The organism is Mediterranea sp. ET5 (assembly GCF_023337025.1).
GTDB lineage: Bacteria > Bacteroidota > Bacteroidia > Bacteroidales > Bacteroidaceae > Phocaeicola_A.
Window position 1 is genome coordinate 57,672 of the sequence record NZ_JAMBLN010000008.1, and the last position, 57,671, is coordinate 115,342.

47 protein-coding genes (2 of these 47 cut by a window edge) are annotated in these 57,671 nt (G+C 50.8%); 17 read left to right on the forward strand and 30 right to left on the reverse strand.

The window, feature by feature from the left end; all coding sequences use genetic code 11:
- Positions 1-1,038, reverse strand: partial view of an efflux RND transporter periplasmic adaptor subunit gene (locus tag M3087_RS06530; RefSeq protein ID WP_249094540.1) — the 5' portion only. The gene continues 195 nt to the left of window position 1, outside the view; the window shows 1,038 of its 1,233 coding nt (coding positions 1-1,038); the start codon lies at positions 1,036-1,038; the stop codon falls past the left edge of the window.
- A 22-nt stretch (positions 1,039-1,060) separates the two neighbouring features.
- Positions 1,061-2,410: a TolC family protein gene (locus M3087_RS06535; RefSeq protein ID WP_106484787.1), complete on the reverse strand. Its 1,350-nt coding sequence runs from the start codon at positions 2,408-2,410 to the stop codon at positions 1,061-1,063.
- 214 nt (positions 2,411-2,624) lie between these two features.
- Here M3087_RS06535 and M3087_RS06540 point away from each other — a divergent pair, with 214 nt between their 5' ends.
- Positions 2,625-3,230 carry a riboflavin synthase gene (locus M3087_RS06540; protein WP_249094542.1) on the forward strand — a complete coding sequence of 202 codons (606 nt, stop codon included), beginning with the start codon at positions 2,625-2,627 and terminating at the stop codon, positions 3,228-3,230.
- A gap of 360 nt (positions 3,231-3,590) precedes the next feature.
- Here the strand turns inward: M3087_RS06540 and M3087_RS06545 are convergent, their stop codons facing one another.
- The 3 genes from M3087_RS06545 to M3087_RS06555 form a co-directional block, all read right to left on the reverse strand.
- Positions 3,591-4,139 carry a 30S ribosomal protein S16 gene (locus M3087_RS06545; RefSeq protein WP_022385641.1) on the reverse strand — a complete coding sequence of 183 codons (549 nt, stop codon included), beginning with the start codon at positions 4,137-4,139 and terminating at the stop codon, positions 3,591-3,593.
- 113 nt (positions 4,140-4,252) lie between these two features.
- On the reverse strand, positions 4,253-5,110 hold the full coding sequence (locus M3087_RS06550; protein WP_249094545.1) for an alpha/beta hydrolase: 858 nt from the start codon (positions 5,108-5,110) through the stop codon (positions 4,253-4,255).
- A 91-nt stretch (positions 5,111-5,201) separates the two neighbouring features.
- Entirely contained in the window at positions 5,202-7,193 is a 1,992-nt protein-coding gene (locus M3087_RS06555) for an OPT family oligopeptide transporter (protein ID WP_249094547.1), read from the reverse strand.
- A gap of 414 nt (positions 7,194-7,607) precedes the next feature.
- Between M3087_RS06555 and M3087_RS06560 the strand changes: the two genes are divergently transcribed.
- From M3087_RS06560 to M3087_RS06605, 10 genes are all read left to right on the forward strand, one after another.
- Positions 7,608-8,033, forward strand: a complete 426-nt coding sequence (locus M3087_RS06560) for a SoxR reducing system RseC family protein (protein ID WP_249094549.1) — start codon at positions 7,608-7,610, stop codon at positions 8,031-8,033.
- Between the two features lie 25 nt (positions 8,034-8,058).
- Positions 8,059-8,967: a Fe-S cluster domain-containing protein gene (locus tag M3087_RS06565; protein WP_249094550.1), complete on the forward strand. Its 909-nt coding sequence runs from the start codon at positions 8,059-8,061 to the stop codon at positions 8,965-8,967.
- 21 nt (positions 8,968-8,988) lie between these two features.
- Positions 8,989-10,326: an electron transport complex subunit RsxC gene (gene rsxC / locus M3087_RS06570; protein ID WP_106484790.1), complete on the forward strand. Its 1,338-nt coding sequence runs from the start codon at positions 8,989-8,991 to the stop codon at positions 10,324-10,326.
- A gap of 14 nt (positions 10,327-10,340) precedes the next feature.
- On the forward strand, positions 10,341-11,330 hold the full coding sequence (locus M3087_RS06575) for an RnfABCDGE type electron transport complex subunit D (protein ID WP_249094552.1): 990 nt from the start codon (positions 10,341-10,343) through the stop codon (positions 11,328-11,330).
- A complete protein-coding gene (locus M3087_RS06580) occupies positions 11,327-11,959 on the forward strand; it encodes an RnfABCDGE type electron transport complex subunit G (protein WP_106484792.1) in 633 nt (210 codons plus the stop codon). The genes M3087_RS06575 and M3087_RS06580 overlap by 4 nt, the downstream gene beginning before the upstream one ends.
- Before the next feature lie 13 nt (positions 11,960-11,972).
- Positions 11,973-12,557, forward strand: a complete 585-nt coding sequence (gene rsxE / locus M3087_RS06585; RefSeq protein WP_022385633.1) for an RnfABCDGE type electron transport complex subunit E — start codon at positions 11,973-11,975, stop codon at positions 12,555-12,557.
- 17 nt (positions 12,558-12,574) lie between these two features.
- Positions 12,575-13,177, forward strand: coding sequence for an electron transport complex subunit RsxA (gene rsxA / locus M3087_RS06590; RefSeq protein ID WP_022385632.1), 603 nt, complete (start codon positions 12,575-12,577; stop codon positions 13,175-13,177).
- A 217-nt stretch (positions 13,178-13,394) separates the two neighbouring features.
- Positions 13,395-14,315 carry a sugar phosphate nucleotidyltransferase gene (locus tag M3087_RS06595; RefSeq protein WP_249094554.1) on the forward strand — a complete coding sequence of 307 codons (921 nt, stop codon included), beginning with the start codon at positions 13,395-13,397 and terminating at the stop codon, positions 14,313-14,315.
- A 22-nt stretch (positions 14,316-14,337) separates the two neighbouring features.
- Entirely contained in the window at positions 14,338-15,372 is a 1,035-nt protein-coding gene (galE, locus tag M3087_RS06600) for a UDP-glucose 4-epimerase GalE (protein ID WP_249094555.1), read from the forward strand.
- Between the two features lie 99 nt (positions 15,373-15,471).
- The gene (locus tag M3087_RS06605) at positions 15,472-16,623 is read left to right on the forward strand and encodes an MFS transporter (protein WP_022385629.1); all 1,152 of its coding nucleotides are present in this window, start codon (positions 15,472-15,474) and stop codon (positions 16,621-16,623) included.
- Positions 16,624-16,812: 189 nt separating this feature from the next.
- Here the strand turns inward: M3087_RS06605 and M3087_RS06610 are convergent, their stop codons facing one another.
- Positions 16,813-17,889 (reverse strand): YeiH family protein, encoded by a 1,077-nt coding sequence (locus M3087_RS06610; protein ID WP_022385628.1) that lies wholly within the window; start codon positions 17,887-17,889, stop codon positions 16,813-16,815.
- A 709-nt stretch (positions 17,890-18,598) separates the two neighbouring features.
- Between M3087_RS06610 and M3087_RS06615 the strand changes: the two genes are divergently transcribed.
- Positions 18,599-20,653, forward strand: a complete 2,055-nt coding sequence (locus tag M3087_RS06615) for a protein-disulfide reductase DsbD family protein (protein ID WP_249094557.1) — start codon at positions 18,599-18,601, stop codon at positions 20,651-20,653.
- A 36-nt stretch (positions 20,654-20,689) separates the two neighbouring features.
- Positions 20,690-21,979, forward strand: a complete 1,290-nt coding sequence (locus tag M3087_RS06620; protein WP_249094559.1) for a serine dehydratase subunit alpha family protein — start codon at positions 20,690-20,692, stop codon at positions 21,977-21,979.
- A gap of 92 nt (positions 21,980-22,071) precedes the next feature.
- Here M3087_RS06620 and M3087_RS06625 read toward each other — a convergent pair whose 3' ends face one another.
- The 16 genes from M3087_RS06625 to M3087_RS06700 form a co-directional block, all read right to left on the reverse strand.
- Positions 22,072-23,733, reverse strand: a complete 1,662-nt coding sequence (locus M3087_RS06625; RefSeq protein ID WP_249094562.1) for an AMP-binding protein — start codon at positions 23,731-23,733, stop codon at positions 22,072-22,074.
- A 127-nt stretch (positions 23,734-23,860) separates the two neighbouring features.
- The gene (locus M3087_RS06630; protein ID WP_022385623.1) at positions 23,861-24,535 is read right to left on the reverse strand and encodes a YggS family pyridoxal phosphate-dependent enzyme; all 675 of its coding nucleotides are present in this window, start codon (positions 24,533-24,535) and stop codon (positions 23,861-23,863) included.
- 196 nt (positions 24,536-24,731) lie between these two features.
- Positions 24,732-25,214: a DUF4494 domain-containing protein gene (locus tag M3087_RS06635; protein ID WP_022385622.1), complete on the reverse strand. Its 483-nt coding sequence runs from the start codon at positions 25,212-25,214 to the stop codon at positions 24,732-24,734.
- Positions 25,215-25,291: 77 nt separating this feature from the next.
- Entirely contained in the window at positions 25,292-25,732 is a 441-nt protein-coding gene (gene rpiB / locus M3087_RS06640; protein WP_022385621.1) for a ribose 5-phosphate isomerase B, read from the reverse strand.
- 228 nt (positions 25,733-25,960) lie between these two features.
- A complete protein-coding gene (locus tag M3087_RS06645) occupies positions 25,961-27,970 on the reverse strand; it encodes a transketolase family protein (protein WP_022385620.1) in 2,010 nt (669 codons plus the stop codon).
- A 25-nt stretch (positions 27,971-27,995) separates the two neighbouring features.
- A complete protein-coding gene (locus M3087_RS06650; protein ID WP_249094565.1) occupies positions 27,996-29,594 on the reverse strand; it encodes a xylulokinase in 1,599 nt (532 codons plus the stop codon).
- Positions 29,595-29,728: 134 nt separating this feature from the next.
- Complete coding sequence (gene araA, locus M3087_RS06655) at positions 29,729-31,234, reverse strand: L-arabinose isomerase (protein ID WP_022385618.1); 1,506 nt, start codon at positions 31,232-31,234, stop codon at positions 29,729-29,731.
- 907 nt (positions 31,235-32,141) lie between these two features.
- Positions 32,142-32,834: an L-ribulose-5-phosphate 4-epimerase gene (locus M3087_RS06660; protein ID WP_022383478.1), complete on the reverse strand. Its 693-nt coding sequence runs from the start codon at positions 32,832-32,834 to the stop codon at positions 32,142-32,144.
- Between the two features lie 25 nt (positions 32,835-32,859).
- Complete coding sequence (locus tag M3087_RS06665; protein ID WP_022383479.1) at positions 32,860-33,537, reverse strand: NUDIX hydrolase; 678 nt, start codon at positions 33,535-33,537, stop codon at positions 32,860-32,862.
- 26 nt (positions 33,538-33,563) lie between these two features.
- Positions 33,564-35,519, reverse strand: coding sequence for a sodium:solute symporter family transporter (locus M3087_RS06670; protein ID WP_249094570.1), 1,956 nt, complete (start codon positions 35,517-35,519; stop codon positions 33,564-33,566).
- Positions 35,520-35,571: 52 nt separating this feature from the next.
- Complete coding sequence (locus M3087_RS06675; RefSeq protein WP_249094573.1) at positions 35,572-36,708, reverse strand: aldose epimerase family protein; 1,137 nt, start codon at positions 36,706-36,708, stop codon at positions 35,572-35,574.
- A 121-nt stretch (positions 36,709-36,829) separates the two neighbouring features.
- On the reverse strand, positions 36,830-37,984 hold the full coding sequence (galK, locus tag M3087_RS06680; RefSeq protein ID WP_022383482.1) for a galactokinase: 1,155 nt from the start codon (positions 37,982-37,984) through the stop codon (positions 36,830-36,832).
- 46 nt (positions 37,985-38,030) lie between these two features.
- Positions 38,031-39,113, reverse strand: a complete 1,083-nt coding sequence (locus M3087_RS06685; RefSeq protein WP_022383483.1) for an aldose epimerase family protein — start codon at positions 39,111-39,113, stop codon at positions 38,031-38,033.
- A gap of 68 nt (positions 39,114-39,181) precedes the next feature.
- The gene (locus M3087_RS06690) at positions 39,182-40,489 is read right to left on the reverse strand and encodes a bifunctional folylpolyglutamate synthase/dihydrofolate synthase (RefSeq protein ID WP_249094576.1); all 1,308 of its coding nucleotides are present in this window, start codon (positions 40,487-40,489) and stop codon (positions 39,182-39,184) included.
- Between the two features lie 219 nt (positions 40,490-40,708).
- Positions 40,709-41,875, reverse strand: a complete 1,167-nt coding sequence (gene dnaJ, locus M3087_RS06695; RefSeq protein ID WP_022383485.1) for a molecular chaperone DnaJ — start codon at positions 41,873-41,875, stop codon at positions 40,709-40,711.
- Between the two features lie 31 nt (positions 41,876-41,906).
- On the reverse strand, positions 41,907-42,461 hold the full coding sequence (locus M3087_RS06700) for a nucleotide exchange factor GrpE (RefSeq protein ID WP_249094579.1): 555 nt from the start codon (positions 42,459-42,461) through the stop codon (positions 41,907-41,909).
- A 242-nt stretch (positions 42,462-42,703) separates the two neighbouring features.
- Here M3087_RS06700 and M3087_RS06705 point away from each other — a divergent pair, with 242 nt between their 5' ends.
- The 4 genes from M3087_RS06705 (at position 42,704) to thrC (ending at position 49,765) form a co-directional block, all read left to right on the forward strand.
- Complete coding sequence (locus M3087_RS06705) at positions 42,704-44,320, forward strand: ABC-F family ATP-binding cassette domain-containing protein (protein ID WP_106484807.1); 1,617 nt, start codon at positions 42,704-42,706, stop codon at positions 44,318-44,320.
- A 400-nt stretch (positions 44,321-44,720) separates the two neighbouring features.
- Positions 44,721-47,150, forward strand: coding sequence for a bifunctional aspartate kinase/homoserine dehydrogenase I (gene thrA / locus M3087_RS06710; protein WP_249094582.1), 2,430 nt, complete (start codon positions 44,721-44,723; stop codon positions 47,148-47,150).
- Positions 47,151-47,185: 35 nt separating this feature from the next.
- On the forward strand, positions 47,186-48,397 hold the full coding sequence (locus M3087_RS06715; RefSeq protein WP_249094586.1) for a cofactor-independent phosphoglycerate mutase: 1,212 nt from the start codon (positions 47,186-47,188) through the stop codon (positions 48,395-48,397).
- 60 nt (positions 48,398-48,457) lie between these two features.
- Positions 48,458-49,765 (forward strand): threonine synthase, encoded by a 1,308-nt coding sequence (gene thrC, locus M3087_RS06720; protein ID WP_249094589.1) that lies wholly within the window; start codon positions 48,458-48,460, stop codon positions 49,763-49,765.
- A 633-nt stretch (positions 49,766-50,398) separates the two neighbouring features.
- On the opposite strand, the gene M3087_RS06725 is transcribed toward thrC, so the two are convergent.
- The 8 genes from M3087_RS06725 to M3087_RS06755 all read right to left on the reverse strand — a co-directional run.
- Positions 50,399-50,827, reverse strand: coding sequence for a hypothetical protein (locus M3087_RS06725; RefSeq protein WP_022383491.1), 429 nt, complete (start codon positions 50,825-50,827; stop codon positions 50,399-50,401).
- Between the two features lie 144 nt (positions 50,828-50,971).
- The gene (locus M3087_RS06730; RefSeq protein WP_106484812.1) at positions 50,972-51,745 is read right to left on the reverse strand and encodes a prephenate dehydrogenase/arogenate dehydrogenase family protein; all 774 of its coding nucleotides are present in this window, start codon (positions 51,743-51,745) and stop codon (positions 50,972-50,974) included.
- A complete protein-coding gene (locus M3087_RS14330; protein ID WP_262918907.1) occupies positions 51,742-51,864 on the reverse strand; it encodes a hypothetical protein in 123 nt (40 codons plus the stop codon). The genes M3087_RS06730 and M3087_RS14330 overlap by 4 nt, the downstream gene beginning before the upstream one ends.
- Entirely contained in the window at positions 51,861-52,922 is a 1,062-nt protein-coding gene (locus M3087_RS06735) for a bifunctional 3-deoxy-7-phosphoheptulonate synthase/chorismate mutase type II (RefSeq protein WP_249094591.1), read from the reverse strand. Before M3087_RS06735 ends, M3087_RS14330 begins: the two co-directional genes overlap by 4 nt.
- 49 nt (positions 52,923-52,971) lie before the next feature.
- Positions 52,972-54,156: a pyridoxal phosphate-dependent aminotransferase gene (locus tag M3087_RS06740; protein ID WP_249094592.1), complete on the reverse strand. Its 1,185-nt coding sequence runs from the start codon at positions 54,154-54,156 to the stop codon at positions 52,972-52,974.
- Positions 54,131-54,973, reverse strand: coding sequence for a prephenate dehydratase (locus M3087_RS06745; RefSeq protein ID WP_022383495.1), 843 nt, complete (start codon positions 54,971-54,973; stop codon positions 54,131-54,133). The genes M3087_RS06740 and M3087_RS06745 overlap by 26 nt, the downstream gene beginning before the upstream one ends.
- A 273-nt stretch (positions 54,974-55,246) precedes the next feature.
- Positions 55,247-56,206, reverse strand: coding sequence for a tetratricopeptide repeat protein (locus tag M3087_RS06750; RefSeq protein WP_249094595.1), 960 nt, complete (start codon positions 56,204-56,206; stop codon positions 55,247-55,249).
- Positions 56,207-56,269: 63 nt separating this feature from the next.
- On the reverse strand, positions 56,270-57,671 hold the 3' portion of the coding sequence (locus tag M3087_RS06755) for an ATP-dependent DNA helicase RecQ (protein WP_249094597.1). It continues 527 nt past the right edge of the window; the window shows 1,402 of its 1,929 coding nt (coding positions 528-1,929); its start codon lies off the right edge, out of view; it ends in the stop codon at positions 56,270-56,272.

Consider the following 57,671-nt stretch of genomic DNA (forward strand, 5'->3'; position numbering starts at 1 on the left):
ATGTGCCTGGAAGACATGGTTCTCGTAGGTCCATACCTTATGTTCTCCTTCGCAGTCGTTCACAACATCTTCTTCTCCCAGCATCGGTGGTTCAGGGGTGAAGCGCAAGGCCTTGCTCGGCACGCAGAGAACCCCTTTTTTGTCGAGTGTATAGATGGTGACATTGGCTGTCAGGCGCGGTTTCAGTTTCAGATCCGGATTGTCGGCGGTGATGACGACTTCATACGTTACCACTGTTTCGCTCGTGCTGGCTGCACTGGAGCTGGAACTGCTTTTACTGCTACCCAAACGGATTTGTGCCACTCGTCCTTCAAACGTGTCTTCGGGATAGGCATCCACCGTGAAGCTTACGCGTTGACCATTCTGCACTCCGCCTATGTCAGCTTCGTCGACATCAGCGACGACCTGCATCTTGGTCAAGTCGGCAGCAATGGTAAAGAGGGTAGGAGTTTCGAAGCCGGATGCCACAGTCTGACCTTCTTCTACGTCACGGCTGGTCACTACGCCATTGATGGGTGAAGTAATGATGGCATACGACAAGTTACGTTGTGCTTTATTGTAGGCAGCACGGCTACTCTCATAGCTGCTTTTGGCACGTTGGTAGTTGTAGAGGTTCTCTTCGTACTCTTTGTCGCTGATAAGGCCTTTTTCATGGAGTTGCAGGTTGCGTTTATAGTTACGTTCCTGGTATTCGAATTCAGCTTTGGCTCCGTCGTAAGAACCTTTGGCGGACTCCAGTTCGTTTTGCAAGGTGACTTTATCCATTTCGGCAATGACTTGCCCTTCCTTTACTACAGAGTTGTAGTCTACATAGATTTTGTCGATGATTCCTGATACTTGCGTACCTACTTCCACTTCAGTTACAGGTTCAATGTTTCCCGTAGCGGTGATGGAACTGCTGATGTCGCCTTTTTTCACCTGGGTGGTGGCGAACGTAACCATGGTTTTCTTTTTGGATCCTCCAAAGAGCCAGTATCCGCCTCCGGCAACGACTGCCACGGCAATGATTCCGGCAATGAGCTTTTGTTTGTTGTTCATATCGCTTGTGAGGTTGTTTTGTTTAGATTTCAATTTGGTTGCCTGCATAGAACTCCAGCAATACACGGTTCAGGATAGCCATATACTTAGCCTGTACACGTTCTTGTTGGGCGCTCATCAGGTTGTTCTTCTCGGTGAGTAGTTCTACCGTGTTCTTCATGCCGAGCTTGAATTGTTCGTTCACCAGTTCATAGCTGCTTTGGCTACTCTTCAGCTTTGCATCAGCTGCTACAAACTGTTGTTGGGCACTTGAGGCATCGAGCCACATGGTCTCGATGGTGCGGTAGAGTTCCTTTTGTGCATTGGTCAGGTCGAGTTGCCGGCTTTCGCGTTGTATCTTGGCTTTCTCCACAGCACTTTTTGTTTCCCGGTTGCTGAAGATGGGTAAGCTGACGGACAGTCCAATGGAGTTGTTCCATCCGCGTTTCACCTGTTCGGAGAAGGTAAAGTCGCTTCCTGTGGTGTGATTGGTGCCGATACCGGCTGTCAGGCTGACGTTGGGCAGGTATCCTGCTTTCGCCATGCTGATGCTCAAATCTGCCGACTGGATGTTGAGACGGCTGCTTTGTATTTCCGGACGGAGCGCCAAGGCGGTGTTGTAGATGTCAGCCTTGGCAGGAAGCGGGGAGAGCACGTTTGTTTCGTCCAGTTCCGGGATGGCAAGTGTAAAATCCCTGTCACCGTCCAGCTCCAGTAATTGTTTCAGCTGAAGTTTGTAGTTCTCCAGCGAAGTCTGTGCGGTTACAAGTTGGTAGTTGTCATTGCTTACTTGGGATTCCAGTTGGGCGAGTTCACTCTTGGAGATATCGCCGGCAGCCAGCAATTCCTTGCCACGCTCGTATTGTGCCTTGCTCAGCTCCAGTGTCCCTTCATTGATGCGAACAGATTCGTCTGCATAGAGTATTTGCACATAGAGCTTGGTGATTTCTTCCTGCAAGGTGTTCTCTTGTTCGTTAACGGTCAGCTCGGCGGTCTCTTTATTCAGCTTCTGTTGCTTGATGGTGTTCAGACGCTGTCCACCATTCCATACGGTCCATTGGGCATTGAGACCATAGCTGCCGGTGTAGGAAGTCTTGTTGGAACTGCTGATAATTTCAGTTCCGCTGACCATGCTGCTGGTCTCCTGATAAGGACGGTTCGTCATGTTGTGTCCGGTGCTGAACGATAAGCTGGGGAAGAGTGCTGCCTTGGCAGTCTTTACATCCACTTTGCTTTCTTCCAGTGAGAGCCTGTTCTGTTGCAGTTGGATGTTCTGTTCCAAAGCATAGCGGATGCAGTCGTTCAATGTCCATGTCTTTACCTCTTGGGCAAAGACGCCCCATGGTGAAGTGATGGCAAAGGCGGCGATTGCATATACGATTCCTTGTTTCATTCTGTTTGTCTTTTAAGATTTTCTCTATACAAAGGTAGTAGGGAATATGATGCGATGCAATTAAAATAGATTTATCCTTCATTTTTGTCGTTTAATCGTTGCATTTTCTCGATAAAATTGTCGCATAGTCTCTTTCAGTGTTTCTTTGCGTCAGGAACATTACGTACCTTTGTCTCCGGATTTGAATATTAACCTTAATAAGAAAGGAATAATTATGTTCTCAGGAATTGTAGAAGAATATGCAGAAGTGGTTCGCATCGAGAAAGACCAGGAAAACCTGCATCTCACCCTCCGTTGTTCGTTTGTGGATGAACTGAAGATTGACCAAAGCATCTCCCATAATGGAGTATGTCTGACAGTTGTGAAGATTCAAGACGGGACTTATACTGTGACAGCCATGCGTGAGACCATTGAACGTTCAAATATAGGTATGCTGAAAGTTGGCGATAAAGTAAATGTGGAGCGTAGTATGTTGATGAACGGCCGTCTTGACGGGCATATTGTCCAGGGACATGTTGACATGACTGCCGCATGTGTGGATGTGCAGGATGCTGATGGCAGTTGGTATTATACGTTTAAATATGCGTTTGACCGTGAGATGGCAAAGCGGGGATACCTGACGGTAGATAAAGGTTCAGTGACTGTTAATGGAGTCAGTCTGACTGTGTGCAATCCTACTGAGGATACATTTCAGGTTGCTATCATTCCCTATACCTATGAGCATACGAACTTCCACACCATTCATGTGGGTAGTGTTGTGAATATCGAATTTGATATTTTGGGAAAATACATCAGCCGTATCATGCAACTGTCCAAATAGGTCAGATTGTCCAACGGATGGAACATAAGTATTTGATTTGCCAAACACATTGGTTTGACTCATCAAACACAAGAGTTTGACTTGATAAACATAGTAGTTTGACAGACCTAAGTATTATACTTTGGCAGGCTAAGTATAATACTTAGGTGGTCTAAGTATAATACTTAGCCCTATCAAACTAATTGGTTTGACAGGTCAAACTCTTGTGTTGGGCAAGTCGAAGACTTGTGTTTGTCCAGTCAAACGCAAATACCTGAAGGGGCGTTAAAAGCATACCTTCCTTCTTATATACAAAGAGGGTGCGTCGCTCGTTGCGACACACCCTCTTGTTGATTTAATACCATTTGTTGAAGAAGAGAATTATGCCTCTGCGGGAGCCTCTTCTGCGGCAGGAGCCTCAGCAGCTTCTGCATTTGCAGCAGCCTCGGCTTCAGCCTTAGCAGCAGCTTCAGCAGCCTTCTTCTCAGCTACTTTCTTGGCAATTTCTTCATTAACCTTCTTCTCAGCATCCAGACGGGCCTTGGCAGCAGCCTTCTTTTCTTCTTCTTGTTTAGCCTTGAAAGCAGCCAGACCATTTTGTTTGTCAGCTTTCCAAGCTTCAAATTTAGCTTGAGCCTGAGCCTCGTCAAATGCGCCCTTCTTCACACCACCTTGCAAGTGTTTCATCAAATAAACACCTTCTCTGGACAAGATGTTGCGTACGGTGTCTGTGGGTTGTGCACCACAGTTCACCCAATACAAAGCGCGCTCGAAATTCAAATCTACTGTGGCAGGATTGGTGTTCGGATTGTAAGTACCAATTTTTTCAGTAAATCTACCATCACGTGGTGCTCTTACGTCTGCAATAACAATTGAGTAGAACGCATAGCCTTTGCGTCCTCTTCTTTGCAATCTGATTTTAGTTGCCATTCTTACTAACTGTTTTTTTGTTTAATAATTGATTTGAATGATGCTAATAACCCGTATTAGCGGCTGCAAAGATAGTGCTTTTATTCTAATTATCAACTACAGACGGTTTGTTTTTATTGATTTATCTCCCGAAGCCATTTTTCCAACTCACCTGTCCATTGACGTTTGTAGGGAAAGCTGTCACGGAAGCCCCATCCATGTCCTCCAATGGGATAAACGTGAAGGCTGTATGGAATACCCGCTTTACCTAAAGATGTCGCATAATTGAGGCTGTTGCCGGGAGGTACGGCGCGGTCGTCGCTGGACAATGCGATAAACGCTTTCGGAGTTTGTTCGTTCACTCGTAATTCCATGGAGAAGTCATGAACATCGGTTTCTGCAGCCTGTTTGCCCAGCAGGTTCTCTCGTGAACCTTGATGTGTTCCTTCGCCCATGGTGATGACGGGGTAGAGGAGAATCTGGAAAGCCGGGCGAACATCTGCCGGAGCCAGATTGGCAACGGTCGCTGCCAGGTGACCTCCGGCTGAAGCACCCATGATGCCTATTTTGTTTGAGTCGATATGCCACTCCTCTGCATGCTGTTTCAGGAGGCGAATGGCCTGGTAGGCATCGGAGGAAGGTACATTCTTGTGTCCGTTAGGCATGCGGTACTGTAATACGGCCAGCGTGATGCCTTGACTATTCATCCAGGCTGCCATGTCGGTACCTTCATGCTGCATGGCCAAATGAGCATAGCCTCCGCCCGGACAGCATACAATGGTCATACCGTTCGGGTGGGCTGCCGGATAGACATATAGCTGTGCTTCGTTTGTATGTTGGGTGCGTCCGGCATCCTTCTCGTTACTGTTTGTTGTCAACCCGTTCGATTCGGGGGCGCCTTGTTCCCATACAGGGAGGATGATGGGCTTTTGTGCCTGTAGTCCGGTGAGGAAAGACAGAAGCAGTCCCATCAGGAAAATTCTTTTTTTCATAACGGTAGGTTTTAGTTTAAAAGGAATGCAGACTGATGCTTCTGTTCACCGGAAGCATCAGTCTGCGTTGGTTGGTTAATAAGGCAATCGTTTATTTTTGTAATTTCATGCTGGCCTTTACCAGGAATATAATAAGGATCGCGTACATTATAATAGATACGACCTCGCTCATCGGGTTAGCGAGCCATTCTGCGTGTACAAGGTTGATTCCTCCAAAGCGCATGGCGGCACTGACTACACCCATCAATGCACCACCGGCAATGAATCCTGATGCCAACAGAGTGCCTTTCTCTCCTCGTGCGGCATTGACTGCTGCATCCTTGCTTCGAGTCGTAACGTACCAGTTGATGGCGCCACCGACAACAAGAGGAATATTCAGTTCCAAAGGAATAAACATACCCAGGGCAAAGGCCAAAGCCGGTACTTTGAAGTAAGTGAGCACCAAGGCAATGATTGCGCCAATGGCATAGAGTAGCCACGGAGCACCGACACCACTCATCAACGGTTCAATGACGGCAGCCATCGCATTGGCTTGCGGGGCAGCCAGTTGTCCGCTGGTAAACCCGTAGGTCTGGTTCAGAATCATGATGACGCCGCCTACTGTGGCTGCTGAGACCAATGTTCCGAGGAACTTCCAACTTTCCTGCTTCTTCGGAGTGGTACCTAGCCAATAGCCAATCTTCAGGTCGGTGATGAAGCCGCCGGCCATGGACAAAGCCGTACATACCACACCACCCATCACCAGGGCTGCTACCATGCCTCCTGTGCCTTTCAGTCCGACAGCTACCATGATGACAGAAGCAAGAATCAATGTCATCAGTGTCATTCCTGATACAGGATTGGTGCCGACAATGGCAATGGCGTTGGCTGCTACAGTTGTGAAAAGGAAGGCAATGACTGCCACCACAAGAATACCTACAATCGTGTGGAGGAGGTTACCTTGCATGACATCAAAGTAGAAGAACAGGGTTACCAGAATCAGTGTCAGAATGGAACCTATGGCGATGATTTTCATGGACAAATCTTTCTGAGTACGTTCTACCTCTACGTTCGCAGTACCTTTGCCTTTCATCTCCTTAGCGGCAAGTCCGACGGCACCTTTGATCAGTCCCCATGATTTCACAATACCGATAATACCCGCCATGGCAATACCGCCGATACCGATGCTTTTGCCATAAGATGTGAATATCTGCTCTGGACTCATCTGGCTTACTGTCAAGGTGATGTTAGGGTCCCACATGTTCAGCACCTGATCGCCCCAGATAAGTGCAATGCCCGGGATGATAATCAGCCATACGCTGAGTGAGCCGAAACAGATGATGGCTGCATATTTCAGTCCAACGATATATCCCAGGCCCAGTACGGCTGCACCGGTGTTGACCTTGAACACAAGTTTGGCCTTTTCTGCCAGCATCTCACCCCAACCGCACACACGGGTCGTGAAGTTCTCGTTCCACCATCCGAATGTGGCTACAATGAAATCATAAAGACCGCCAATGAGTCCGGCAAGCAGCAATGGCTTTGCCTGACTGCCTCCTTTTTCTCCGGAAACCAGCACTTGTGTGGTTGCTGTCGCTTCCGGGAAAGGATATTCACCGTGCATGTCTTTTACAAAATATTTACGGAAAGGAATCAAGAACAGAATACCCAGTACGCCACCAAGTAAGGAACTGATGAATACTTGCAGGAAGTTGACGGTCATTTCAGGGTACTTGGCTTGCAGAATATACAAGGCTGGAAGAGTGAAGATAGCTCCTGCTACAATGACACCCGAGCAAGCACCGATAGACTGTATGATGACATTTTCTCCCAGTGCATTCTTGCGTTTGGCTGCTCCGGAGATACCGACAGCGAGGATAGCAATCGGAATGGCAGCTTCAAATACCTGTCCGACTTTCAGACCGAGGTAGGCTGCTGCGGCGGAAAATAGAATTGCCATGCCAATACCCCATAAAACGGACCATAGGTTTACTTCCGGATAGTTCTTTTTCGGTGACATCACCGGTTCGTAGGTCTCTCCTTTCTTTAGCGGCCTGAACGCGTTCTCAGGCAAGCCTGTTTTCTTCTCTTCGTCTTGTTTCATTTCTGTAAATCTATTAGTAGTACGTTTGTTAATGATTAAGCGCATTCATGGAAGACAAAATTATCGAAATTTACGGTTTATCCCTATCTTTTGCTATTATTTTTTACATGAGAATCTGATTTTGACGTTTCCTGCGGACGTTTTGATAGTTTGTGAATCGCATTGTTTTCAGGCAACGAGGGGTGCTGCGGTTGCAACCAGAGAGGAATCATGGTGGTCCAAGGCATGTTTCCCAACTTTGACAAGCCGGCAGGGCAGTTTGACATACATGTCTCTGAAGTTCGGGCTTGTATTGCCATGAGATGAAGACGTGAAAGAAACTCAACGGATACGATAAAAAATGTAGGCTTATCAGATGACTCCTAAAATATTTCTATTATTTTTGCAGTCAAATTGTAAAGTGGATTTTACAAAATGACCGACTTAATCAAACATCAAGGTACTGTGGAAAACATTGTGGGCACTCATGTAAAGGTACGGATAGTACAGACTTCGGCGTGCTCATCGTGTTCTGCCAAGTCCTTTTGCTCATCGTCAGAGAGCAAGGAAAAACTCATTGATATATATGATGCTGATACCTCTTCGCTGCATTTGGGCCAGGAGGTAGTGGTCTATGGTACGACTTCCATGGGAATGCGTGCTGTAGGGCTGGCTTTTGGTGTACCTTTTTTGGTGATGGTTGCGGCTTTGTTTGTTCTCTATCGGTTGACTGGAGGCGACGAAGCCGTTTCTGCGTTGGGAGCTTTGCTGACCTTATTGCCTTATTACGCCGTGCTTTATGTATTGCGTGGACGTATCAAACGACGTTTCTCTTTCCAAATAGAAACAACAGATAAATGATTAATTATAAATTAACTAACTTATTATGGATTTAATTCTGGTTGCTGTGATTTCGTTGGGAGCCATCGGTCTGATTTCAGCTATCGTACTGTTTGTTGCTTCCAAGAAATTCGCAGTGTATGAAGATCCCCGGATTGGTGAGGTTGCAGAAGTGTTGCCTCAGGCCAATTGTGGAGGGTGCGGTTACCCCGGATGTGCCGGCTTTGCAGAGGCTTGTGTGAAAGCCGGCTCTTTGGAAGGTAAGTTGTGCCCGGTGGGAGGTCAGCCGGTGATGGCACGAGTTGCTGCCATCCTGGGGCTGGAAGCTGCATCGGCAGAGCTCAAAGTGGCAGTTGTCCGTTGTAATGGTAGTTGTGAACATCGTCCGCGTACGACACGGTATGACGGTGTGTCTTCTTGTGCTGTGGCAAATGCTACTTATGGGGGTGAGACCGATTGTACATTCGGATGTCTGGGCTGTGGCGATTGTGTAGATGCGTGTCAGTTTGATGCCATCCACATGAACCCGGAGACCGGGTTGCCGGAGGTGGATGAGAATGCTTGCACGGCTTGTGGAGCTTGTGTGAAGGCATGTCCTCGTCGCATCATCGAACTGCGTCCTAAGGGTAAGAACAATCGCCGTGTTTATGTTTCGTGTGTCAACAAGGACAAGGGGGCACAGACCCGTAAGGCTTGTTCCGTCGGTTGTATCGGTTGTGGAAAATGTGTGAAGGTCTGTCCGTTTGAAGCAATCACCCTGGAGAACAACCTGGCTTATATTGACCCGGCCAAATGTAAACTGTGCCGCAAGTGTGAGGCTGAATGTCCGCAGGGAGCGATTCTGGCTGTGAATTTTCCTCCCCGTAAGCCAAAGGTAGAAACTTCAGTTGAGGAGAAACCGGCTCAGACGGTGCAACCGGCAAAGGCTGAAGCCAAAGAGAACGTGAATGAATAATGGATTTTAAAAGATACGAACGTGAAGACATTTAGAATTGGTGGAGTTCATCCAGCAGAAAATAAATTGTCCGCCGGCAAAGCCATTCAAGCACTTGCACTGCCCAAACAGGCCGTGTTCCCTTTGTCGCAACACATCGGTGCCCCGGCGGTTCCCGTTGTCAAGCGAGGTGACTTGGTGAAAGTCGGTACAAAAATAGCTGAAGCAGGAGGCTTCGTGTCTGCTCCTGTCTTCTCTTCCGTGTCAGGCAAAGTGAGCAAGATTGATACGGTAGTGGATGCCAGTGGTTATCGTAAGCCGGCTATTTATATAGATGTGGAAGGAGATGAATGGGAGGAAAGCATCGATCGGAGTGCCGAACTGGTGCGTGAATGCTCATTGTCTCCCGAGGAAATTGTTGCAAAAATCAAGGAGGCCGGTGTCGTTGGTATGGGAGGTGCCTGCTTCCCTACCCATGTGAAGCTTTGTCCTCCTCCGGGAGCGAAAGCTGAATGCGTCATCATCAACGGAGTGGAATGTGAGCCTTATCTCACGGCAGACCATCGTCTGATGCTGGAAAAGACGGACGAAGTGTTGGTTGGAGTCTCCTTGCTGATGAAGGCAGCGAAAGTGGACCAGGCATATATTGGTATAGAAAACAATAAGCCGGATGCGATCCGTGTCATGACAGAAAAGGCTGAAGGCTATCCGGGCATTGAAATCGTTCCCCTGCAAGTGAAGTATCCGCAGGGTGGAGAGAAACAGCTGATTGATGCCATTATCAATCGCCAGGTGCCTGCACCGCCTGCAATTCCTATCAGCGTGGGAGCTGTCGTTCAGAATGTCGGAACGGCTTATGCCGTGTATGAAGCCGTGATGAAGAACAAACCTTTGTTTGAACGCGTCGTGACGGTGACTGGCAAGTCATTGAAGAACCCGTCGAACTTCCTGACCCGTATGGGAACGCCGATGAGTCAGCTGATTGAAGCTGCCGGCGGCATGCCTGAAGATACGGGCAAAGTGATTGGCGGCGGTCCGATGATGGGCAAGGCATTGGTCAATACGGAAGTCCCCATCTGCAAGGGTAGCTCAGGTGTCCTGTTGATGAACGGGAAAGAGGCATCCCGCGGCGAAGCTCAACCTTGTATCCGTTGTGCGAAATGTGTGAGTGCCTGCCCGATGGGACTTGAACCGTTCCTCCTGGCAACATTGTCCATGCACAAGGAGTGGGAACGCGTAGAGAAAGAAGATATCATGTCATGCATCGAATGTGGTTCCTGTCAGTTCACTTGTCCCTCGCATCGCCCCATGTTGGATTATATCCGTCTGGGTAAGGGAACGGTCGGTGGAATCATTCGTGCACGTAACGCTAAAAAGTAAAGGAGATAACACGTATGGCAAATAAATTGATAGTGTCTTTATCCCCGCACGTTCATAGCGGCGACAGTGTTCAGAAGAATATGTATGGCGTGCTTATCGCCCTTATTCCGGCATTGCTGGTCTCGCTGATTTATTTCGGTGTGGGGGCAGCTGTGGTCACATTGACTTCGGTTGTGTCTTGTTTGTTCTTTGAATGGGCCATTACCAAGTTCATTCTCAAGCGGGAGAAAACGACGATTCTGGATGGTTCGGCAATCATAACGGGCGTGCTGCTGGCATTCAATGTCCCGTCCAATCTTCCAGTTTGGATTATTGTCATTGGCGCTCTGGTTGCTATTGGAATTGGTAAGATGACATTTGGCGGTTTGGGATGTAACCCGTTCAATCCGGCTTTGGTGGGGCGTGTGTTCCTGCTCATCTCATTCCCGGTTCAGATGACCAGCTGGCCTAAGATCGGTCAGGTCACTTCTTATTTGGATGCTGAGACCGGAGCGACTCCGCTTGTGCTGATGAAGATGGCTGTTCATGGGGATGCTTCGGCATTGGAGCAGCTTCCGTCCTTTTTTGACTTGTTTATCGGAGCTACCGGAGGTTCGTTGGGTGAGGTCAGTGCGTTGGCGCTGCTCATCGGTTTGCTTTATATGCTTTGGAAGAAGATTATCACCTGGCATATTCCGGTGTCTATTCTGGCGACGGTCTTTGTCTTTTCCGGTTTGATGCATTTGGCTAATCCTACACTCTATGCTTCTCCGGCCGTACATCTGTTTACCGGAGGTCTGATGCTGGGAGCGATTTTCATGGCGACGGATTATGTCACTTCTCCGATGACGCACAAGGGCATGATTATCTACGGCGTGGCTATCGGCTTCTTGACTGTGGTTATCCGCAACTTCGGTGCTTATCCGGAAGGCATGTCTTTTGCCATTCTGATTATGAATGCATTCACTCCGCTGATTAATAACTATTGTAAACCTAAAAGATTCGGGGAGGTCAAGAAGAAATGAAAAAGCTGGAATCTTCATTTAAGAATATGGTCATCGTGTTGACCGTAGTCGCTGTCGTAGCAGGCTTGTTGCTGGGCTATGTGAACAAGCTGACGGCTGAGCCGATTGCACAGGCGAATGCAAAAGCGTTGAGTGACGCCATTGCGTTGGTCGTTCCCGGTTTTGACAATGAGCCGGCAGCAAACCCTGACACTATTGAGGTGGACGGTGTGACCTATAAAATATATAAGGCTACGAAAGGAGACAAGTTCATCGGGGCGGCCGTCGAATCATCGGCAAATGGTTTTGGCGGAGCTTTGACGGTGCTGGTAGGATTTGACGCCGACGGCAAGATTATCGACTATTCCCTGTTGAGTCATGCCGAGACTCCGGGACTGGGTTCCAAGGCTGCCGACTGGTTTAAGAAAGGAGGCAAGGGAGACATTACCGGAAAGAACCCCGGTGATAAACCTCTGACGGTAAGTAAAGACGGTGGAGAGATTGATGCCATTACGGCATCGACCATTACGTCGCGTGCATTCCTGAATGCAGTCAATGCCGCCTATGCCGCTTATGCCAAGCAGAATGGAAATGAGGCGGCCGGTCTGAATGGGACGACAGGCGCCACCTCGCATGTAGAACAAAATTAAGAAAGGAGAGGCTATGAATAATTTTAAAGTATTGATGAACGGTATCGTCAAGGAGAATCCGACGTTCGTCCTGCTGCTGGGAATGTGTCCGACCTTGGGTACGACTTCCTCTGCCATTAACGGAATGGGCATGGGACTGGCTACGGCGTTTGTGCTCATTTGCTCCAATGTGGTGATATCGTTGATAAAGAATCTCATTCCGGATATGGTTCGTATTCCGGCCTTTGTCGTGGTCATCGCTTCGTTTGTGACTTTGCTCCAGATGGTGATGCAGGCATACGTTCCTGCCCTCTATGCAACTTTGGGATTGTTTATCCCTTTGATTGTGGTCAATTGCATCCTGCTGGGACGTGCCGAAGCTTTTGCTGCCAAGAATGGTGCCGTAGCTTCGTTCTTCGACGGCTTGGGCATGGGACTTGGCTTTACAATTGCCCTGACCATCCTGGGTGGAATCCGTGAGTTCCTGGGTACAGGCAAGCTTTTCAATATTACCATAATGCCTGAGGACTATGGGATGCTGGTGTTTGTATTGGCACCGGGAGCTTTCATCGCTCTTGGCTACCTGATTGCCATTGTGAATAGATTAAAGAAGGCATAACCTCTAACTGTTGATTTATGGAATACGTATTGATATTTATTACAGCCATATTTGTGAACAACATTGTTTTGTCACAATTCTTGGGAATTTGTCCCTTCCTCGGGGTGTCAAAGAAGATAGAAACGGCCTGTGGTATGGGAGCTGCCGTAGCATTTGTACTGACAATTGCTACTATTGTGACTTATGTCATCCAGAAGTTTGTACTGGATGCGTTCGGTATAGCCTACTTGCAGACGATAGCCTTCATCCTGGTGATTGCCGCCTTGGTACAGATGGTGGAGATTATTCTGAAAAAGGTTTCTCCGGCTCTCTATCAGGCTTTGGGCGTTTTCCTGCCTTTGATTACGACCAACTGTTGCATTCTGGGTGTTACCATCTTGGTGATTCAAAAGGATTTTGACTTGCTGACGGGAGTTGTTTATGCCTTCTCTACGGCACTTGGCTTTGCCTTGGCTCTTATCGTGTTTGCCGGTATTCGGGAGCAACTGGCCTTGGTCAATATTCCCAAAGGGATGCGGGGCATGTCCATCGCACTGGTGACAGCCGGTCTCCTGGCTATGGCCTTTATGGGATTCTCCGGGGTGGATAAGGGACTTTCGACCTTGTTTGGTTTGGATTGATTGGCAGATACGTTGCATCTGTTCTGTATAAGAAGGGAACGGGTGGACAAGCGGGTGAGGGGACATTCCCTGCATGCTTGTCCACTCGTTCCTTTTCAGTCTGTTCCTCTTGTGATTTTACTTTTGGGGCGGCTGATGTCTTGAAAATATATCCGGATGCACCGTTTTTTGTACAATGATTTTTTTACCTTTGCGAGAGATTAAAATCAGGAAAAGAATGATAGCACCACTTGTGATTTTAGCTGCAACGATGGGAAACCGTTATGGCGGTCTGAAGTACCTTGACGGTATCGGGCCACATGGTGAAACTATCCTTGATTATTCGGTTTATGATGCCATTCAAGCAGGGTTTAAACGCATCATTTTTGTAATAAACCCCTCTTTTGAAAAAGCCTTTAAGGAAACTATTTCTTCCAAATACAAGTCTGTGGTAGATGTTGACTACGTCTACCAGGATGTGACCGATGTCCCGGAGGCCTGGAGGAATCCGAAGCGGACTGCATTGTGGGGCTCTGCACATGCGTTGTTACGCGGACGCAGCCTGCTGGAGGGCGGTCCGTTTGCTGTAATCAATGCGGTGAACTTCTATCAACGGGAGAGCTTCGAACTGCTTTATCATGGTCTGCAGCCGTTGGAAAGTGCCTCCTATGACGCATTCTTTGTCGGTTACAAACTGGCAAATGTCTTGCCGGAATCGGGAGGAGCCAACCGGGGAATCTGTCAGCTCGACGATGACGGATATCTGTTGCATGTGGACGAACTGGCCGGTGTGGAGCGGGTCGGAGGACATCCCATGTACAAGGATGCCGGAAACGTGTGGGTCAATCTGGATGAGCAGGCATGTGTGTCCATGAACATGTGGGGATTTACACCACGTGTCTTTGATGCGTTGGACCGGGGCTTCGACCGGTTTGTCAGGCAGCATGGCACGGACACGAAACAGGCTTACATCTTGCCGGAGTTCGTGAATGAGTGGATTGATGAGGGGGCTCGGGTCCGCCACTTGCCGACTGCCGCACGATGGATGGCGCTGGTCTCACCGGATGATAAGAGCCAGACCTTGTTACGTATGAATGAGATGATTCGTAAAGGGGTATATCCTTTGCGGTTGTTTGCAGAAGAACAGCATGAAATGTGACACAACTAAATATGAAATTAGTATGAAAGGAAAAATTTTGGTGACCGGAGGAACCGGTTATATTGGTTCGCATACGGTCGTAGAGCTTCAAAATAGCGGTTATGAAGTGGTTATTGTGGACAACTTGTCCAACTCGCGTGCCGATGTTGTGGACAATATAGAGCAGATTACCGGTGTTCGACCGGCATTTGAACAGGTGGACTGCCTGGATTATGCTGCACTGGAAGAGGTATTCCGCAAGCATGAAGGCATTTGTGCCATCATTCACTTTGCAGCCAGCAAGGCGGTCGGGGAGTCGGTTCAGAAGCCTTTGTTGTATTACCGGAACAATCTGGTATCGCTCATCAATTTGCTGGAGCTGATGCCCAACTATGCGGTAAAAGGCATTGTCTTCTCTTCTTCGTGCACCGTTTACGGACAGCCGGACGTGTTGCCGGTCACCGAAGATGCTCCTATCAAGAAAGCGGAATCGCCATACGGCAATACCAAGCAAATCAATGAAGAGATTATTCAAGACACGGTGAAGTCCGGTTCTCCGATTCGTGCCATTTTGTTGCGTTACTTCAATCCGATTGGTGCGCATCCCAGCGGACTTATCGGTGAGCTGCCGAACGGGGTGCCCATGAACCTGATTCCTTTCCTGACTCAGACTGCCATCGGAATCCGCGAAAAGCTGAGCGTCTTTGGAGATGATTACCATACTCCGGACGGTTCCTGCATCCGCGATTATATCAATGTGGTTGACCTGGCGAAAGCACACGTCCATGCCATTGCCCGTATGCTGGAAGACAAGCAGGACGAGAAGGTTGAAGTCTTCAATATCGGTACCGGACGCGGATTGTCCGTGCTGGAGTTGATTCATGCTTTCGAGACAGCTACTGGCGTAAAGCTGAACTATCAGATTACAGGACGCCGTGCGGGCGATATCGAGCAGGTTTGGGCAAATCCGGAGAAAGCAAACAAGGTGTTGGGATGGAAAGCTGAAACCAGCATCGAAGATACGCTTCGCTCTGCCTGGAACTGGCAGTTGAAACTGCGTGAAAGAGGTATTCAATAAGAGATATGATTTGAACAGGATATCGGAGAGGTTGCTTGCAAAGGAAGGGCAACCTCTTTTTACTGTCCGTTTGCGAACTACAAACTAAACTATCGGTTTATGAAAAAAGGACTTTACGCGTTGTCCTTCGGGACCTTCGGCTTAGGCATTGCTGAATACATCATGATGAGTATCTTGCCCGATGTGGCAGCAGACTTCGGTGTCTCATTGCCTGAGACCGGGCATCTGATTTCCGCCTATGCGTTAGGAGTCTGTGTCGGAGCACCCTTACTGGTAATTGTAACCCGGAATTGGCCGCTGAAAACCATTCTGTATGCCTTGATGACATTATTCATTGTGGGTAATCTGGTGACCACGCTCTCACCGAATTATTGGTTGACGCTTTGCGCCCGTTTTGTTTCCGGAATGCCTCATGGGGCTTATTTCGGAACCGGCGTTATCATAGCCAATCATCTGGCAGAGAAAGGTAAAAGTACGTCGGCTGTTGCCACCATGGTCATGGGCATGACAGTAGCCAATCTGATGGGAGTGCCCTTGGGCAACCTTCTCGGGCATTATCTGTCGTGGCGAGTCGTGTTTGCTTTTGCCACCGTATGGGGATTGGTCACGGTATGGTTCATCTGTCGGTGGATACCGGTCTTGCCGGCCATGCCGAAGACGAATATGAAAGGTCAGTTCCGCTTTCTGAAAAAGCCGCAACCCTGGCTGCTGGCTGCAGCGACTGTATTGGGAAACGGGGGCATCTTCTGTTGGTATAGTTACATCAATCCCTTGATGACCGATGTGTCGGGGTATCCAGTGGGAGTTATGCCGATTCTGATGTTGTTGGCAGGTGGAAGCATGTGTGTGGGTAATTACCTGGGAGGCGTCCTTTCCGACCGGTTTACTCCGGCACGTGTCTCCATGCTTACTCAGTTGGTTGCCTGCCTGTCATTGCTGTCCATCTTCTTGATGGCTTCGTATGCCTGGTTGTCTTTGCTGTTGATGTGTATTACGACCGGTTGTCTGTTTGCGCTTTCATCTCCTCAGCAACTGTTGCTTTTGCGTCATTCGCCGGGTGGAGAACTGATGGGCGGCGCCATGGTCCAGCTGGCTTTTAACCTGGGCAATGCATTGGGAGCCTTCTTCGGCGGATTACCGATTGATGCCGGATGGGGCGTCCGCTATTCTGCATTGATAGGCTCTTTATTCGCCTTGGTCGGCACTCTGGTGTTTGTCGTCTTTATCCGTCGGTATGAACGGAATGAATAGGCCGGCTTTATTGCGCTGACAGGTGCCGGTTCGTTTGGATACAAGTACGGCTTAGATGGACCTAAGTATAATACTTTGATACCCTAAGTATAATACTTAGGCAGGCTAAGTATTATACTTAGGTCCGTCTGTCCGCCACTTCAGTGAAGCACGAAGGCTACATGTATGAGGTCTGCGTGCTTTACTTGTTTATGCTAAGGCTGGTGCCAGATACTTTGCCATGATGTATCCACCGCCCAACAGCCAGATGTAAATGACGAAAGCCAGGATGAACGGTTTGGCTCCCGCCTGTTTGAACTTGTCGAAGCTTGTTTCGGCACCCAGTGCTGTCATTGCCATGGTGAGCAAGAAGTTGTCCAGTGTCGTAATGGCTTTCAGTCCGCTGTGCAGTGCCTCCGTCGGGATGAAACTGCATGCCTGAAGTAATGAGTTGAGACCGATGACGAGGATAAATCCAAAGGCAAACCAGGGAATGGTGATTTTGCTTTTCCCGTCCTTTGAGACATCCGTATGGCGGTGATGCCGTACCCGGGCGATGATATAACTCATAATGAGCAGCACGGGAGCCAGCATCATCACACGGATCATTTTGGTAATGGTAGCCTGGTCGGCAAGATGGAGTGCACCGGTGGCATCCATGGCATTCCCGGCACCTACGACATGCGCTACTTCGTGCAGGGTCGAACCGGTATAGATGGCCATGCTCTGAGGATCAAGGTCAACGATGCCGGTACGATACATGATAGGGTAGAGGAACATGGAGATGGTGCCGAAGATGACCACCGTGGAGACGGCGATGGCTGTTTTATAAGGCGCACATTTGACTACCGGTTCAGCACCCAGAACTGCTGCTGCGCCACAAATGGCACTACCGGTGGAAGTCATCAGGGCGGTTTTTTCGTCCATCTTCAGGATGCGTCCGACAATCATTCCCAGTGCAAGAGTAATGAAAATGACAATGGCATCGATGACAACTGCGGGCAATCCGATTTCCATGACTTGTTGGAAGGTTAGTCGGAAACCGTAGAGCACGATACCCGTGCGTAGAATCTGTTTGGTACACAGTTTAATACCCGGTACCCAGGTTTCGGGCAGTTGGTTCCGAAGGCTGTTGGCATAAAGCATACCCAGGATGATTCCCACAATGAGTGGACTGAATGACAATTGTTGGACGAAGGGGATTTCGGCGATGTAGAAAGCCGAGCAGGAGAAAAGTACAATCAGCAATACACCGTGCAGGGTGCTGGCTCGTTTTTCTGAAAACATAGTGGTTGTCAGTTTATGAATTAGTATTTTTTTGTTTTACGTCGGCAAAGGTACAGTTTATGCCAAGGCCGTCCAATTGTCTTTTTATTATAGGATATAACTAAATCTTATAAAGCAAGTTCTGAAAGGTTTAATAGCTTCTAGTTAAATAATGTTTAAATGTGAAAGTTGCAGGGGGCAATGCTTGTGCGGATGAGTTTTTCCCCTTACATTTGCAATGTGTTTTTCATAGTATTAGATTTAAGGTTAAGTAAAGGTTGGGTCAAAGCGTTGACCCTTTTTTTATGTCCTTTCGTTTCTGCTGCATAGTCAGTCACCTTTCTCTATTCATTCTGTTTGGCATGTCAGCCTTTAATTTATTGTGCGATGATTTGAAAAGAGTCTTTCAAGGATGCTTTGGCTCAATCTGCCAAAGGCAAATGGCAAGCATTTTGTAGGCATTTAAAGAGACGTTTGCCGGCGGTTTGATGACAGGAAGCAATTTCGGCAATTTTTTTTACAATTGTTAAGAGATAGGATTGGTAAATCGTTTTTAATAAAAGCTTGGCGAAACAGCCCTGTTATTAGAACCGGTTACATCTGTAAACCTATCAAAAAAACATTAAATTTGCCGGTACTCTCCGTAATTTATAGATTTTTTGTATCATTCTTCGTTAAGAATACGTACTTTTGCGACATAAAGTTTTAATCAATTAAATAGATCTACAGGATGAGAAAAACAACTTTTCTGAGCCTATTGCTCTTCTTTGTTTGTGCTGTGACTGCGATGGCACAAATGCAAGATCCGGTTCACTTTAAATCGGAACTTAAACAAATCTCCGGTACGGAGGCTGAGATCGTATTCACGGCAACCATTGATGATGGGTGGCATGTGTACTCTACCGACCTTCCTGATGGAGGTCCGATTTCAGCGACATTTAATGTGGATAAAATTGAAGGAGCGGAATTGGTTGGCAAGTTGACTCCGGTCGGCAAGGAGGAAAACAAGTTTGACCAGATGTTCCAGATGCAGGTTCGTTTCTTCGAGCATAATGCCAAGTTTGTGCAAAAGTTGAAGATTACGGGTGCCACATTCTCCATTGAAGGCTATATGCAATATGGTGCCTGCAACGACCAGAACTGCTTGCCGCCGACGGATGTAAACTTTTCATTCAAAGGCAAAGGGGATGCAAAGGCAGCAGCGGCAACTCCCGCACCATCAAAAAAAGATGAAGCTGTAGCAACGGAAACTTCTGAAGCTCAAGAAGCCGATACACTTGCCGCAGATGCTACAGCTGCCAATGATTCAGTAGCGGCAGGTGCTCATGCAGCAGTATCAGGAGATTCCGACCTGTGGACTCCGGTTATCAAGGAACTGAATGTATTCGATAATCATACCGAGTCTTCAAACAATTCCTGGCTGTATATTTTCTTTGCCGGATTCGTCGGTGGTCTGATTGCCTTGTTTACTCCGTGTGTGTGGCCCATTATCCCGATGACGGTCAGCTTCTTCCTGAAGCGTACCAGTGATAAGAAGAAGGGTATCCGCGATGCATGGACCTATGGCGCATCCATTGTTGTGATCTATGTAGCCTTGGGTTTGGCTATCACGCTGATATTTGGAGCAAGTGCACTGAACTCACTCTCGACAAATGCAATCTTCAACATCTTCTTCTTCCTGATGTTGGTTGTGTTTGCTGCCTCTTTCTTTGGTGCTTTTGAAATCACTTTGCCTTCTTCCTGGAGTACGGCAGTTGACAGTAAGGCCGAAAAGGCCGGTGGCTTGTTGAGCATCTTCCTGATGGCATTCACTCTGTCACTGGTGTCGTTCTCCTGTACAGGTCCTATCATCGGTTTCCTTTTGGTAGAAGTTTCGACGACAGGCAGCATCGTGGCTCCTGCCATTGGAATGTTGGGCTTTGCCATTGCTCTGGCTCTTCCGTTCACCTTGTTTGCCATGTTCCCGTCTTGGCTGAAATCCATGCCTAAGTCAGGTGGATGGATGAATGTCATCAAGGTCGTATTGGGTTTCCTGGAATTGGCTTTTGCCCTGAAGTTCCTTTCTGTTGCCGATATGGCATACGGTTGGCGTTTGCTTGATCGTGAAACCTTCCTGGCTTTGTGGATTGCTATTTTTGGTCTGTTGGGCATTTATCTGTTGGGCGGCATCAAGTTTCCGCATGACGACGATGAACGTAAAGTCAGCGTTCCGCGCTTCTTCTTGGGACTGATTTCGTTGGCCTTCACTATCTATATGGTCCCCGGTCTGTTCGGTGCGCCGTTGAAAGCCATCAGTGCTTTTGCTCCTCCCAGCAGTACACAGGATTTCAATCTTTACAAGGAAGACGAGGTACATGCCAAATTTACCGATTATGATGAAGGTATGGCTTATGCAAAGCAGGTAGGCAAGCCTGTCATGGTGGATTTCACCGGATGGGGATGCGTCAACTGCCGCGAGATGGAATCCAAAGTTTGGATTGACCCGAAGGTTCGTGAACTTCTGACTGAAGATTATGTGCTGATTTCTCTCTATGTCGACGAAAAGGAAAAGTTGCCTGAAAGAATCACGGTAGAAGAAAATGGTCAGACACGTATTCTGCGTACGGTAGGTGACAAGTGGAGCTACTTGCAACGTGTGAAGTTTGGTGCGAATGCACAGCCTTTCTATGTGCTGTTGGACAATGAAGGGAAGCCGTTGAACGGTTCTTACTCTCACGATGAGGATGTTGACAAGTATGTGAAGTTCTTGCAGACTGGTTTGGAAAACTACAAGAAAAACAAATGATCTGAATAAGTTTCTTTACCTTACTTAAATACTACCATGTTAGATTCAACAGAAAGAAAACAGATTATAGCTCTGATGCAGCGCGAGGTGGTTCCCGCTATCGGCTGCACGGAGCCTGTAGCAGTAGCCTTGTGTGTTGCTAAGGCTACTGAGACGCTGGGCTGTTTGCCGGAACATATTACTTTATATTTAAGTGCCAATATTCTGAAGAATGCGATGGGGGTAGGCATCCCCGGTACCGGAATGATTGGTCTGCCTATTGCAACAGCCTTGGGTGCATTGGTTGGTAAGTCGGATTACCAGCTTGAGGTGTTGAAGGACTCCAACCCAGGTGTCGTTGAAAAAGGAAAGCAATACATTGCAGAGAAACGCATCACCATCCTGTTGAAGGAGAATATCACAGAGAAGCTTTATATTGAGGCAATTTGTGAAGCTGCCGGTCATACGGCAAAAGCTATCATTGCCGGTGGCCACACGAATTTCGTCTATGTGGCGAAGGATGATACGGTCTTGCTGGATAAGCAGTCTGCAACTCAGACGGAAGGTGAGGCGAAGGATGTGCAGCTCTCTTTCAAAAAGGTCTACGAGTTTGCGACGACGACTCCGTTGGAAGAACTGGAGTTTATTCTGGAGGCAAAACGCTTGAACATGGCAGCTGCGGAATTCTCTTTGAAAGGTGATTACGGTCATGGCATTGGACGTATGATGTGTAGCAAGCAAGAGAATGAGATTATGGGCGACAGCGTTTATTCCCGCATTTTGTCCTATACTTCGGCTGCTTGTGATGCTCGTATGGGAGGTGCCATGATTCCGGTGATGAGCAACTCCGGTAGTGGCAATCAGGGAATTACTGCAACATTGCCGGTTGTGGTATTTGCTCAGGAGAACCATAAAAGCCATGAGGAGCTTGTACGTGCTTTGGCACTCAGTCACTTGACTGTTATTTATATCAAGCAAAGCCTGGGTCGTTTGTCTGCTTTGTGTGGCTGTGTAGTCGCAGCGACAGGGTCTGCTTGTGGTATTACCTATCTGATGGGAGGTACTTACCAACAAGCCGTTTATGCGGTGAAGAACATGGTGGCCAACCTGACCGGTATGTTGTGCGATGGAGCCAAGCCCAGTTGTGCCATGAAGCTGTCAACGGGAGTTTCTACGGCAGTCTTGTCAGCCATGATGGCGATGCAACAGCGTTATGTGACATCTGTGGAAGGTATCATTGATGACGATGTGGACAAATGCATTCGCAACATGACACGCATTGGTTCAGTTGGCATGAATGAGACTGATCGTGTCGTACTGGACATCATGACGCACAAAGGTTGTTGATGGACCATTACCTGCATAATAACGATAAAAGGGGATACATCGCCGAATGTATCCCCTTTTATCGTTATGCAGATCAAACTAGTTCAGATGCCTTAGTCTGCGGCATTCTGATAGAGGAAGCGTTTGATACTCCGTTTAGGAGTCTTTTCAAATTCTTCATGGAATATTTTGATGCGTGATACCTGGCAGTAACCCGGGATTAGCGTGTTGAGTGTGGTACGATTTTCTTCCATTACCCGGGCGATATCTTCTTCACTGACGATACCTTGTGCAGCTGCTTCTTCAAAATCCGGATAAATCAGTGCGACCAGTTTGTCATCCTTTTGTATGACAATGGATTCGGTAACATAAGGCAGGTTGTTCAGTTTCTCTTCTATTTCTTCAGGATAGATGTTTTGTCCGGAAGGTCCTAGAAGCATGTTCTTGCTGCGTCCCTTGATGAAGACATTTCCTTCTTCATCAATGATGCCCAGGTCTCCGGTATGCAACCATCCGTCCGGTTCAAGGACTTCGCGTGTAGCCTCTTCGTTCTTATAGTATCCCAGCATGACGTTCATGCCCCGGCAGAGAATTTCTCCTACGACATGATGGGGGTCAGGGCTGTCAATCTTCACTTCCATACGGGGAGCAGCCTTTCCACAGGAGCCTGGCACAAACCGTTTCCAGTCCTCATAGCAGATGATGGGGGCACACTCGGTCATGCCATATCCTACGGTATAGGGGAAATTGATCATCTTCAAGAAATGTTCAACGTCCTGGTTGAATGCTGCTCCACCGATGATGACTTCATAGAACTTACCGCCAAAAGCCTGTATCACCTGCTCACGAACAGTGTTCTTGATTTTATCATTGATGATGGGGACTCTCAGGAGTATCTGCATGGCAGGTGTCTGGAGTCTGGGGAGTACCTTCTTCTTGATAATCTTTTCAATAATGAGGGGAACGGAAATAACAATGCTGGGTTTGATTTCCTCAAAGGCTTCAAAAATGATTTTTGGACTGGGGACCCGGTTGAGGTAGTAAATGTGGCAACCGACGCAGAATTCATAGATAAATTCAAATGCCAACCCATACATGTGGGCCATGGGAAGCATGGAGACTAGCCGGTCATTCCGTTTCAACGTCAGCACTTCATAGGCAAACTGGGTATTGGACCATAAGGCACGATAGGGAATCATGACACCTTTTGAGAGGCTGGTAGTCCCGGAAGTGTAGTTGATCATGGCAAGTTGCTCGGGCTCATCGAGATCATAGTGAACATGTTCAATGCGGAAATTCTTAGGGAACTTCTTGCCGAACATTTCGTTTAAGTGCTCTCGTGCATACGTCAGCTGTTCAGAACGTGAGACAAGCAGAGAATAGTCGTTGAGCATGATGATACCCTCCAGCGATGGCATTTCCTTTTCATCCAGCTCAGGCCAGACCATATCGCCCACCAGGAGCAGACGGGCATCGGAATGATTGACAATATAATGTATGTTTTCTGCTTTGAATTCATGCAGTACGGGCACTGCTACTGCTCCATAGGTCAGGGTCGCGAGAAATGCAGCTCCCCATTGGGCACTGTTGCGTCCGCAAATAGCAATGCGGTCACCCTTTTTCACTCCACTTTCTTCGAAGATGATGTGTAGTTTCTCGATTTTGCGTGCTACATCTTTATATTGCAAGGTGGCACCTTTGTAGTCAGTCAGGGCATCTTGATCCCAATATTCCTTAATAGCACGTTCGATGAGGGCTATAAAACTTTGGTTCATAATTTGCACATTTAATAGTTGTATGTGCAAATGTATAACAATAAACGCGCATTGGCAACAATATTGAGGAAAACTTAATGGCTGACGGGTTGGCGGGCAAACTGGCGTAAACCCGTTTGTTTGTCAATTAAATATACAATCTTTCTCCAAAAATCTTGCTTCCTACGCGTACGAGTGTCGCGCCTTCCTGGATGGCCAGGGGATAGTCGTGACTCATTCCCATGGATAGTTCACGGAAAGTGGACGAATCGCTGAAGAAGTGTTCGCGGGTTTGCAGGAAGTACTCATGCAGCGAATGGAATTCTTGTCTTACTTGCTGCATGTCGTCTGTATTGCTGGCCATCCCCATCAGCCCGCATAGCGAGACATGTGTGAGGCTTTTCCATTCGCCGGATGCCAACATTGCGGTACATTCATCGAAGCTGAATCCAAATTTTGTTTCTTCCTGTGCAATATGCAGTTGCAGAAGGCAAGGAATAGTCCGTCCGCATTTTGCAGCCTGTTTGTTGATTTCAGCAAGCAGTTTGTAGGAGTCTACACCGTGTATCATGGCTACATAGGGAGCCATATACTTGATTTTATTGGTCTGGAGATGTCCGATGAAGTGCCATTCGATATCTTTGGGTAGCGCTGCTTGCTTCTCTGTCATCTCTTGTACCTTGCTTTCACCGAAAATGCGTTGTCCGGCTTCATAAGCCTGCATGATGGCTTCATTGGGATGGAACTTGGAAACAGCAACCAAGCGTACACCGGAAGGCAGGTCATTCAAGACCTCTTTGAGATTTCTCTGAATACTACACATGATGATAAAATTACACAAGTTATAGATGAAAAAGATTGAATCTATCGGGCGTGGAGTTTGCACTTTCCGTCAGTAGGCATTCAACACAGAGACACCAAGGACAGATAAGCTTTCCATTTTGGAATCGGGGTGAAAAGGGTACTCTGTCACTTTGTGTCTCTGCGGTGAATGTATTTGTCAGCATTTCATATGCTGCCTATCGTTTGTCAGCATCGGGGAACTCCGGCTTGACATCGGGTTCGGCTGAATAGGGGTAAACGTCCATAATGGCAGTCTCGGCAATGGAGGCGATGGTATAGTCTGCCATGGTGCCTTTCATGCCTTCGTCGAGCTTCTTGACGGCATCGCGCAAATCGGCTGCTTGTACCAGTATCTGTGTCGCCGTTTTCTTTTCAGCGCCGCTTTTCTCATCCAGTGTGATGAAGTAAAGTTTGCACTTGAACCAGCGGTCGGCAGCCTCTTCATCAGATGGGAATAACTCGCTATAGTTTGCGCGTTTGATATCTGATACTGTAAATTCTCCGCTGATGAAAGGGGTCATTTCCTCTATGATGCGTGCTTCTGCTTCTGTGAAGCTGAGTGCATCCACCAGATAAGGTTCGGTTACTTTTTTGTTCATCCCGTTTTCTAAAGTCTTTTCGTAGCGTATTTTGCATTCAAACCAATTATGCGTTGCCATTATTGTATTGTTTTATGTTATTTAGGTTAGTATATAGTAAGGTATCTATTCAGTCGAGCTGATTGCTTGTGTTCCGATTATTTCACAGGTATCTTGTCGATGCGTTTCTGGTGGCGTCCGCCTTCAAATTCGGTGTGGAAGAATTCTTCCATGATGGCAGCGGCCGTTTGTGTATCAATGAAGCGCCCCGGCATGACCAGTACATTGGCGTTGTTATGCTGGCGGCAGAGATGAGCTATTTCCGGAATCCAGCATAATCCGGCGCGGATGCCTTGATGCTTGTTGAGTGTCATGTTGATGCCTTCACCACTTCCGCAGATGGCTATGCCCGGATAACATTCTCCGGACTCGATGCCCTGTGCCAAGGCGTGTCCGAAGTCGGGATAATCACAACTGTCAGTCGTATAGGTTCCATAATCTTTGTAGGGCATATGGTGTTCGTCCAACCATTGCTTGACGTATTGTTTCAGTTCAAAGCCTGCATGATCGGAGGCTAATCCTATGATTTTTGTATCCATTGTCGTTGTTTGTTTTGAAAATTCACGCAAATTTCGGAATTAATCTTTGTTTGGGCAAATAATGAAATGCAAATGTCGGTATGCATCGTTGTGAAATGAAAGAAGGAGTTCAAATGGGACTGTTGGGTCTCAGTCCGATTCTTACTCCTTCTTTAGTCATGTATTGGAACGATGCTTATTCAAGGACGTCTCCTGTCAGGTATGATAGCGGGGCGCCCTGAATGCATGTCAAAGCATTGCTTTCACTTGGTTGTATACATTTTCGGCAGTGAAGCCTAGTTTCTCGTCAAGAACCTTATACGGGGCGGAGAAACCGAACGACTCCAATCCGAACACTTTACCGTTGGCACCTACCAGACCTTCCAGGTTCACAGGGAGGCCGGCTGTCAGACCGAATATCTTGGCACCCTTCGGCAATACAGCATCCTGATATTCCTTGCTTTGGCTACGGAACAATCCTTCAGACGGAACGGAAACGACACGTACCTTTACACCGTCCTTGCGGAGCAACTCAGTACCTGCAAGAAGAGTGGATACCTCAGAACCGGAAGCAACCAGAATGACATCCGGATTCTCATCCGAACCGGCAACGATATAGGCACCCTTACCAGCCTGGTTGTAGTCATTGCCCTCCGGCAGGTTCTTGATATCCTGACGAGAGAAGATGAGAGCTGTCGGAGTGGACATGTTCTCCATGGCCAGACGCCATGCGACGGTTGTCTCTTCTGCATCTGCGGGGCGGAGTACCAGCATGGAGTTATGACCCTTATGGTTCTTCAGTTTTTCCATCAGACGGATTTGTGCTTCCTGTTCTACAGGTTCATGAGTAGGTCCATCTTCACCTACACGGAAGGCATCGTGGGTCCAGATGAATTTAACCGGAAGCTCCATCAAGGCAGCCATACGTACTGCAGGTTTCATATAGTCGGAGAATACGAAGAAGGTAGCACATGCCGGAATCACACCTCCGTGGAGAGCCATACCGAGGCAGCAGCATGCCATAGTCAGCTCGGATACACCGGCTTGCAGGAATGCTCCGCTGAAATCGCCCTTCGTGAAAGCGTGTGTTTTCTTCAGGAAACCATCCGTCTTGTCTGAGTTGGAGAGGTCAGCAGAAGATACAATCATGTTTTCTACCTGAGTGGCGAGTGCGCCCAATACGGTTGCCGATGCACCACGGGTTGCTGAATTGGGCTTTTGTTGGATTCCTGACCAGTCAACTGCGGGAACAGCGTTGCTGAACCATTTCTCCATTTTGGCAGCCTGTTCCGGATTGGCTTTGGCCCATGCAGCTTTGGCGGCATAGCGTTCAGCAACGATGCCTTTTAACTCTTCAGCACGTTTGGCATAGAGCTCGGCTACTTCCGGGAAGATGTGGAACGGGTCTTCGGGATTTCCACCCAGGTTCTTGATGGTATTGATGTAGGCATCTCCGCCAAGGGGAGCACCGTGGGTCGCGCAGTTTGCTTCGTAGCTGGAGTTGTCAGCCTTACGGGCACCTTTACCCATGATGGTCTTTCCGATGATGATGGTCGGACGTTCCGTCTCTGCCTTTGCCTCACGCAGGGCCTGACGAATCTGTTCTACGTCGTTACCATTGATTTCAATAACCTTCCAGTTCCATGCAGCATACTTTTGAGCCACGTTCTCGCTGGTTACAGAGCTACAGGGAGTCGAAAGCTGGATATCGTTGGAATCATAGAACATGATGAGGTTGTCCAGACCGAGGTGACCGGCAAGACGGCCTGCACCTTGCGAGATTTCCTCTTGTACTCCACCGTCAGAGATATAAGCGTAGATGGTCTGATTCATGACCTCACCAAAGCGAGCTTTCAGGAATTTGGCAGCGATGGCAGCACCTACGGCAAAGGTATGTCCTTGTCCGAGAGGACCAGAGGTATTCTCGATGCCACGCATGACATCCACTTCCGGATGGCCGGGAGTCGGGCTGCCCCATTGACGGAATTGTGCCAACTCGTCCATGGTAAATTTGCCGGTAAGTGAAAGTACGGAATAGAGCATCGGAGACATGTGGCCCGGGTCGAGGAAGAAGCGGTCACGTCCTTCCCAACGGGGATTTTCAGGATCATAGACCAAGAACTCCGAGAACAATACGTTCACGAAGTCGGCACCACCCATGGCACCTCCGGGGTGTCCTGATTTAGCTTTTTCTACCATAGAAGCAGCCAGAATACGGATGTTGTCGGCTGCGCGGTTCATCAATTTTACGTCGTTCATAAGAATAATATTTTGTTTCAATTAGTCATCGTTTGCATTTTGTGGCTGTCTCTTCAATGGGAAGTCCTGCTTTGTAGTTCTCAATGTAAGCATTGAATCCGGCAACATCTTCAGCCGTGGGTGCTATCTCAACACCTGCATTACCGGCAAACACTTTTTCTTCCAGGAAATCAGCCAAGGTCTGTCCGGCTGTATTGTTTACCAGGAATGAGGCGAGCAGAGCGATACCCCATGCACCTCCTTCTCCTGCAGTTTCCATCACGGAGATCGGTGAATCGATGGCTGCTGCCAGCACGCGCTGACCCACGCCTTTGGTCTTGAACAGACCTCCATGTCCCGTGATGCGGTCGACTTTGACTTTCTCTTGTTTGAAGAGGATATCGTTGCCAATCTTCAGCACACCGACTGATGCATAAAGGTGGGCACGCATGAAATTGGCAAGGTTGAACTTATCATTGGCGGAGCGCACAAAGAGGGGACGACCTTCCGCCAGTCCGGTGACGGGTTCACCTGAAATGTAATTATAGGACAAGAGTCCGCCACAATCGGCATCACCTTGGAGGGCATGGTTGTAGAGCTTGCCGAAAATCTCGTTCATGTCTACGGGGATACCCAGTAACTCCTGATACTCTTTGAAGAGATTGACCCATGCATTAAGGTCGGAGGTACAGTTGTTGCAGTGAACCATGGCCACGAGACTGCCGTCAGGAGTGGTTACCATATCAATCATCTCGTAGGGCTTTGACAGGTCTTTCTCCAGGACAATCATGGAGAAGGAGGAAGTTCCGGCAGACACGTTGCCTGTGCGTTGTTTGACTGCATTGGTCGCTACCATGCCTGTGCCGGCATCTCCTTCAGGCGGGCAGACCGGAATGCCTGCTTTCAGATGACCGGAAACATCCAGTCGTCGTGCACCTTCGGCAGTCAGTTTGCCGGCATCTTCGCCCGCCAGTAATACTTTAGGCAGTATGTCCTGCACTTGCCAGCCGAATCCTTTGGGGGCAATAAGTTGATTGAACTTCTCAATCATCGGTACCGAATAGTTCTTTGTCTTCGGGTCGATGGGAAGCATGCCGGAAGCATCACCAATGCCCAATACTTTCTCTCCGGTCAGTTGCCAATGCACATAGCCGGCAAGTGTAGTCAGGAAATGGATGTTACGGACGTGAGGCTCGTTGTTCAGGATTGCCTGATAGAGGTGAGAGATGCTCCAGCGGAGCGGAATATTGTATACGAACAGTTCAGATAAGGCTGCGGCAGCTTCTCCGGTGTTGGTATTTCTCCAGGTGCGGAATTCTGCAAGCAGGTTCCCTTCTTTGTCGAAAGGCATGTAACCGTGCATCATGGCGCTGACGCCTAAGGCAGCCAAAGTCTCTATTTCAATGCCATATTGTTCCTTGACATTTGCGCGGAGGTCGGCATAGCAATCTTGCAGACCGTTCCAGATAGCGTCCAGACTGTAGGTCCACAGACCATCGACGAGTTGGTTTTCCCAACTATGGCTTCCTTGAGCGATAGGTTTGTTGTCTTGGTCAATCAAAACAGCTTTGATACGTGTTGAGCCCAGTTCGATTCCGAGCATGGCTTTTCCTGTTTCGATGGTTGACTTTGCATCTAGTTTCATACGTAAAACCTGTAATTTAAGGTGCTATAATGAATGGATATGGAAAAAGTAGAATTGGTTTGCGAAGGAACCGGTGTCATCGTGTGTTGCAGATGCCTGTTTGTTCCAGCCGCAAACCAATTCATTATCAATTATCAGCAAAGAGCTTTGTTGAGCATGTAGTAGATTTCGTTCATGCGCAACTCTTTCTTGAAGCTGCTGATGGTGGTGTCTTTGTTGATGTGAACCATTTCAATGCCTGCGATTTCTGCATAGTCTTCCCAATATTCGACTGTCAGGTCATAGGAGAAGCAGGAGTGGTGAGTTCCACCGGCGAGAATCCATGCACCTGCGCCAATCTCGAAGTTTGGCATCGGAATCCAAAGGGCGGAAGCCACGGGGAGCTTAGGCAGCGGTTTTGATTTGATGCACTCTACGTCGTTGACGATCATGCGGAAACGGTTGCCGAGATCAACAATGGTAGCCGTTACACCTTGTCCTTGCTTGGAGGTGAATACCAGACGGGCTGTCTGGCTGTCAATGCCGATTGCCAGACGGTGTACTTCCAGCTTGGGACGATGTTCTGCGATGAGCGGGCAAACTTCGAGCATGTGTGCTTGAAGGATGGAGCTGTTTTCGCCGTCGAAGTTGAGGGTATAGTCTTCCAGGAACGAGCAACCCTTCTCCATGCCCTGACTCATGAACCACACGGTGCGGTAGAGAGCGGCAGACTTCCAGTCACCTTCAGCGCCGAAGCCGTAGCCTTCAGCCATCAGTCGTTGAGAAGCGAGGCCGGGGATTTGGTCAAACAGACCGAGGTCGTCAAAGTTGGTTGTGAATCCTTTGGCACCTTTATCTTTCAGGATACCACGCAGGGCGATTTCAGCCTTGGCTGCGTTCCAGATTTTCGTATATGCTTCGCTCTTGGTGTCTTCCAGTGCAGCATCATGTTCGTAGAGTTTGAAGTAGGTGTCTACGAGTGCCTTCACTTCTTCGTCCGTAGCTTTCTTGTAATATTCCATCAAGTCGTTCACCGGACAATAGTCTACGTGGTAACCCAAGCGTTGTTCGGCTTCCACTTTATCGCCGTCGGTTACGGCTACATTGTTCATCTGGTCGCCAAAGCGGAGGATCAGCATATCCTGAGAATCAGCCCATCCGGCGCAGACACGCATCCAGACAGCAATCTTGTGCAGTGTATTCTCATCCTTCCAATAGCCTACAACCACTTTGCGACGGATACGCATACGGGTGCAGATATGCCCGAACTCGCGGTCGCCGTGAGCAGATTGGTTGAGGTTCATGAAATCCATATCCATGGTATCCCAAGGTATTTCCTTGTTGAACTGGGTATGCAGGTGAAGCAGGGGTTTCTTGAATTGTTGCAAGCCATGAATCCACATCTTTGCCGGAGAGAAAGTATGCATCCAAGTGATGACACCGATACATTTGTCATCATTGTTGGCAGCCTTGAATACGGTCTCCACTTCTTTAGAGGAGTTTACTGTGCCTTTATATACAACTTTGACAGGCAATTTCCCGGAATTGTTCAAGCCTGCAACCATTTCATTGGAATGTGCGTCAACAGCAACAACAGCGTCACCTCCATAAAGGAGCTGTGCTCCGGTGACGAACCATACTTCATAATTTTCGAAAGCCATAGTATTGTATTTTATTGGTTATATTGATTGATAATTCTTTGTTTTCAGTGTTTAAAAGTACGTAGTAATATTTAGATTTTCGAAAAAGTGTCGGGATATTTGCTGTTTATTCATAATTTTTAAAGGATAAGAAGTGTAAAAGTGCCCATTATATGTTGTGCGGCATCTTTCAGTGGACGCGAAGGTCCTTACAGGTGTGGTTCCGTCTGCATCGGAGTTCATATTCTTCTTGTATTTTTCAGTGCGAGTCGGTCCCTGTCATTTTATCAAAATGTCAAATGCAGCTTTCCATTCGGCTGTATTTTATTCCTGAAATCAGGGTGTGATTGGAGCAAATCTTTCCAGGTGATGAGCAGCATGCAGATGGATACTCTGTCAGTTGTTTGAGTGCTCTTTTGTGCTTTTCTATCTTTTTGCCAGTAGTCACGGATAGCTTCCTTTTGGAATTTTGGGAAGGAAACTGCAAAAATCAGATTCCCGAACGGCTAAATTCAGACTTCTCCCGTTGTTTTTACAGGTTTCCTGCCGTGAAACTTCGATTTTCCGGCATCGCTTTTGTATTTCGATGCGACGAATTGCATGTTTCCCGGTGGGATTTTCCCTGTTTCCGCGAGGTATAGTGCTAAGTTTTCTGAAATAAACTCCTCCATTCAAGCCGAATGTTAAATCAGATTAGCAGTTGAATACTCCTGATGCTTAAGTACCTTCAAACGTTTGTTTGCGGAAACCTTCCTTTTGTTTGATTTTGTTAGCCGGACCATCGGTATAGGTTTCCTTTTGATGATTGCCTTTTACCCTGAAGTCGACCGATTGGGGTTGAATGTTTTCGCGGACCCTATACAGAAAAACGCCGTGGCAATTTGGGGAAATTACCACGGCGTCAGGTTGTATCATGAACAGTTGGTCGTTATTTTTTCTTTTGTCCGTAGTAGGCATTCGGACCGTGTTTGCGGCTGAAATGCTTTTCTACCAGCAGCTGGTTCATGGTGAGGTTGGGGTTGACACTGTAGGCGATGCTTGCCATCTTGGCCACTTGTTCCATGACGACTGCATTGTGAACGGCTTCGTGAGCATCTTTTCCCCAGGCAAACGGACCGTGGTTCTTCACCAATACGCCCGGTGTGTGTACGGGGTTCATGCCTTCAAAGCGCTTCACGATGACATTGCCTGTTTCCAGCTCATAGTTGCCTTCCACTTCTTCGCGTGTCATGTCAGCCGTGCAGGGGATTGCCTTATAGAAATAGTCTGCATGTGTCGTGCCGATGTTGGGGATGTCTATGCCGGCTTGTGCCCATGCGGTGGCGTAGGTAGAGTGGGTGTGGACCACTCCGCCAATCTCGGGGAAAGCCTTGTAGAGCACCAGGTGGGTGGGAGTATCCGACGACGGATTGAGGTCGCCTTCAACCACCTTGCCGTCCAAGTCTACAACGACCATGTCGCTGGCTTTCATAATGTCATAGCTTACGCCGCTTGGTTTGATGACGACCAGGCCACTTTCACGGTCAATGCCTGAGACGTTGCCCCAAGTGAATATGACCAAGCCATGCTTCACCAAGTCGAGATTTGCTTGGAATACTTTTTCTTTTAATGCTTCTAACATGGTTATATTGCTTTTATAAAGTTTCTTATAATTTGAATTTAAGAGATTTGGAATAGATGTGGTTGTTGAACCTATACAAACGCGCTCCTCTACGAGAGCTTTTTTTATCAATCAGTTCCGTCTGTTCGATGAAATCCATGTCTGCCACTTTCTTGCGGAAGTTCCGTTTGTCGATGGGACAGTCATAAATCGCTTCATAGAGACTTTGCAACTGAGTCAATGTGAAAAGTTCAGGTAATAGATTAAAGCTTATGGGGGCGGACGATGCTTTCCGTCTCATTTGTTCCCGTGCTTTCTCAATCATTTCTTCATGGTCGAACAGCAGGTGAGGGAGTTCATCGATTCTTGCCCAATATCCGTTGTGTTCTTCTACGCATTTCTTATCGTAATCCTGGATGTTGATAAGTGCATAGTAGGCAACGGAGATAACCCGCTCTTCGGGTTCGCGATGCACAGCGCCGAACGTGCCTACCTGTTCCATGTAGACTTCGTTCAGCCCTGTGTATTCGCGTAATACCCGTTTTGCGGCATTGTCGACGCTTTCATCGTTTTGTACAAATCCACCCATTAAAGACCAAGCTCCAAAGAAGGGCTCCATGTTCCGTTTGAGAAGAAGCAGGCTGAGCCCGTCTTTGTTAAATCCAAAAATGATGCAGTCTACTGCAACGTGAAACTTCGGATGTATATCATAATAGGTGGCCATATTGCAAAATGGGTTTTAGAGGTTGATTACCAAAGTGCAATATAAAGGATAGCCAGAATGATGACCACCAAGGCTGAGCCAATGGTGAAGCTGCGGTCGGAACGGAAGAGTGACAGGTCGATTGCCACGGCTTTGCCGTCCTGAACGGTGTCGAGTGCGTTCGAACGTAGGTAAATCCACAACGACAAGAAGAAGGTTCCCAGGAAGAAGATGGCTTCGAATCCGTAATTCTTCAACAGGGTGATGTCGCTGAAGAAGACGATGCAGCCGATGAGGAAGCAGATGATGGCGAGCACCAGCATTACATTGCCCCAGAAGAGCTGCGTCTTCGTGGTGTGTGCGTCAAGCTGCTCGGCTTTCACGGTCTTGTTGCTCATGTAGGACAGGGTGAAGAAGAGTACCACCAGCACCATGAACACATAGCCCATGCGGAGCAGGAACGGAGTGCCCGGCATCATGAACTTGAAGGCAATACTGAAGACGAACGTACCGATGGCTGTTACAACAGCAGCTACACCGGAGGCACGTTTCCACAGCAAGCCCAGACCGAAGATGACTACGACACCCGGATAAACGAAGCCAGAGTATTCCTGGATAATCTGGAATGCCTGGTCAGCACCACCCATGATGGGATATACAGCCAACAGTGCGATTACAAGTGATGCCAATGAAGTCAGACGACCGACATTGACCAGTTTCTTTTCAGAAGCAGTCTTGTTGATGAACTTCTTGTAGATATCCATCGTGAAGATGGTCGAGGTCGAGTTGAACATGGAGGCCAGTGAGGAGATGACTGCCGCAGCCAATGCCGCAAACGACAGACCTTTGACAACCGTCGGAGTGAAGTTGCGGATGAGGAACGGATAAGCATCGTCGGAACGCTCGATGGCGCCGGCAAGAGTCTGGGTCAGTTCAGGCTGGTAGTTCACGATGTAGAAGGCACAAACGCCCGGGATACATACGATGAAGGGGATCAGAATCTTCAGGAAGGCTGCGAAAATCATACCTTTCTTGGCCTCTGCAAGGCTCTTGGCTGCCAGACCTTTCTGGATGATGTACTGGTTGAAGCCCCAGTAACCCAAGTTGGTCAACCACAATGCACCAACGATGACGGTGATACCCGGAATGTCGAAATAGGGGTCAGAGGGTTGGGTTGCCGTACCTTCGAGCACCGGATACAAGTCGGCATTACGTTCGACAACCAGATTGAAGTGGGTGTCTCCCGGTATGCTTGACAAGTGTCCCATGATGTAGCTCAAGGCATCCAAGGCACCATTCAGTTCGAGTTTGGTAGAGATGACGTCAAGGGCAGCATAGGCAGTTACCAGACCACCGCCGACGAGGAAGGTCACCTGCATCACATCGGTCCAAGCCACGGAAGCCAGACCACCGTAGATGGAGTAAGCACCCGCGATGAGAAAGAGCAGGAGGATGATGACCAGCAATGTCATGTCGACCTGCATGCCCAGCAAGACTGCGGGAGTGGCGGGCAAGCCCAGAATCTGTTTGATGGCCAATGCACCCAACCAAGCCACGGAGGTCAGGTTGATGAATACATAGAGGAAGAGCCAGAAGATGGAGAAAGCCAGACCCACGCCCCAGTTGTAACGTTCACTCAGGAACTGGGGAATGGTGAATATCTTGCGTTTAATCATCACCGGCAACAGGAACTTTGCTACGACAATCAGGGTTGCTGCAGCCATCAACTCGTAGGCTGCCATGGCAATACCTGATTTGAAAGCTGAACCGGACATTCCGATAAATTGTTCGGCAGAGATGTTGGCGGCAATCAAGGAGGCACCCACAGCCCACCATGTCAGTGTGTTTCCCGCCAGAAAGTAGTCGCTGGACGATTTTTCTTCTCCTTTCTTTCCACGGGAGAGGAAAATTCCCAATCCGACGAGGAGGACAATGTAGGCTGCAAATACGAGGTAATCCGCAGTAGCAAAGCCATTGTTTTTTAGAGCTTCTAGTATTTCCATAGTAGATTACTTATGTTTTTTTTAAGTTATTGGTTTTAAGAGTTAGGGAAGTTTACTTTTCTACGCCAAATTTGAAGATGCAATGGCTTTGGTAGGTTTGGCCCGGTTCAAGGATAACGGACGGCCACTGGGGCTTGTTGGGGCTGTCGGGATAGTGTTGGGACTCCAGGCAGAGACCTACACGCTGCTGATAGACGATGCCTTTCTTTCCAGTCACTGTACCGTCAAGGAAGTTGCCGGTATAAACCTGGATACCCGGTTCATCGGTGTAAACTTCCAAGGTAATGCCGGTTGAGGGGCAGACAACGCGTGCAGCTACTTCCTCCATGTTTCCTTTCGTGTTGAGCACATAGTTGTGGTCGATACCCATGCCGAATTTGACTTGTTCGTTGGTCATGTCAATGCCTTCATTGATGGATTTTGCATTTTTGAAGTTCATGCTGTTGTCTTCCAGGGCGAGCATTTCACCGGTAGTCATGAAGGTGCTGTCGACCGGGGTGATGCTGTCTGCATTGACATACAGGATATTGTCGGTGATTGTGTTCTGCGGATTGCCGGACAGGTTGAAATAGGAGTGGTTGGTCATGTTGATAACCGTCTTCTTGTCGGTCGTTGCATCGTATTTGATATCGATGCTGTTATCACCTTTGAGCGTATAGGTTACGTGGGCGGTTACGTTTCCGGGGAAGTTGTTGTCTCCGTCAGGAGATTGCATGGTCAGTTGCAGCGTGCTGTCATTGACCTGTTGTCCGGCGTAGACCTGATATTGCCATCCGGTGGGACCACCGTGGAGGCAGTGTCCGTAGTTGTTCTGCGGCAATTGAATCGTGTCGCCGTCGAGGACCAGCTTGCCCTGATTGATGCGGTTGGCATAACGTCCGATGGCAGCACCGAAGTCGCTGGGGACATTGATGTAGTCGGCAATGCTGTCAAAGCCGAGTACCACGTCCTTCATTTCACCGTTCTTGTCCGGTACCATGATGGATACGATGCGTCCGCCAAAGTTGGTGATGCATACCTCCATGCCGTTGGCGTTGGTCAAGGTGTACAATTGTGTTTGTTTCCCGTTTACTTCAGCCTGGAAGTTTTTCGGATTAAGCCCTGACTGGGTGAGGGCTTCTTGCTGGGGTGTACATGCAAAGGTTGCCATGCATGCGCCCGCAAATAAAAGTTTACTTAAAGTTTTCATCTCGTATAGGATAATTAGTAAATTCTTCTCGAATAAAACGCACAAAATTAAGACGAATGTTCAAGACAACGAAAGAATTTCGTATGTTCTTGAACATTCAAGTGTAAAATCTTCACTTTTGTTATTCGACTCGTCGTGCACCGTCACCTATAATTACATCATAGACCTTGGGAGTACGGTTGAATCTTTGGGTAAAGCTGGCTTTGGCCTCTCGAATGAATGCCTCATAAAGCTCTTCTTTGACGAGGTTGATGGTACAGCCTCCAAAGCCTCCGCCCATGACGCGCGAACCGGTGACACCGTGTTGGCGGGCGCATTCGTTGAGGAAGTCCAGCTCCTCGCAGCTGACTTCATAGAGCTTGCTCATGCCTTCGTGGGTCTCATACATTTTTTGTCCGACTGTCTCATAGTCTCCGCGCTCCAGAGCTTCGCAGACATCAAGCACGCGCTGGATTTCTTCGATGACGTATTCGGCGCGCATGTAGTCTTCCTCGCTGATGTCCGGTCTGGCCTCGTTGAGCATATCCATGTTCGCATCGCGCAGGAATTCCACTTCCGGATGGTGTTTCCGGATGGCAGCGACAGCCGCCTCACAGCTTTGCCGACGTTTGTTATAGGCCGACGATGCCAGCTCATGCTTGACGACCGAGTCGAGCAGGACAAGCTTGTAGCCTTCCGGTTTGAACGGATAATACTGATACTCCAGGCTGCGGCAATCCAGGCGGATCAGATGGTCACGCTTGCCGAATACGGAGGCAAACTGGTCCATGATGCCACACTTCACGCCACAGTAATTGTGCTCAGTGGCTTGGCCCACCTGTGCCAGTGTGAACTTGTCGAGTTTGTTGTCGCCGAACAGGTCATTCAGGGCGTATGCATAGGTGCTTTCCAGAGCTGCCGATGATGACATGCCGGCTCCCAGAGGAACGTCTCCGGCAAAAGCCGTATTGAATCCTTTCACATCGACGCCACGCTTAATCATCTCGCGGCATACGCCAAAGATGTAGCGTGCCCAGCTGGCGCGTGGAGCGTCTTCCTCGTTCAATCCAAACTCCACGTAATCTTTCAAGTCGATGGAGTAGGCGCGTACCTTGTCGGTCCCATTGGGTTTGAGCTCTGCCATCATGCCTTTGTCGATGGCTCCCGGGAATACGAATCCGCCATTGTAGTCGGTATGCTCACCGATGAGGTTGATACGTCCGGGAGAGGTATACAGTGTTCCGGTAGTGCCGTCAAAGTGTTTGATGAAACGGCTTCTTACATGTTCGATATCCATAGTATGTTCAAATTCAGTTGTTAACAAAACAGGTTGATGATGCGGTTTAGGCTTGTACGCCGAATTTGTAAATGGTGGTTTGCCGGTACTGTTCTCCCGGCATCAATACAGCCGTGGGGAAATGTGCCTTGTTGGGAGTGTCGGGGAAGTGTTGGGCTTCGAAGCAGACGGCACTCCGGTCGGGGAAGGTAGCGCCATGTGCACCCTCCATACCATGATTCCAGTTGGCAGTGTAGAACTGGAGTCCCGGTTCGGTGGTGTACACTTCCAGCGTACGTCCGCTTTCCGGTTCGATGCAGCGGGCTGCAAAGCTGAGTTCGCCGGCCTCCTTTTTATTCAATACGTAGCAATGGTCGTATCCGTTCGCCTGTTTCAGCTGGATGAAGTCGTCGTTAATCCGTTCGCCGACGGTATGAGGCGTACGGAAATCCATGGGAGTACCTGCCACCGGTGCCACTTCTCCGGTCGGAATCGAGGTGGCGTCCGTCGGTAAATAGAAGTCGGCATGGATGGTCACCAGGTTGTCATAAACATCCGGTGTCGGATTGCCGATGCCTGAAAGGCTGAAGAACGCATGATTGGTGAGGTTGACCAGTGTCTTTTTGTCAGTGGTGGCACGGTAGTCGATGCGGAGTTCGTTGTCGTCAGTGAGCGTGTAGGTCATTTCCACATTTACATTGCCGGGGAATCCTTCTTCTCCGTCGGCAGACAGATAATGGAAGACGATGTGCGAATTGTCATGTGCCACAACGTCCCATACACGTTTATGGAATCCGGTGGGTCCTCCGTGGAGAGAATTCGGACCATTGTTGATGGCCAGCGTATATTCTTTTCCGTCAAGAACAAACTTTCCGTTGGCAATGCGGTTGCCGTATCGTCCGATGGTCGTGCTGAGGCAATCTACCGGACTGTTGATCAAATGTTCCAGGGAGTCATGCCCTTGGATGACGTTTGCAAAACGACCTTCCTTGTCCGGGGCAAACAGAGACAGGATGGCGGCTCCGTAGTTGGTGACAGCCATTTCCATGCCTCCCTGATTGCTGAGGATGTAAAGGTCGGTGTTTTTCCCGTCGATGGTGGATTGGAAATCTTCGCGCTTCAGGCACGAACGATTTACTGAGGTACTCATAATAAACTTATTTTGTAGGTAATATTAATAGTCGCAAATGTATGTAACTTCTTTTTCTTAAACAAACTTCATTCGGAAAAAGCCCGGTTGCCTTGAAGTACCGTCAGGAGGTCTGCAACAATGAAGCTGCTTCCGCCGACGAAGAGGCAGTCGTTGGCGCCGGCTTCTTCCTGAGCTTGTCTCAATGCCGTTTCCACGCTGTCGTAACAACGTCCGTCCAGTCCGTGGCTGGCAGCTAATGCCTGCAGGTCATGGGCAGGCATGGCACGCTTGACGCTGGCTTGCGTGAAATAGTAGACAGCCTGTCGGGGCAGCAACTCAAGGACACCGTTGATATCCTTGTCATTCACCATGCCGAACACGATGCGCAGAGTGTCACACGGTTGCTGTCTGAGCTGCTCGACAATGTATTGGATTCCTCCCACATTATGCCCGGTGTCGCAGATGAGTGTAGGATGCTCGGCGAGACGTTGCCAGCGTCCCATGAGTCCGGTCAGTTCGCAGACGTGGGCAAATCCCTTTCGCACATCGGATTCCGTGAACCGGATGTCACGTTCATGCAGGACAGGCAAGGCGGTCAGGAGGGTATTGGTGTTCTTCTCCTGGCAGAATCCGCCGAGTTGTCCCTGTAAGTTGGGATAATCGGAAGTCTGGTATAGAAAACCTCCCCCGGCTTGGGGAAGGGCGGACAGCAAGGGATGTATGTCTTCGGCAAAATGGATGGGAGCGTTTTCCTCACGAGCTTTGGCAAGGAAGACCGGACGTGTCTCCGGTGTGGTCTCTCCGATGACAACCGGGATGCCTGGCTTGATGATGCCGGCTTTCTCTGCGGCAATCTTGTCCAGTGTATTGCCCAGGAATTGCATGTGGTCCATGCTGATGTTGGTGATGATGCTGAGCTCGGGGACGATGATGTTGGTGCAGTCCAGGCGACCGCCCAGTCCGACTTCGATGACGGCGATGTCGACCTGTTGTTCGGCAAAGTAGTTGAAGGCCATCGCTGTCGTCAGTTCAAAGAAGGAAGGATGGAGCGGTTCGAAGAAAGAACGTTCCTTCTCGACAAAACGAATGACTTCTTCCTCCGGTATCGGTTTCCCGTTGATGCGGATGCGTTCCCGGAAGTCAATCAAGTGGGGGGAGGTGTAAAGTCCGGTCTTGTAGCCGGCGCTTTGCAGGATGGCTGCCAGTGTGTGGGAGCAGGAACCTTTGCCATTGGTCCCGGCGATATGAATGGTGCGGAACTTCCGGTGCGGATGTCCGAAATGCTCGTCTAGCAGATTGGTATTTTCCAGTCCCTCTTTATAAGCGGCTTTGCCCACTTGCTGGAACATCGGAGCGCTGTCAAAGAGGTAGTTCAATGTCTCTTGGTAGGTCATAATTCAAAACTAATAGATAGTCGCTGACAAAGATACATATTATTTTGATTATGTTTTGCTACTGACAAGAAGGAAATGTGGGGTAGAAGAGGGGTTGGAAGTGACGAATTGTAGCAGTTGACCTGATAGGCTACGGAATGACAATCTGATAGCTGATAACGAAAAAAGGGTGTGCCCTTGTCTGGAACACACCCTTGATTCGGTTTGTGAGTATAAGTCTTAGTCAAAGAAGTTACGGAAGCGGCGGAAAATCTTTTCCTTGATGCTGGAGCTGGGTTTGAAGTTCTCGGAATCCTGCATTTTCTCCAAGGCGTTCTTTTCGTCTTTCGAGAGTGTTTCCGGGATATAGACGCTCACATTGACCAGCAGGTCACCGTTGCCATATCCGTTCACATTGGGCAGACCTTTGCCACGCAGGCGGAGTACTTTTCCCGGTTGGGTTCCCGGCTCGATTTTCACCTTTGCTTTCCCGTCGATGGTCGGTATTTCTACCGTACTGCCGAGGGCAGCCATCGGGATGCTCAGCAACAGGTTGTAGACCAAGTCATTCTCATCGCGGATAAGTTCGGGATGCGGTTCCTCTTCGATTTGAATCAGCAAGTCTCCGGGTATACCGTTGTGACGTCCGGCATTGCCTTTGCCGCTCATGGACAATTGCATGCCTTCGGCTACACCGGCGGGAATCTTTACTTCGACTACTTCTTCGCCATAGACGATGCCTTCGCCGCCGCACTCCTTACATTTGTTCTTGATGATTTTGCCTTCTCCATTACATTGCGGACAGACAGTCTGTGTCTGCATCATGCCGAAGATGCTCTGCTGGGTGCGCAGGATGTGTCCGCTACCCTTACACGTCGGACAGGTCTCTGTCCCGCTGTTGCCCTCGGCACCTGTCCCGTGGCAATGGCTACAGGGCACATATTTCTTCAGCTTGAACTTCTTGGTCGTACCGTTGGCAATGTCTTTCAGCGAGAGCTTTACCTTCACGCGCAGGTCGGAGCCACGGAACTTGCGTTGGGCTTGTGAACTGCCTCCTCCGCCGAATCCGCTGAAGCCTCCGAATCCGCCATGTCCGCCGAAAATGTCACCGAACATGGAGAAGATGTCGTCCATGGACATGCCCTGGCCTCCACCGAATCCACCGCCGAATCCTCCGGCACCGCTCATCCCTTCATGACCGAACTGGTCATAACGGGCGCGCTTGTCAGGATTGCTGAGCACTTCATAGGCTTCGGCAGCTTCTTTGAATTTTTCTTCGGCTTCCTTGTCGCCCGGGTTCTTGTCCGGGTGATATTGGATGGCCTTCTTGCGGTACGCCTTCTTTATTTCATCTGCGCTGGCGCTTTTGTCTACGCCGAGCACTTCATAATAATCTCTTTTTGCCATAGTCAGTTTCTTTTAGATGTTGCATCACCGGTCATTGCGCCACGGCAACCTTTGCATGACGGATGACTTTGTCGTTCAGCTTGTAGCCGGTCTGTACGCAGTCGAGCACCTTGCCTTTCTGATCTTCGCTCGGAGCAGGAATCATGGCGATTGCCTCATGAAAGTCGGTGTTGAAGTCTGCGCCTTCGGTCTCAATCTTGTTCAGTCCTTCTTGCGACAGGATTTTCAGGAATTTGGCGTTAATCAGCTCCATTCCTTCACGCAAAGCCTGTGCATCGTCCGATTTTTGCATGTTGAGGAGGGCACGTTCCATGTCGTCCAGTACGGGCAAGATGGCAGTGATGGTCTTTTCAGCGGCAGTCTTGATGATTTCCGACTTCTCTTTTATGGTACGTTTCCGATAGTTGTCAAATTCAGCGGACAGGCGCAGGTACTTGTCCTGCAGGTCAGTAATGCGTGCTTCTGCCTCGTCCAGACTTTGTTGCAGCTTTTCTTCCGGAGAAAGTTCAGGTGCTGCTTGCTCGGCTTGTTGCTCTGTCTGTTGTGCTTCTGCTGTTTCCTGAGTGTTCACTTTCTCTTGGTCCATGTTTTCGTTTGTTGTTGAATTCATGTCTATATGATTTTATTATTATGCTGAAATAGGGTGGATGGTTGTTCTCAAAGAACACGAATGCTCCCTACAAAATGTTTGCCAACCGGTAAAAACTTCTTATCGAAGTTGCAAAGGTAGATAAATTTGTCGGGGAGGCTGTCAGTTTGACACTGTTTTTTTGTGTACCTTTGCAGCCGGTTAAATGAGCTACTATAATATAATAAGGTATAAAGACTATGATAACAGTTTCAGACTTGGCTATCCAATTTGGTAAAAAGGTATTGTATAACGACGTCAATTTAAAATTCACCAACGGCAACATTTACGGAATCATCGGGGCAAACGGTGCCGGGAAGTCCACGTTTCTGCGTGCCATCTCCGGAGAACTGGAGCCGACGAAAGGTTCGGTGACCCTGGGACCCGGGGAACGGCTCTCCGTCTTGTCGCAGGACCACTTCAAATGGGACCAGTTCACGGTACTCAATACCGTACTGATGGGGCACACCGTGCTGTGGGACATCATGCAGCAACGGGATGCGCTGTATGCCAAGACGGACTTTACGGACGAGGATGGCATGAAAGTCTCGGAGCTGGAAGAGAAGTTTGCCGAGCTGGATGGATGGAATGCCGAGAGCGATGCTGCCGCCTTGCTGAGCGGACTGGGCATCTCGGAGGACAAGCACTACCTGCTGATGAGCGAGCTGAGCGGTAAGGAGAAGGTGCGTGTCATGTTGGCGCAGGCGTTGTTTGGAGAACCGGACAACCTGTTGCTCGACGAGCCGACGAACGACCTGGACATGGACACGGTGACCTGGCTGGAGGAATATCTGGGCAACTTCGAACACACCGTATTGGTGGTCAGCCACGACCGCCACTTCCTCGACTCGGTCTGCACGCATACGGTGGACATCGACTTCGGGAAGGTCAACCTCTTTGCCGGAAACTACAGCTTCTGGTATGAGAGCAGCCAGCTGGCTTTGCGTCAGCAGCAGAACCAGCGTGCCAAGGCGGAAGAGAAGAAGAAGGAACTGGAAGAATTCATCCGCCGTTTCTCTGCCAACGTGGCGAAGAGCAAGCAGACGACCAGCCGCAAGAAGATGCTGGAGAAGCTCAACATTGAAGAAATCCGGCCCTCCTCGCGTAAGTACCCGGGCATTATTTTCACACCCGACCGGGAGCCGGGCAACCAGATACTCGAAGTGTCGGGACTCCGTGCCGAGACCGAGGACGGAACCGTGCTCTTCAACGACGTCAACTTCACCGTGGAGAAAGGCGACAAGATTGTGTTCCTGAGCCATAACCCGCGTGCGATGACCGCCTTGTTCGAAATCATCAACGGGAACCGCAAGGCACAGGCTGGGCACTACAGCTGGGGAGTCACCATCACGACGGCGTACCTGCCGCTCGACAATACCGCCTTCTTCGACTGCGACCTGAACCTGGTGGACTGGCTCAGCCAGTTTGGCGAGGGGAACGAAGTCTACATGAAGGGATTCCTGGGACGCATGCTCTTCTCCGGCGAGGATGTCCTGAAGAAGGTCAACGTCCTCTCGGGAGGCGAAAAGATGCGCTGCATGATTGCCCGCATGCAGTTGAAAAACGCCAACTGCCTCATCCTGGATACCCCGACGAACCACCTCGACCTCGAATCCATTCAGGCATTCAACAACAACCTCAAGACCTACAAGGGGAACATCCTCTTTGCATCGCACGACCACGAGTTCATCTCGACCGTGGCAAACCGCATCATCGAATTGACGCCGAACGGAATCATTGACAAGATGATGCCTTACGACGACTACATCACCAGCGACCATATCAAGGAAATGCGTGCCCGCATGTACGGCGCGTAAGCCCGGAAGGTCCCGCTGACGGAAGAATCCTGCATCCGATGTTCTGGAAGGAATGTCCGATGCAGGATTTTTTATTTATACGGATTTTTCTTATCAAAAAAACACCGGAAATATCTTGTTTGTAGAAAATAGTCCGTATATTTGCATCATTCTATAAACAAAAGACACCAGATTATGACTATGTATTATTATCCGTTCACGACAGGCATGGAAATGACAATCACACGAATGTCAACATCCATGATGATGACCCCTCGGGGTTGAGGATAATAGTATAGTGTTTCTACGTGATACACGCCTACGGATGTAGGCAAAACAATCTTTTCTTTTTCTTCTTGTTTAATTCCAATCGGAAGGGCATGGACTCCATTCCTTCCTCTACCTTATATTATATACAGATATGAAAGTAATGAAATTCGGGGGGACCTCCGTCGGTTCCATCCACAGCATATTGAGCGTCAAACAGATTGTAGAATCACAGCACGAACCGGTCATAGTGGTTGTCTCGGCACTGGGAGGCATCACCGACAAGCTGATACGCACGTCGCAGATGGCAGCGTCAGGCGACATGGCATACGAGAAGGAATTCCAGGAAATCGTGCGGAGACACATGGAGATGGTCGATGCCGTCATCCCCGAAGGAACACCCAAGGAGGAGCTCAACCTCGTCGTCTCCGCCCTGCTCAACGAGCTGAAGGACATCTACCAGGGACTGTACCTCATCAAGGACCTTTCGCCGAAGACCTCGGCTGCCATCGTCAGCTATGGCGAACGGATATCCTCGCGCATCGTCGCCACACTCATCGACGGAGCACGCTGGTACGACTCCCGTCAGTTCATCAAGACCGAGAAGAAGCACGCCCGTCACATCCTGGACTCCGAGCTGACCAACCGACTCGTCAAGGAGGCATTTGCCGACCTGCCGCAGGTGGCGCTGGTCCCCGGCTTCATCTCCACGGACAAGGACAGTGGCGAGGTGACCAATCTCGGACGCGGAGGCTCGGACTACACGGCGGCAATCATCGCCGCGGCACTCGATGCGGACAGCCTTGAGATATGGACCGACGTCGACGGCTTCATGACAGCCGACCCCAGGGTCATCTCGACCGCCTACACCATCAACCGACTGAGCTACGGCGAAGCGATGGAGCTCTGCAACTTCGGAGCGAAGGTGGTCTACCCGCCGACCATCTACCCGGTGTGCCACAAGAACATCCCCATCCTCATCAAGAACACCTTCAAGCCGGAAGCGAAGGGAACCATCATCTGTGCACAGAACGACCCCCACAGCAAGGCTATCAAGGGCATCTCGTCCATCAACGACACCAGCCTCATCACCGTGCAGGGCCTCGGTATGGTGGGAGTCATCGGCGTGAACCATCGCATCTTCCGCACGTTGGCGGAAAGTGGCATCAGCGTCTTCCTCGTCTCACAGGCTTCGTCGGAAAACAGTACCTCCATCGGTGTGAGAAACCAGGATGCCGCCCTCGCCTGCAAGGTGCTCAACGAAGAGTTCGCCAAGGAGATTGAAATGGGCGAAATCAACCCCATCGAGGCGACCGGTGACCTCGCAACCGTTGCCATCGTCGGCGAGAACATGAAGCAGACGCCGGGCATCGCCGGAAAACTCTTCGGCACGCTGGGGCGGAACGGCATCAACGTCATCGCCTGCGCACAGGGTGCCTCCGAGACGAACATCTCCTTTGTGGTCGACCGCAAATCGCTGCGCAAGACGCTCAACGTGATTCACGACTCGTTCTTCCTCTCGGAATACCAGGTGCTCAACCTCTTTGTCTGCGGCGTCGGGACCGTCGGCGGAAGCCTCCTGCAGCAAATCCGCTGCCAGCAGGAGAAACTCATGCAGCAACGCGGGCTGAAGCTCAACATCGTGGGCATCGCAAACGGACACCACGCGCTCTTCTCACGGGCGGGCATCGACCTTGCCACTTACCGGGAACAGCTGGAACACAGTGCGCCCGGCTCCATCGAACGCCTCCACGACGAGGTCATCGGCATGAACATCTTCAACTCCGTCTTCGTGGACTGCACGGCAAGCCCCGAGGTGGCATCGCTCTACAAGGACTTCCTCGCCCACAACATCTCGGTGGTGGCTGCCAACAAGGTCGCAGCCTCGTCCGCCTTCAAGGATTACAGGGAACTCAAGGAGACGGCACGCCGGAGAGGGGTCAAATTCCTGTTTGAGACCAACGTGGGAGCCGGACTGCCCGTCATCAACACCATCAACGACCTCATCAACAGCGGCGACAAGATTCTGAAAATCGAAGCCGTGCTGAGCGGAACGCTGAACTATATCTTCAATAAAATCAGTGCCGACATCCCCTTCAGCGAGACCGTGCGCCTGGCAAAGGAGGAAGGATACTCCGAACCGGACCCGCGCATCGACTTGAGCGGAAAGGACGTCGTGCGCAAGCTCGTCATCCTGGCTCGCGAGGCGGGATACGAACTGGAACAGGAGGATGTCGAGAAACACCTCTTCATCCCCGACTCCTTGTTCCAGAGTTCGCTGGAAGACTTCTGGCGCGAACTGCCGTCCCTCGATGCGGACTTCGAACAGCGACGCCGCCAGCTGGAGAGCGAGAACAAACACTGGCGCTTCGTGGCAAAGCTCGACGAAGGAAAGGCTTCCGTCGAACTGCGCGCCGTCGACGCCGGACACCCCTTCTATGGACTCGAAGGCAGCAACAACATCATCCTCCTCACCACGGAGCGATACAAAGAATACCCCATGATGATTCAGGGATACGGAGCGGGAGCGGGAGTCACCGCCGCCGGAGTATTCGCCGACATCATGCGCATTGCAAACATCTGACAAATTTCAAGACATACTTAAAGAGGGAGAACCTTATGAAACACATCATCATTTTAGGAGACGGCATGGCGGACTGGCCCGTGGAACAGCTCGGAAACCGCACGCTGCTGCAATATGCACACACGCCGAACATGGACCGGCTGGCTCGCAACGGACGTTGCGGATGCCTGACAACCGTACCCGAAGGCTTCCATCCCGGAAGCGAAGTGGCAAACATGTCCGTCCTGGGATACGACCTGAACCGGATCTACGAGGGACGCGGCGTGCTGGAAGCTGCCAGCATGGGCGTCGACCTGCAGCCGGGCGACATGGCGATGCGCTGCAACCTCGTCTGCATCGACGGCGACCTGCTGAAGAACCATTCCGCCGGACACATCACCACCGCTGAGGCGGCGGAACTCATCGAATACCTCCAGGCGCACCTGGGCAACGACCGCGTGCACTTCTACACCGGCGTGCAGTACCGCCACCTGCTCGTCGTGCGCGGCGGGGACAAGCGCGTCCGCTGCACACCCCCGCACGATGTGCCCCTGAAGCCCTTCCGTCCGCTGCTCGTCCAGGCGGAAGTGCCCGAAGCGCAGGACACCGCCGACCTGCTCAACACGCTGATACTGCAATCGCAACAGCTGCTCGCCGCCCATCCGCTGAACCGGCGTCGCACAGCCGAAGGCAAGGACCCGGCAAACAGCATCTGGCCCTGGTCGCCCGGCTACCGTCCGCAGATGGAGCCTTTGTCCGAACGCTTCCCCCAGGTGAAACGCGGGGCGGTGATTTCGGCGGTCGACCTGATACGCGGCATCGGGCGCTACGCCGGGTTGCGCAACATCGAGGTCGAGGGGGCGACGGGACTCTATGACACCAACTACGAGGGGAAGGCTGCCGCCGCACTGGACGCCCTGCGCACCGACGACTTCGTCTACCTGCACGTCGAGGCTAGCGACGAGGCGGGACACGAAGGCGACGTCAGCCTGAAAATCAAGACCATCGAGAATCTCGACAGCCGCATCGTCGGCCCCATCAGCGAGGCGGTGCAGCACTGGGACGAACCCGTCGCCATCGCCGTGCTGCCCGACCACCCGACGCCCTGCAAGCTGCGCACACACACTGCCGAGCCCGTGCCCTTCCTGATTTACCGTCCGGGCATCGAGCCGGACGAGGTGCAGACCTACGACGAGGCGGCCTGCCGCGCGGGGAGCTACGGACACCTGAAAGGCAACGAGTTTATCAACGCATTCATGAACGATTAGGACGACAGGCGGGCACGCCTCCCGTGTACCCCTTGCCGCCCAGCCAAACAGACACGAAACATGTTCTACTACAGCACCAATAAGCAAGCACCCGAAGTTTCCCTCGAGGAAGCCGTGGTGCGCGGGCTCGCCCCCGACCGGGGACTCTACATGCCCGAAGACATCCGTCCGTTGCCGGAAGACTTCTTCCGCGACATCGACCGACTGACGTTCCAGGAAATGGCGTACCGCGTGGCGCGCAACTTCTTCGGCGACGACATCCCCGCCGACGACCTGCAACGCATCGTCTACGACACACTCAACTTCGACATCCCGCTCGTGGAGGTCACCGACCGCATCTACTCGCTCGAGCTTTATCACGGACCGACGCTGGCATTCAAGGACGTCGGCGCACGCTTCATGGCACGTCTGCTGGGCTACTTCATCCGCCGCGAAGGCGGACGCACGGTCCATGTGCTCGTCGCCACGTCCGGTGACACCGGGAGCGCCGTGGCAAACGGCTTCCTCGGCGTCGAGGGCATCCGCGTCTACGTGCTCTACCCCAAGGGGAAGGTTAGCGACATCCAGGAGAAGCAGTTCACCACCCTCGGGCACAACATCACCGCGCTGGAGGTCGACGGCACCTTCGACGACTGCCAGGCGCTCGTGAAGCAGGCATTCCTCGACGCCGACCTCAACGCGCGCCTCAACCTGACGTCCGCCAACTCCATCAACGTCGCCCGCTTCCTGCCGCAGGCATTCTACTACTTCCAGGCGTACGCCCGGCTGAAGCAGTTGGGCAAGGCGGACGAGATGGTCGTCTGCGTCCCCAGCGGGAATTTCGGCAACATCACCGCCGGACTGTTTGCCCAGCAGATGGGGTTGCCCGTCAAGCGTTTCATCGCCGTCAACAACCGCAACGACATCTTCTACCGTTACCTGCAGACGGGGCACTACGAGCCGCGTCCCTCCGTCGCGACCATCGCCAACGCCATGGACGTGGGCGACCCGAGCAACTTCGCCCGCATCCGCGAGCTGTATCACGACCGGGTGGAGGAGGTGCGAGCCCACATCTCCGGCGCGTGGTACACCGACGAACAGATAGCCCGGACGGTGCAGGAAGCCTACGATGCAACGGGTTACCTGCTTGACCCCCACGGCGCCTGTGCCTACCGCGCCCTGCAGGAGAACCTCCGCGAGGGCGAGCACGGCGTGTTCCTCGAAACTGCCCATCCGGCAAAGTTCCGCGACACCATCGAGCGCATCATCGGACGGGAAGTCCGCATTCCCGAGCGTCTGCGTGCCTTCATGCAGGGCGAGAAGCAGACGGTCCCGATGACGAAGGACTTTGCCGACTTCAAGCATTTTCTCCTGTCCCTCCCGTCGTGAGCCGTTCCGTCTTTTGTTCAGCGGAAGTCACTTTGTGAGGGCGTTTCCGGGTTGGACCGTCCTCTGCCGGGGCACAAAAACACTGCATACCGTTTCCCGTCCGTTGCGGGAGTCCGGAATCCGGTGTTTCTGTGCCCCGGTTGTTTTTCCGCCGTCCGTCTTCGCCCTTCTTTCCTTTCACACGGAAGCGGACACTCCCGGAAACCGCGTTTCCAGCAAGCCGTCTTCCGGTTTGGTCCTGTATACAGTGTATATTTCATGTTGCAGCCCTGTTTTATCTTACATACAGTGTATATTTCGCGTTGAAGCTCTGTTTAGTCTTACATACAGTGTATATTTTGTGTTGCAGTCCTGTTTTATCTTACATACAGTGTATATTTTGTGTTGTAGCTCTGTTTAGTCTTACATACAGTGTATATTTTATGTTGCAGTTCTGTTTGGTGCTACATACAGTGTATATTATGTGTTTCCACTCTGCTTAGTGCTGCATACAGTGTAGGTAGATGGAAGGCGGGCGTCGGTTGAAAAGAAACGGACGGAAAAGACATGAAAAAAACGCCAACCGGACCTGTGAAGGCGGTTGACGTGGCAAAGGGCGTCCGGTGAAAGACCCGACGGGGGATGACGGACGGACTACAAGCTGCGGCGGAAGCTGTACCAGTGAAGCAGGAAGCGGATGCCCGTGCCGATGAGCGCGAACGCAAGTCCCGTGTAGAAAACGGCAATGAACAGGGGAGGAAGCAGCTCGAAAAGGCGGACGACGATGCCCAGCGTCATCATGAACGCCATGATGAGCCACCCGCGGGTGTCGAAGAACGCGAAGGGGCAGTTCTTCTCGGACTTCCCGCGGATGCGGGCGGTGTATTTGCGGAACAACCGGTGGAAAACGAGGCAGAAGAAGAGGAGGAAGACCAGCGTCGCTTCCCCCGTCTTGAAGTACCAGGCGTGAGTGTGCTCATGGAGCCATGCCGCCAGTCCGATGGCAAGCACCTTGCCGCCGGCGAGGGTCCACACCAGTCCGGCGGTGAGGAGCAGGGTTTGTCGGGATACACCGTATTTCATGTGAGTCAGGATTTGGTTGAGGCGGCGAATATACGACAAACGGCAAAAAGAGGAAGTCAAGAAAAATCTATTTCCTTCCTCTCTTAACGTATCTTGACAAGTGTGCGGGGAGGCCGGCGTGCCCGTCGGTGTGTCAGCGGACGGTCACTTGATGTGTTCGCGGATTTTGGTCAGGTATCGCTTCATCGCGTCGGCGTCCTTGTCGCTGATGATGGTGAGCAGCTCGTTGAGCTCCGTGCGGATGCGCTCGACCTGTGCCGGCGTGCGTGGGTTGAAGAGAATCTCCTGCAGGAGGTAGTCATCCTCGCTCAGCACGCCCCGGGCGATTGCCATGTGGCGCTTGAAGGTGGTGCCGGGCGCGTCCTGGTGCTTCATGATGGCTGCAAAGACGAAGGTGGACACGAAGGGGATGGAGAGCGAGTAGGCGACGGTTTCGTCGTGCTCCTCGAAGCTGTATTCGAAGATGTTCAGCTTCAGCGAGCTGTAGAGGTCCTTGAAGAAGATGCGTCCCAGGTGGTCGCCCTCGGTGATGATGATGGCATTCTCGTTGCTCAGGTTGTTGAAGCTGGCGAAGGTCGGTCCGAACATGGGATGGGTGGAGACGTAGCGGAAGCCGCTGGATTCGTAGAACTCCTTCAGTCCGGTCTTCACGGAGGCGATGTCGCTGAGGATGCACTCCTTGGGCAGCAGGGGGAGCACGTGGCGGAAGGCGTCGAGCGTGTACTTCACGGTGGCGGCGTTGATGACCAGCTCGGGACGGAAGTCACGGATTTCGTCGTCGGTCGTGAAGCGGTAGGTGTTGTAGATGAAGCGCATCCGTCGGGGTTCGATGTCAAAGACGGCTGTTTCGTGCTGGAAGCTGAGGAGGTCGGTAAAGAAGGAGCCCATTTTTCCGGCTCCGAGGATCAGTATTCTCATGTGGTGGGTTGTTTTGTGGTGCGGGCACCGGCAGGCGGACGGGACGCGAGGTTGCGCCGTCCGTGCCGTGTGTCCCGTGAGAGGGTGTTCAGTTGTATGTTGTGAGGGTTGGTTTTCACTTGTTGATGATTTCCATCTGCTGACGGACGGATTCTCCGTGGATTGCCTCGAAGATGGTCCGCACGAAGTCGGCGCTCATGCCGCAGAGCTCGCCTTGTGCGCCGCGCTTCTCCAGGATTTCGTTGTAGCGTCCCGTCTGGAGGATGGTCATGGCGTGCTCCTTCTTGAAGGTTCCGATTTCGCGGCAGATGCGCATGCGCTTGGCGAGAATCTCGATGATGTTGTTGTCGCACTCGTCGATTTGCGTACGCAGCTCGTTGAGATTCTCGGTGGACTGTTTCTCCTTGCGGATGACCAGGAGGTTGAGGATGTATGCCAGCACGTCGGGTGTCACCTGCTGTGCGGCGTCACTCCAGGCGCAGTCGGGGTTGCAGTGGCTCTCGACGATGAGTCCGTCGAAGCCCAGGTCCATTGCCTGCTGGCTGAGGGAGGCGATGAGTTCGCGTTTGCCGCCGATGTGGCTGGGGTCGCAGAAGATGGGCAGGTTGGGGATGCGTCGGCGCAGCTCGATGGGGATGTGCCACTGCGGCAGGTTGCGGTATATCTTCTTGTCGTAGGAGGAGAAGCCGCGGTGGATGGCTGCCATGCGTTTCACGCCTGCATTGTTGAGCCGTTCCATGCCTCCAATCCAAAGTTCGAGGTCGGGGTTGACGGGGTTCTTCACGAGGACGGGGATGTCCACTCCCGCGAGGGCGTCGGCAATCTCCTGCATGGCGAAAGGATTTGCACAGGTGCGTGCGCCAATCCACAGAATGTCCATGCCGGCGTTCAGTGCTGCCTCGACGTGCTTGGCGGTGGCGACTTCGGTGGTGACGTACATGCCCGTCTCCTGTTTCACGCGTTGCAGCCAGGCGAGTCCCGGTTCGCCGACGCCTTCGAAGCCTCCGGGCTTGGTGCGCGGTTTCCAGATTCCTGCGCGGAAGATGCGTATGCCGCGGTTTGCCAGTTCGGTGGCAGTCTGCATGACTTGTTCTTCAGTTTCGGCGCTGCAAGGGCCGGCTATGATGATGGGGCGTTTGGGTTCGATGCCCGGTAAGAGGATTGATTCGAGTTCCATAGTTCGTTGTATTGTTTGAATGGTTTTCCGACGTTGTGTCGTCGGTTGTTCAGATGATATTTTGTATTCGTTGGAGCGCTTCCGCCAGTTTCTCCTCCTTGGCGCAGAGCGAGATGCGTATGTAGCGTGCGCCGTTGCTGCCGAAGATGAATCCGGGTGTGATGAAGACCCTGGCTTCGTGGAGCACCTTCTCTGTGAGTTCCTCGACGTCGGCATAGCTGTCGGGAATCCGTCCCCAGAGGAACATGCCCACCTGCGCGGGGTCGAAGGTGCATTTCAGGGTGCGCATGATTTCCTCCGCCAAGTGCCTGCGGCTGCGGTAGAGGGTGCGGTTCATGGCTTCGTGCCACTCGTCGGAGTTGCGGTATGCCTGTGCCGCTGCCAGCTGCATGGGGCGGAAGGTGCCGGAGTCGATGTTGCTCTTCACCTTCAGTATCCACTGGATGAAGCGTGCGTTGGTGGCGAGCATGCCGACGCGCCATCCCGGCATGTTGTGGCTTTTGCTCATCGAGTTGAATTCGATGCAGCAGTCCTTGGCTCCGGGGACCTGCAGGATGCTCAGCGGACGCTCGTTGAGGATGAAGCTGTAGGGATTGTCGTTGACGACGACGAGGTTGTGCCTGCGTGCGAAGTCCACGAGCCGCCGGTAGAGTTCGGGGGTGGCATTGGCGCCCGTCGGCATGTTGGGGTAGTTGGTCCACATGATTTTCACGCGGCTCAGGTCCATCTTCTCCAGTGCGTCGAAGTCCGGTTGCCACTGCCGGTCCTCCCTCAGGTCGTAGGAGACGATTTCGCTGCCGAGCAAGCGGTTGAGCGAGGTGTAGGTGGGGTATCCGGGGTTGGGCACGAGTACCTGGTCGTCCGGATTGACCAGTGCGAGGGTGACATGGAGGATGCCTTCCTTCGAGCCGATGAGCGGTTGGATTTCGGTGTCCGGATTGAGTTCCACGTCATAGAACCGTCGGTACCATGCTGCCATCGCCTGTCTCAGTTCGGGGATTCCGACGGTGGGTTGGTATCCGTGCACGTCGGGTTGGCGTGCGGTTTCGCAGAGCACGCGGATGGTTTCGTCGGAAGGCGGCATGTCGGGGCTTCCGATGCCCAGGCTGATGACGTCCTGTCCCTCGGCATTCATGCGTGCCACCTCCTTGAGTTTCCTCGAGAAGTAGTATTCGCTGACGGAGCTTAGCCGTTCGGCGGGCTGTATGTCAAATGTGTGATTTTCCTTCTCCATATTCACCAAGTATTTGAAGTTCTTTTGTCAGGGGTGTGATGGCGTCGATGGACTGCTTGTAGCGCAGGTAATCGGCGAAGGCGACATCGACGTAGAAGAGGTATTCCCATTCCCGTCCGATGATGGGCAGTGACTGTATCTTGGTCAGGTTGATGTTGTAGAACGAGAAGATGGAAAGTACCTGTGAGAGGCTGCCTTCGCAGTGTGGCAATGAGAAAACGATGGTCGCCTTGTTGATGTGCGAGCGGTCGCGCAGCTCGTCCGCCTTCCAGGGGTCTGCCACGACGAGGAAACGGGTGAAGTTGTGCTTGTTGGTCTCGATGCCCTCTTCCAGGACTTTCATGTCATAGAGCGGAGCGGCGGATTTGGAGCAGATGGCTGCGTGGCCCTTGAGCTGTTTGCGGCTGATGAGTTCGGCGCTGCCCGCGGTGTCTTCCGCTTCGACGATTTTCACGTCGGGATGTTGCAGGAGGAATTCGCGGCATTGTGCCAGTGCCACGGGGTGTGAGTTGATTTCGACGATGTCGTCCCATCCCTCCTCCGGCAGGCAGAGGAGGCTGTGTGAGATGCGCATCTTGTGTTCGCCGACGATGGTGGTATGGCTTTCACGCAGCAAGTCATAGTTGTGCAGCAAGCTTCCGGCGATGGTGTTTTCGATAGCCATCAAGCCGATGACATTGCTGTCCTGCTTCATGGCATCAAAGATTCCGTCGAACGTGGAGCAGCAGATGAGTTCGATGTCTTCATTTTCGAAATACTGGTGTGCAGCCATGTCGTGGTAAGAGCCTTTGACACCTTGGATTGCAATTCGTTTCATGCTGTTTATCTTGTTTTAAAATAAAAAATCCCGCCTCAGTGTTGAAGCGGGACCTTATATAAGTTCATAATCATCAGTTGTAGGCTTACCTTACATATACGACTTCCCGCTTCACTTTATTGCTAAAGTAAAAGTAAAAGAAGAAGTAAAAATATGTATGGAATAAAGCTTTCATTGTTGTTTTGTTGTTAATACGTGGGCAAAAGTAGTACATTTCTTTTAAAATGCAACATCTGCGAACATTTTTTTTCAAATTCCGTCATTTTCCTTTCATCAGCCGAGCGGATTGTTGCTTTTGTAGAGCGTGTCGAAGTTGTCGAAATGTCCGCTGATGCGGTTCTCGCTTTCGGGGTTCAGCTCGAGCGCCTTCTTCATGTCGGCGAGTGCTCCTTCCTTGTCTCCGCTGTCCATCTTCAGCTTTCCGCGCAGCTGGTAGAGCTGTGCCTTCTCGTTGATTTCGAGCGCTTCGTCGAGTGTGGCGATGGCCTGTGCGTATTCCTTCTTCCGTGCAAGGATAAGGGCAATCTGTTCGTAGGAATGTTCGTTGAAGGGGTTCAGGTCGATGACTTTCTTGTAGTAAGTGACGGCTTCGTCTTCGTTGCCCAGTCCCTGTTGCACTTCCGCTGCAAGACGGAGTGCCTCCTCGTCGATGGAGTCATGTTTCAGCAGGAAGTCGACGTCCTCCAGCGCCTCGTTGTACTGTTTCATCTCCAGCAGCACCTGCCCGCGCATGAGGTAGGCTTCGGTGAAGTCTTCCTTCCTGCTGATGGCCTGTGTCAGGGCGACGATGGTGTGTATGGAGTCTCCCAGCTTGTGGTATGCCTGTGCCTGGAGGAAGTAGGGTGTTTCGTTGTCGGGCACCAGTTGTGCAGCCTGTTGTGCCGTTGCCAGCATGTCATCATAGTGTTCCTGGAGGTAGCAGACGCGTGCCAGGTCGAGGTAGCTTTGCAAGCGTTGAGGTTCGAGGCTGATCATCTGTCCCAGCACTTCGTGTGCCTGGTCGAGCTTGTTCAGCTGAAGGGATGTACTGACGAGCAGCGATGCGGTCTCCAGGTCCGGTCGGATGTTGAGTGCTTCCTTGAAACACTTCTCTGCATAAATCCATTTTCCGATGCGCTGTGCGCGTATGCCATCGTATTTGAGAATGTCGAAATTTCTCTCTTCGTTCTTGTGCCGTACGTTCTCTTCCGGTTCGTTGTTGCCGGCAAAGAGTTTCTTTAAGAGGTTCATCATAATTAAGGGGCGTTGTTTAAATGGGATTAAAGTTAAGATGGAGGCAAAGATATGGATGTTTTTTTATTCCTCTATCTCTGTACTCAAATATTTCTTGTTGAGCTTTGCCCGTCCGTCCTGCAGGCGTATGTCTCCGCAGTGCAGGAGGTAGGCGTATGCTTTCTTCATTTTGTCCGGTGAGTTGTCCGGCTCCATCAGTTCGTCGGCAGGGTGGGGCAGCCCGTCGCTGAGTTCCCGGAAGATTTTTGTCCGCAGGTTCTCGAATTCCCCCAGTGGCAGGCCCGAGTCATGCTTCCTGAGACAGACGTCGCATTGCAGGCAGTTGTGCGTATGGCGTTCGCCGAAGTAGTCCAGCAGCATGCGTCCGCGGCACGCATCCCGTGAGGTCATGTAGGTCAGCATCGCCTTGATGCGCCGGGCGTAGTTCTCCTTCCGCTGCTCGTATACTTCCGGTGGAATCACAATCCGCTCAGTCTCCACCCTTTTCTGCGTGAAGGTCACGTAAGGGGTCTTCTTGCCGGGGATGTATTGCAGGATGCGCCTCCGGGCGAGGCTCAGCAGCCCCTCATAGACCTGTTGGCGGGACAGTCCGGTCTTCCGGCTGATGTCGTTTTCGCTGATGATGACATAGTCGGAGAACAGTCCTGTATAGTTTCTCAGCAAGGCTTGCAGGAGCTCTTCGGTTTCCTCCGGCAATCCGTGTATCCGGTAAAGCTCATCACGGCGGAAGATGAACATGATGCGGGAGCTGCTTTCCTGCTCTCCCGTATAGTCGATGTATCCCGAGCGCGACAACAGCTGCAAGGCATGATGCAGCGGTACGGGGAAGTGCTTGAAGTTGCGGCAGAACTCGTCCATGTTGAATTCATACGTGCAGTCGAACCCGTCGCCCACCGCCATCTGATAGTAGTAGCACAAGTGTTCGTACACCTTCCGGATGTAGTCTTTTTCGGGGAACTTGTCGGAGACATGTTTATTGAGCATCCTTTTGTCATGCGGATTGTACAGCAGGACAGCGTAGGCTTTCTTCCCGTCGCGTCCGGCTCGTCCGGCTTCCTGGAAGTAAGCTTCCGGCGAGTCGGGCGAATCCGTGTGTATGACCAGACGTACGTCCGGTTTGTCGATGCCCATGCCGAACGCGTTGGTCGCTACCATAACCCGTGACTCTCCCGTCTGCCATCGTTGTTGCCGGAAGTCCTTTTCCGCATTGTCCAGTCCGGCATGATAGTATTCGGCAGTGATGTCGTGCTGTTGCAGGTAGGTTGCCATTTCCCTGGTCTTTCTCCGGCTTGTCACATAGATGATGGCGGACCCCTTCATCCGTTGCAGGATGTGGATGACCTGTTCGGATTTGTTTTCCGTTTCCCGGACGATGTAAGCCAGGTTCGGACGTTCGAAGCTCATCCGGAACACATTCTCCTCGCGGAAATGCAGCTGCTTCTGAATGTCGGCGACCACCTCGGGC

Excerpts from the sequence above, each read along its gene's own strand:
- M3087_RS06535 (WP_106484787.1), bottom strand. The coding sequence starts at position 2,410 with ATGAAACAAGGAATCGTATATGCAATCGCCGCCTTTGCCATCACTTCA.
- M3087_RS06540 (WP_249094542.1), top strand. The coding sequence starts at position 2,625 with ATGTTCTCAGGAATTGTAGAAGAATATGCAGAAGTGGTTCGCATCGAG.
- M3087_RS06545 (WP_022385641.1), bottom strand. The coding sequence starts at position 4,139 with ATGGCAACTAAAATCAGATTGCAAAGAAGAGGACGCAAAGGCTATGCG.
- M3087_RS06550 (WP_249094545.1), bottom strand. The coding sequence starts at position 5,110 with ATGAAAAAAAGAATTTTCCTGATGGGACTGCTTCTGTCTTTCCTCACC.
- M3087_RS06555 (WP_249094547.1), bottom strand. The coding sequence starts at position 7,193 with ATGAAACAAGACGAAGAGAAGAAAACAGGCTTGCCTGAGAACGCGTTC.
- M3087_RS06560 (WP_249094549.1), top strand. The coding sequence starts at position 7,608 with ATGACCGACTTAATCAAACATCAAGGTACTGTGGAAAACATTGTGGGC.
- M3087_RS06565 (WP_249094550.1), top strand. The coding sequence starts at position 8,059 with ATGGATTTAATTCTGGTTGCTGTGATTTCGTTGGGAGCCATCGGTCTG.
- M3087_RS06575 (WP_249094552.1), top strand. The coding sequence starts at position 10,341 with ATGGCAAATAAATTGATAGTGTCTTTATCCCCGCACGTTCATAGCGGC.
- M3087_RS06580 (WP_106484792.1), top strand. The coding sequence starts at position 11,327 with ATGAAAAAGCTGGAATCTTCATTTAAGAATATGGTCATCGTGTTGACC.
- rsxE (WP_022385633.1), top strand. The coding sequence starts at position 11,973 with ATGAATAATTTTAAAGTATTGATGAACGGTATCGTCAAGGAGAATCCG.
- rsxA (WP_022385632.1), top strand. The coding sequence starts at position 12,575 with ATGGAATACGTATTGATATTTATTACAGCCATATTTGTGAACAACATT.
- M3087_RS06595 (WP_249094554.1), top strand. The coding sequence starts at position 13,395 with ATGATAGCACCACTTGTGATTTTAGCTGCAACGATGGGAAACCGTTAT.
- galE (WP_249094555.1), top strand. The coding sequence starts at position 14,338 with ATGAAAGGAAAAATTTTGGTGACCGGAGGAACCGGTTATATTGGTTCG.
- M3087_RS06605 (WP_022385629.1), top strand. The coding sequence starts at position 15,472 with ATGAAAAAAGGACTTTACGCGTTGTCCTTCGGGACCTTCGGCTTAGGC.
- M3087_RS06610 (WP_022385628.1), bottom strand. The coding sequence starts at position 17,889 with ATGTTTTCAGAAAAACGAGCCAGCACCCTGCACGGTGTATTGCTGATT.
- M3087_RS06615 (WP_249094557.1), top strand. The coding sequence starts at position 18,599 with ATGAGAAAAACAACTTTTCTGAGCCTATTGCTCTTCTTTGTTTGTGCT.
- M3087_RS06620 (WP_249094559.1), top strand. The coding sequence starts at position 20,690 with ATGTTAGATTCAACAGAAAGAAAACAGATTATAGCTCTGATGCAGCGC.
- M3087_RS06625 (WP_249094562.1), bottom strand. The coding sequence starts at position 23,733 with ATGAACCAAAGTTTTATAGCCCTCATCGAACGTGCTATTAAGGAATAT.
- M3087_RS06630 (WP_022385623.1), bottom strand. The coding sequence starts at position 24,535 with ATGTGTAGTATTCAGAGAAATCTCAAAGAGGTCTTGAATGACCTGCCT.
- M3087_RS06635 (WP_022385622.1), bottom strand. The coding sequence starts at position 25,214 with ATGGCAACGCATAATTGGTTTGAATGCAAAATACGCTACGAAAAGACT.
- rpiB (WP_022385621.1), bottom strand. The coding sequence starts at position 25,732 with ATGGATACAAAAATCATAGGATTAGCCTCCGATCATGCAGGCTTTGAA.
- M3087_RS06645 (WP_022385620.1), bottom strand. The coding sequence starts at position 27,970 with ATGAACGACGTAAAATTGATGAACCGCGCAGCCGACAACATCCGTATT.
- M3087_RS06650 (WP_249094565.1), bottom strand. The coding sequence starts at position 29,594 with ATGAAACTAGATGCAAAGTCAACCATCGAAACAGGAAAAGCCATGCTC.
- araA (WP_022385618.1), bottom strand. The coding sequence starts at position 31,234 with ATGGCTTTCGAAAATTATGAAGTATGGTTCGTCACCGGAGCACAGCTC.
- M3087_RS06660 (WP_022383478.1), bottom strand. The coding sequence starts at position 32,834 with ATGTTAGAAGCATTAAAAGAAAAAGTATTCCAAGCAAATCTCGACTTG.
- M3087_RS06665 (WP_022383479.1), bottom strand. The coding sequence starts at position 33,537 with ATGGCCACCTATTATGATATACATCCGAAGTTTCACGTTGCAGTAGAC.
- M3087_RS06670 (WP_249094570.1), bottom strand. The coding sequence starts at position 35,519 with ATGGAAATACTAGAAGCTCTAAAAAACAATGGCTTTGCTACTGCGGAT.
- M3087_RS06675 (WP_249094573.1), bottom strand. The coding sequence starts at position 36,708 with ATGAAAACTTTAAGTAAACTTTTATTTGCGGGCGCATGCATGGCAACC.
- galK (WP_022383482.1), bottom strand. The coding sequence starts at position 37,984 with ATGGATATCGAACATGTAAGAAGCCGTTTCATCAAACACTTTGACGGC.
- M3087_RS06685 (WP_022383483.1), bottom strand. The coding sequence starts at position 39,113 with ATGAGTACCTCAGTAAATCGTTCGTGCCTGAAGCGCGAAGATTTCCAA.
- M3087_RS06690 (WP_249094576.1), bottom strand. The coding sequence starts at position 40,489 with ATGACCTACCAAGAGACATTGAACTACCTCTTTGACAGCGCTCCGATG.
- dnaJ (WP_022383485.1), bottom strand. The coding sequence starts at position 41,875 with ATGGCAAAAAGAGATTATTATGAAGTGCTCGGCGTAGACAAAAGCGCC.
- M3087_RS06700 (WP_249094579.1), bottom strand. The coding sequence starts at position 42,461 with ATGGACCAAGAGAAAGTGAACACTCAGGAAACAGCAGAAGCACAACAG.
- M3087_RS06705 (WP_106484807.1), top strand. The coding sequence starts at position 42,704 with ATGATAACAGTTTCAGACTTGGCTATCCAATTTGGTAAAAAGGTATTG.
- thrA (WP_249094582.1), top strand. The coding sequence starts at position 44,721 with ATGAAAGTAATGAAATTCGGGGGGACCTCCGTCGGTTCCATCCACAGC.
- M3087_RS06715 (WP_249094586.1), top strand. The coding sequence starts at position 47,186 with ATGAAACACATCATCATTTTAGGAGACGGCATGGCGGACTGGCCCGTG.
- thrC (WP_249094589.1), top strand. The coding sequence starts at position 48,458 with ATGTTCTACTACAGCACCAATAAGCAAGCACCCGAAGTTTCCCTCGAG.
- M3087_RS06725 (WP_022383491.1), bottom strand. The coding sequence starts at position 50,827 with ATGAAATACGGTGTATCCCGACAAACCCTGCTCCTCACCGCCGGACTG.
- M3087_RS06730 (WP_106484812.1), bottom strand. The coding sequence starts at position 51,745 with ATGAGAATACTGATCCTCGGAGCCGGAAAAATGGGCTCCTTCTTTACC.
- M3087_RS06735 (WP_249094591.1), bottom strand. The coding sequence starts at position 52,922 with ATGGAACTCGAATCAATCCTCTTACCGGGCATCGAACCCAAACGCCCC.
- M3087_RS06740 (WP_249094592.1), bottom strand. The coding sequence starts at position 54,156 with ATGGAGAAGGAAAATCACACATTTGACATACAGCCCGCCGAACGGCTA.
- M3087_RS06745 (WP_022383495.1), bottom strand. The coding sequence starts at position 54,973 with ATGAAACGAATTGCAATCCAAGGTGTCAAAGGCTCTTACCACGACATG.
- M3087_RS06750 (WP_249094595.1), bottom strand. The coding sequence starts at position 56,206 with ATGATGAACCTCTTAAAGAAACTCTTTGCCGGCAACAACGAACCGGAA.